Annotated in this window: 56 protein-coding genes and 1 tRNA gene (2 of these 57 cut by a window edge); 37 read left to right on the forward strand and 20 right to left on the reverse strand. The window is 66.1% G+C overall.

What is annotated here, in order from left to right; translation table 11 throughout:
- On the reverse strand, window positions 1–2,048 hold the 5' portion of the coding sequence (locus ACQ86L_RS14100; RefSeq protein WP_434315964.1) for an MDR family MFS transporter. It extends 40 nt beyond the left edge of the window; 2,048 of the gene's 2,088 nt are visible here — the first part of the coding sequence; the start codon lies at window positions 2,046–2,048; the stop codon falls past the left edge of the window.
- Window positions 2,049–2,365: 317 nt separating this feature from the next.
- Here ACQ86L_RS14100 and ACQ86L_RS14105 point away from each other — a divergent pair, with 317 nt between their 5' ends.
- Both ACQ86L_RS14105 and ACQ86L_RS14110 read left to right on the forward strand, forming a co-directional pair.
- Entirely contained in the window at window positions 2,366–3,262 is an 897-nt protein-coding gene (locus tag ACQ86L_RS14105) for an amidase domain-containing protein (RefSeq protein ID WP_434315965.1), read from the forward strand.
- 144 nt (window positions 3,263–3,406) lie between these two features.
- Window positions 3,407–4,120, forward strand: a complete 714-nt coding sequence (locus tag ACQ86L_RS14110) for a M15 family metallopeptidase (RefSeq protein ID WP_434315966.1) — start codon at window positions 3,407–3,409, stop codon at window positions 4,118–4,120.
- Here the strand turns inward: ACQ86L_RS14110 and ACQ86L_RS14115 are convergent.
- Window positions 4,117–4,998 (reverse strand): LCP family protein, encoded by an 882-nt coding sequence (locus ACQ86L_RS14115; RefSeq protein WP_434318896.1) that lies wholly within the window; start codon window positions 4,996–4,998, stop codon window positions 4,117–4,119. The two genes, ACQ86L_RS14110 and ACQ86L_RS14115, sit on opposite strands and share 4 nt — an antisense overlap.
- A 2-nt stretch (window positions 4,999–5,000) precedes the next feature.
- Window positions 5,001–5,372 (reverse strand): hypothetical protein, encoded by a 372-nt coding sequence (locus ACQ86L_RS14120; protein WP_434315967.1) that lies wholly within the window; start codon window positions 5,370–5,372, stop codon window positions 5,001–5,003.
- A 133-nt stretch (window positions 5,373–5,505) separates the two neighbouring features.
- On the opposite strand from ACQ86L_RS14120, the gene ACQ86L_RS14125 reads away from it, so the two are divergent.
- The 4 genes from ACQ86L_RS14125 to ACQ86L_RS14140 are packed head-to-tail and all read left to right on the forward strand — an operon-like array spanning window position 5,506 to window position 9,377.
- Window positions 5,506–6,681 (forward strand): PP2C family protein-serine/threonine phosphatase, encoded by a 1,176-nt coding sequence (locus ACQ86L_RS14125; protein ID WP_434315968.1) that lies wholly within the window; start codon window positions 5,506–5,508, stop codon window positions 6,679–6,681.
- The gene (locus ACQ86L_RS14130) at window positions 6,678–8,630 is read left to right on the forward strand and encodes a glycosyltransferase family 2 protein (RefSeq protein WP_434315969.1); all 1,953 of its coding nucleotides are present in this window, start codon (window positions 6,678–6,680) and stop codon (window positions 8,628–8,630) included. The genes ACQ86L_RS14125 and ACQ86L_RS14130 overlap by 4 nt, the downstream gene beginning before the upstream one ends.
- Window positions 8,627–8,959 carry an STAS domain-containing protein gene (locus ACQ86L_RS14135; RefSeq protein WP_434315970.1) on the forward strand — a complete coding sequence of 111 codons (333 nt, stop codon included), beginning with the start codon at window positions 8,627–8,629 and terminating at the stop codon, window positions 8,957–8,959. Before ACQ86L_RS14130 ends, ACQ86L_RS14135 begins: the two co-directional genes overlap by 4 nt.
- Window positions 8,952–9,377, forward strand: a complete 426-nt coding sequence (locus ACQ86L_RS14140; RefSeq protein ID WP_434315971.1) for an ATP-binding protein — start codon at window positions 8,952–8,954, stop codon at window positions 9,375–9,377. Before ACQ86L_RS14135 ends, ACQ86L_RS14140 begins: the two co-directional genes overlap by 8 nt.
- A gap of 51 nt (window positions 9,378–9,428) precedes the next feature.
- Here ACQ86L_RS14140 and pgm read toward each other — a convergent pair whose 3' ends face one another.
- The gene (pgm, locus tag ACQ86L_RS14145; protein WP_434315972.1) at window positions 9,429–11,048 is read right to left on the reverse strand and encodes a phosphoglucomutase (alpha-D-glucose-1,6-bisphosphate-dependent); all 1,620 of its coding nucleotides are present in this window, start codon (window positions 11,046–11,048) and stop codon (window positions 9,429–9,431) included.
- Between the two features lie 71 nt (window positions 11,049–11,119).
- On the opposite strand from pgm, the gene pheA reads away from it, so the two are divergent.
- Complete coding sequence (gene pheA / locus ACQ86L_RS14150; protein WP_434315973.1) at window positions 11,120–12,112, forward strand: prephenate dehydratase; 993 nt, start codon at window positions 11,120–11,122, stop codon at window positions 12,110–12,112.
- Window positions 12,113–12,140: 28 nt separating this feature from the next.
- On the forward strand, window positions 12,141–12,785 hold the full coding sequence (locus tag ACQ86L_RS14155) for a hypothetical protein (RefSeq protein WP_434315974.1): 645 nt from the start codon (window positions 12,141–12,143) through the stop codon (window positions 12,783–12,785).
- 16 nt (window positions 12,786–12,801) lie between these two features.
- Here the strand turns inward: ACQ86L_RS14155 and ACQ86L_RS14160 are convergent, their stop codons facing one another.
- Window positions 12,802–13,788, reverse strand: coding sequence for a diacylglycerol/lipid kinase family protein (locus ACQ86L_RS14160; RefSeq protein WP_434315975.1), 987 nt, complete (start codon window positions 13,786–13,788; stop codon window positions 12,802–12,804).
- 35 nt (window positions 13,789–13,823) lie between these two features.
- Here ACQ86L_RS14160 and serS point away from each other — a divergent pair, with 35 nt between their 5' ends.
- From serS to ACQ86L_RS14185, 5 genes are all read left to right on the forward strand, one after another.
- Entirely contained in the window at window positions 13,824–15,089 is a 1,266-nt protein-coding gene (serS, locus tag ACQ86L_RS14165; protein WP_434315976.1) for a serine--tRNA ligase, read from the forward strand.
- The gene (locus tag ACQ86L_RS14170; protein ID WP_434315977.1) at window positions 15,086–15,898 is read left to right on the forward strand and encodes an HAD family hydrolase; all 813 of its coding nucleotides are present in this window, start codon (window positions 15,086–15,088) and stop codon (window positions 15,896–15,898) included. Before serS ends, ACQ86L_RS14170 begins: the two co-directional genes overlap by 4 nt.
- A gap of 124 nt (window positions 15,899–16,022) precedes the next feature.
- Window positions 16,023–17,300: an LCP family protein gene (locus tag ACQ86L_RS14175; RefSeq protein WP_434315978.1), complete on the forward strand. Its 1,278-nt coding sequence runs from the start codon at window positions 16,023–16,025 to the stop codon at window positions 17,298–17,300.
- Between the two features lie 171 nt (window positions 17,301–17,471).
- Window positions 17,472–18,743, forward strand: coding sequence for an MFS transporter (locus tag ACQ86L_RS14180; protein ID WP_434315979.1), 1,272 nt, complete (start codon window positions 17,472–17,474; stop codon window positions 18,741–18,743).
- A gap of 29 nt (window positions 18,744–18,772) precedes the next feature.
- Window positions 18,773–18,857, forward strand: a tRNA-Ser gene (locus ACQ86L_RS14185).
- A 248-nt stretch (window positions 18,858–19,105) separates the two neighbouring features.
- Here ACQ86L_RS14185 and ACQ86L_RS14190 read toward each other — a convergent pair.
- Window positions 19,106–20,185, reverse strand: coding sequence for a tyrosine-type recombinase/integrase (locus tag ACQ86L_RS14190; RefSeq protein ID WP_434315980.1), 1,080 nt, complete (start codon window positions 20,183–20,185; stop codon window positions 19,106–19,108).
- 20 nt (window positions 20,186–20,205) lie between these two features.
- Window positions 20,206–20,679: a hypothetical protein gene (locus tag ACQ86L_RS14195; protein WP_434315981.1), complete on the reverse strand. Its 474-nt coding sequence runs from the start codon at window positions 20,677–20,679 to the stop codon at window positions 20,206–20,208.
- A 218-nt stretch (window positions 20,680–20,897) separates the two neighbouring features.
- Between ACQ86L_RS14195 and ACQ86L_RS14200 the strand changes: the two genes are divergently transcribed.
- The 13 genes from ACQ86L_RS14200 to ACQ86L_RS14260 all read left to right on the forward strand — a co-directional run bounded on the left by ACQ86L_RS14200 (window position 20,898) and on the right by ACQ86L_RS14260 (window position 31,897).
- Window positions 20,898–21,095 (forward strand): helix-turn-helix transcriptional regulator, encoded by a 198-nt coding sequence (locus tag ACQ86L_RS14200; RefSeq protein WP_434315982.1) that lies wholly within the window; start codon window positions 20,898–20,900, stop codon window positions 21,093–21,095.
- Window positions 21,096–21,623: 528 nt separating this feature from the next.
- Complete coding sequence (locus ACQ86L_RS14205) at window positions 21,624–22,316, forward strand: hypothetical protein (protein ID WP_434315983.1); 693 nt, start codon at window positions 21,624–21,626, stop codon at window positions 22,314–22,316.
- The gene (locus ACQ86L_RS14210) at window positions 22,313–23,416 is read left to right on the forward strand and encodes a hypothetical protein (protein WP_434315984.1); all 1,104 of its coding nucleotides are present in this window, start codon (window positions 22,313–22,315) and stop codon (window positions 23,414–23,416) included. The genes ACQ86L_RS14205 and ACQ86L_RS14210 overlap by 4 nt, the downstream gene beginning before the upstream one ends.
- 87 nt (window positions 23,417–23,503) lie before the next feature.
- Window positions 23,504–24,157, forward strand: coding sequence for a hypothetical protein (locus ACQ86L_RS14215; RefSeq protein WP_434315985.1), 654 nt, complete (start codon window positions 23,504–23,506; stop codon window positions 24,155–24,157).
- A gap of 5 nt (window positions 24,158–24,162) precedes the next feature.
- Window positions 24,163–24,318: a hypothetical protein gene (locus ACQ86L_RS14220; protein ID WP_434315986.1), complete on the forward strand. Its 156-nt coding sequence runs from the start codon at window positions 24,163–24,165 to the stop codon at window positions 24,316–24,318.
- Window positions 24,315–24,635, forward strand: a complete 321-nt coding sequence (locus ACQ86L_RS14225) for a hypothetical protein (RefSeq protein ID WP_434315987.1) — start codon at window positions 24,315–24,317, stop codon at window positions 24,633–24,635. The genes ACQ86L_RS14220 and ACQ86L_RS14225 overlap by 4 nt, the downstream gene beginning before the upstream one ends.
- Window positions 24,636–24,640: 5 nt before the next feature.
- Window positions 24,641–25,684, forward strand: a complete 1,044-nt coding sequence (locus ACQ86L_RS14230) for a hypothetical protein (protein ID WP_434315988.1) — start codon at window positions 24,641–24,643, stop codon at window positions 25,682–25,684.
- A 3-nt stretch (window positions 25,685–25,687) separates the two neighbouring features.
- Window positions 25,688–27,220 carry an SCO6880 family protein gene (locus ACQ86L_RS14235; protein ID WP_434315989.1) on the forward strand — a complete coding sequence of 511 codons (1,533 nt, stop codon included), beginning with the start codon at window positions 25,688–25,690 and terminating at the stop codon, window positions 27,218–27,220.
- A 5-nt stretch (window positions 27,221–27,225) separates the two neighbouring features.
- Window positions 27,226–28,674 (forward strand): ATP-binding protein, encoded by a 1,449-nt coding sequence (locus tag ACQ86L_RS14240; protein ID WP_434315990.1) that lies wholly within the window; start codon window positions 27,226–27,228, stop codon window positions 28,672–28,674.
- 1,012 nt (window positions 28,675–29,686) lie between these two features.
- The gene (locus ACQ86L_RS14245) at window positions 29,687–30,475 is read left to right on the forward strand and encodes a type IV secretory system conjugative DNA transfer family protein (RefSeq protein ID WP_434318897.1); all 789 of its coding nucleotides are present in this window, start codon (window positions 29,687–29,689) and stop codon (window positions 30,473–30,475) included.
- Window positions 30,475–30,879 carry a hypothetical protein gene (locus tag ACQ86L_RS14250; RefSeq protein WP_434315991.1) on the forward strand — a complete coding sequence of 135 codons (405 nt, stop codon included), beginning with the start codon at window positions 30,475–30,477 and terminating at the stop codon, window positions 30,877–30,879. The genes ACQ86L_RS14245 and ACQ86L_RS14250 overlap by 1 nt, the downstream gene beginning before the upstream one ends.
- Window positions 30,876–31,349, forward strand: a complete 474-nt coding sequence (locus ACQ86L_RS14255; protein ID WP_434315992.1) for a hypothetical protein — start codon at window positions 30,876–30,878, stop codon at window positions 31,347–31,349. Before ACQ86L_RS14250 ends, ACQ86L_RS14255 begins: the two co-directional genes overlap by 4 nt.
- A gap of 110 nt (window positions 31,350–31,459) precedes the next feature.
- Window positions 31,460–31,897, forward strand: coding sequence for a single-stranded DNA-binding protein (locus ACQ86L_RS14260; protein ID WP_434315993.1), 438 nt, complete (start codon window positions 31,460–31,462; stop codon window positions 31,895–31,897).
- Here the strand turns inward: ACQ86L_RS14260 and ACQ86L_RS14265 are convergent.
- The gene (locus ACQ86L_RS14265; RefSeq protein WP_434318898.1) at window positions 31,852–33,072 is read right to left on the reverse strand and encodes an IS30 family transposase; all 1,221 of its coding nucleotides are present in this window, start codon (window positions 33,070–33,072) and stop codon (window positions 31,852–31,854) included. The genes ACQ86L_RS14260 and ACQ86L_RS14265 overlap by 46 nt on opposite strands.
- A 985-nt stretch (window positions 33,073–34,057) precedes the next feature.
- Window positions 34,058–34,330: a hypothetical protein gene (locus ACQ86L_RS14270; protein ID WP_434315994.1), complete on the reverse strand. Its 273-nt coding sequence runs from the start codon at window positions 34,328–34,330 to the stop codon at window positions 34,058–34,060.
- Between the two features lie 528 nt (window positions 34,331–34,858).
- Between ACQ86L_RS14270 and ACQ86L_RS14275 the strand changes: the two genes are divergently transcribed.
- Window positions 34,859–35,944, forward strand: a complete 1,086-nt coding sequence (locus ACQ86L_RS14275) for a hypothetical protein (RefSeq protein WP_434315995.1) — start codon at window positions 34,859–34,861, stop codon at window positions 35,942–35,944.
- A gap of 586 nt (window positions 35,945–36,530) precedes the next feature.
- On the opposite strand, the gene ACQ86L_RS14280 is transcribed toward ACQ86L_RS14275, so the two are convergent.
- From ACQ86L_RS14280 to ACQ86L_RS14290, 3 genes are all read right to left on the reverse strand, one after another.
- Window positions 36,531–39,203 (reverse strand): AAA family ATPase, encoded by a 2,673-nt coding sequence (locus ACQ86L_RS14280; protein ID WP_434315996.1) that lies wholly within the window; start codon window positions 39,201–39,203, stop codon window positions 36,531–36,533.
- Between the two features lie 292 nt (window positions 39,204–39,495).
- A complete protein-coding gene (locus tag ACQ86L_RS14285) occupies window positions 39,496–39,750 on the reverse strand; it encodes a hypothetical protein (RefSeq protein ID WP_434315997.1) in 255 nt (84 codons plus the stop codon).
- Between the two features lie 110 nt (window positions 39,751–39,860).
- Window positions 39,861–40,727 (reverse strand): ArdC-like ssDNA-binding domain-containing protein, encoded by an 867-nt coding sequence (locus tag ACQ86L_RS14290; RefSeq protein WP_434315998.1) that lies wholly within the window; start codon window positions 40,725–40,727, stop codon window positions 39,861–39,863.
- 439 nt (window positions 40,728–41,166) lie between these two features.
- Here ACQ86L_RS14290 and ACQ86L_RS14295 point away from each other — a divergent pair, with 439 nt between their 5' ends.
- The gene (locus ACQ86L_RS14295) at window positions 41,167–41,634 is read left to right on the forward strand and encodes a hypothetical protein (protein ID WP_434315999.1); all 468 of its coding nucleotides are present in this window, start codon (window positions 41,167–41,169) and stop codon (window positions 41,632–41,634) included.
- 79 nt (window positions 41,635–41,713) lie between these two features.
- Here ACQ86L_RS14295 and ACQ86L_RS14300 read toward each other — a convergent pair whose 3' ends face one another.
- Window positions 41,714–42,772, reverse strand: a complete 1,059-nt coding sequence (locus ACQ86L_RS14300) for an IS110 family transposase (RefSeq protein WP_434316000.1) — start codon at window positions 42,770–42,772, stop codon at window positions 41,714–41,716.
- Between the two features lie 882 nt (window positions 42,773–43,654).
- Between ACQ86L_RS14300 and ACQ86L_RS14305 the strand changes: the two genes are divergently transcribed.
- Entirely contained in the window at window positions 43,655–43,954 is a 300-nt protein-coding gene (locus ACQ86L_RS14305) for a hypothetical protein (RefSeq protein ID WP_434316001.1), read from the forward strand.
- A gap of 143 nt (window positions 43,955–44,097) precedes the next feature.
- Here the strand turns inward: ACQ86L_RS14305 and ACQ86L_RS14310 are convergent, their stop codons facing one another.
- Window positions 44,098–44,847 (reverse strand): SDR family NAD(P)-dependent oxidoreductase, encoded by a 750-nt coding sequence (locus ACQ86L_RS14310; protein ID WP_434316002.1) that lies wholly within the window; start codon window positions 44,845–44,847, stop codon window positions 44,098–44,100.
- Window positions 44,848–44,935: 88 nt separating this feature from the next.
- On the opposite strand from ACQ86L_RS14310, the gene ACQ86L_RS14315 reads away from it, so the two are divergent.
- The 3 genes from ACQ86L_RS14315 to ACQ86L_RS14325 all read left to right on the forward strand — a co-directional run bounded on the left by ACQ86L_RS14315 (window position 44,936) and on the right by ACQ86L_RS14325 (window position 47,229).
- On the forward strand, window positions 44,936–45,580 hold the full coding sequence (locus tag ACQ86L_RS14315; protein WP_434316003.1) for a TetR/AcrR family transcriptional regulator: 645 nt from the start codon (window positions 44,936–44,938) through the stop codon (window positions 45,578–45,580).
- Window positions 45,581–45,878: 298 nt separating this feature from the next.
- Complete coding sequence (locus tag ACQ86L_RS14320) at window positions 45,879–46,640, forward strand: SDR family oxidoreductase (RefSeq protein ID WP_434316004.1); 762 nt, start codon at window positions 45,879–45,881, stop codon at window positions 46,638–46,640.
- Window positions 46,641–46,836: 196 nt separating this feature from the next.
- On the forward strand, window positions 46,837–47,229 hold the full coding sequence (locus tag ACQ86L_RS14325) for a RidA family protein (protein WP_434316005.1): 393 nt from the start codon (window positions 46,837–46,839) through the stop codon (window positions 47,227–47,229).
- Window positions 47,230–47,687: 458 nt separating this feature from the next.
- On the opposite strand, the gene ACQ86L_RS14330 is transcribed toward ACQ86L_RS14325, so the two are convergent.
- From ACQ86L_RS14330 to ACQ86L_RS14350, 5 genes are all read right to left on the reverse strand, one after another.
- Entirely contained in the window at window positions 47,688–48,326 is a 639-nt protein-coding gene (locus tag ACQ86L_RS14330; protein ID WP_434318899.1) for an NAD-dependent epimerase/dehydratase family protein, read from the reverse strand.
- Between the two features lie 24 nt (window positions 48,327–48,350).
- Window positions 48,351–49,826: a gluconate:H+ symporter gene (locus ACQ86L_RS14335; protein WP_434316006.1), complete on the reverse strand. Its 1,476-nt coding sequence runs from the start codon at window positions 49,824–49,826 to the stop codon at window positions 48,351–48,353.
- A 3-nt stretch (window positions 49,827–49,829) separates the two neighbouring features.
- A complete protein-coding gene (locus ACQ86L_RS14340) occupies window positions 49,830–50,465 on the reverse strand; it encodes a gluconokinase (protein WP_434316007.1) in 636 nt (211 codons plus the stop codon).
- A gap of 146 nt (window positions 50,466–50,611) precedes the next feature.
- Window positions 50,612–50,911: a hypothetical protein gene (locus ACQ86L_RS14345; RefSeq protein ID WP_434316008.1), complete on the reverse strand. Its 300-nt coding sequence runs from the start codon at window positions 50,909–50,911 to the stop codon at window positions 50,612–50,614.
- A gap of 121 nt (window positions 50,912–51,032) precedes the next feature.
- A complete protein-coding gene (locus ACQ86L_RS14350; protein WP_434316009.1) occupies window positions 51,033–51,704 on the reverse strand; it encodes a TetR/AcrR family transcriptional regulator in 672 nt (223 codons plus the stop codon).
- A 106-nt stretch (window positions 51,705–51,810) separates the two neighbouring features.
- Between ACQ86L_RS14350 and ACQ86L_RS14355 the strand changes: the two genes are divergently transcribed.
- The 5 genes from ACQ86L_RS14355 to ACQ86L_RS14375 all read left to right on the forward strand — a co-directional run bounded on the left by ACQ86L_RS14355 (window position 51,811) and on the right by ACQ86L_RS14375 (window position 55,191).
- Window positions 51,811–52,353, forward strand: coding sequence for a peroxidase-related enzyme (locus ACQ86L_RS14355; RefSeq protein WP_434316010.1), 543 nt, complete (start codon window positions 51,811–51,813; stop codon window positions 52,351–52,353).
- 1 nt (window position 52,354) lies between these two features.
- Complete coding sequence (locus ACQ86L_RS14360) at window positions 52,355–53,179, forward strand: isocitrate lyase/PEP mutase family protein (RefSeq protein WP_434316011.1); 825 nt, start codon at window positions 52,355–52,357, stop codon at window positions 53,177–53,179.
- Between the two features lie 64 nt (window positions 53,180–53,243).
- Window positions 53,244–53,891, forward strand: coding sequence for a nitroreductase family protein (locus ACQ86L_RS14365; RefSeq protein ID WP_434316012.1), 648 nt, complete (start codon window positions 53,244–53,246; stop codon window positions 53,889–53,891).
- Window positions 53,892–53,966: 75 nt separating this feature from the next.
- Window positions 53,967–54,332: an MmcQ/YjbR family DNA-binding protein gene (locus ACQ86L_RS14370; protein ID WP_434316013.1), complete on the forward strand. Its 366-nt coding sequence runs from the start codon at window positions 53,967–53,969 to the stop codon at window positions 54,330–54,332.
- 193 nt (window positions 54,333–54,525) lie between these two features.
- A complete protein-coding gene (locus ACQ86L_RS14375; protein ID WP_434316014.1) occupies window positions 54,526–55,191 on the forward strand; it encodes a GTP cyclohydrolase II in 666 nt (221 codons plus the stop codon).
- A 97-nt stretch (window positions 55,192–55,288) separates the two neighbouring features.
- Here ACQ86L_RS14375 and ACQ86L_RS14380 read toward each other — a convergent pair whose 3' ends face one another.
- Window positions 55,289–55,563 carry the 3' portion of a hypothetical protein gene (locus ACQ86L_RS14380; protein ID WP_434316015.1) on the reverse strand. 25 nt of this gene lie beyond the right edge of the window, so 275 of the gene's 300 nt are visible here — the last part of the coding sequence; the start codon falls outside the window, past its right edge; it ends in the stop codon at window positions 55,289–55,291.

Raw genomic sequence — 55,563 nt, forward strand, 5'->3', positions numbered from 1 at the left:
GCGGTGTCGATGACCGGCTCGATGAGCGCGCCGGTCTCGCCGGCCACGCGGCTGGCGATCAGGCCGAGGTCGGTCTCCTCGAGCTCGCCGCGGGCGGCCGCGTCGGAGTCGGCGGAGGCCATCGCGCCCACCGGCACCGGCTGACGCTCGCCGGCCTCGGCGCTCTCGCGGGCGGCTGCCTCCTCCGCGCTGGCGTCCGCGGCCTCCTGCAGTGCCGACTTGGCGCGCAGCGGCGGGGTGCGGAAGAACAGCGACAGGACGAACGCGACCAGCACCACGAACATCGCGACCCAGTAGACCTGCACGGCCGAGCTGTTGAACGCCACCAGGAACGGCTTGGACAGCCGCGGGTCGGCGGTGTTCAGGAACGACGTGTCGTTGATGTCCGAGCTGCTGTTCGCGCCGTTCCCCTTCTTGAGCTGCGTCTGCATGACGGGCACAGCCTTGTCCACCACGGCCTTCCGCTGGTCGGCGTTGGAGAAGTCGATCGGCGCTGCGGGGACCTTCTGCTCGGCGATGTCCTGCGGTACGCCCTTCGCGACGAGCTGCTGCACGCCGGCCGCGTGAGCAGCGGCCTGAGCCTGCTTCTGGATGGGCTCGGTGATCGGCGTGTAGATCTTCTCCATGATCTGCTTGTTCTCGGGCGCCGAGGCGACCGAGGGGGTCAGCGCGGCGTCGAGGGCGCTGGTCAGCGTCGGCTTGTCGGTGAGCGCGGTCTGGATGTTCGTCGGGAACACCGTGAACAGCAGCGACAGCAGCACGGCCGTGCCGAGCGTTCCACCGATCTGGCGGAAGAACGTGGAGGCGCTGGTCGCCACACCCATGTCGCGGAGGCCGACCGAGTTCTGGCTGGCGATGGTCAGCGTCTGCATGAGCTGGCCGAGGCCGAGGCCGATCAGCAGCATCGCGCCGGCGATGAACCAGTACGAGTCGCCGAACTTCAGGAAGGTCAGGTAGAAGAATCCGCCCGTGAGCATCGCGGTGCCGATGATCGGGAACTGCCGGTAGCGGCCGGTGCGCGCGATGATCTGGCCGGAGGCGATGGAGGAGACCATCAGGCCGAGGATCATCGGCAGCAGCTGGAGGCCCGACACGGTCGGGCTCGAGCCGAGCACGATCTGCAGGTACAGCGGGAGGGTCAGCATCGCGCCGAACATGCCGAAGCCGACCAGCACGCCGATGACGGTCGCCATCGAGAAGGTGCTGGAGCGGAACAGCTTGAGCGGGATGAGCGCGTCGTCCTTCATGGCCCGCTCGATGAAGATGAAGGCGATGATGCCGATGGCGCCGATCACGTAGCAGCTGATGGACGCGGCGGAGCCCCAGCCCCACTCGCGGCCCTGCTCGGCGACGAGCAGCAGCGGGACGAGCGCGACGATGACGCCGGTGGCGCCCCACCAGTCGATGCGCGCCGCGCCGCGGTCGTGCTTCGGCAGGTGCAGGAAGCGCAACACCATGAACAGGGCGGCGATGCCGATCGGCACGTTGATGAGGAACACCCAGCGCCAGCCGGCGATCCAGAGGATCTGGTCCGCGCCGGCGAACAGGCCGCCGATCAGCGGGCCGATGAGGCTGGAGATGCCGAAGACGGCGAGGAAGTAGCCCTGGTATTTGGCGCGCTCGCGCGGCGCGAGCATGTCGCCCATGATCGCGAGCGGCATCGACATCAGGCCACCGGCGCCGAGGCCCTGGATGGCGCGGAACGCCGCCAGCTCGATCATGGAGGTCGAGAACGACGCCAGGATCGAGCCGGCGATGAAGATGACGATGGCGATGATGAACAGCGGCCGGCGTCCGAAGATGTCGGAGAGCTTTCCGTAGATCGGCGTCGAGATCGTCGAGAGGATGAGGTAGCCCGTGGTGACCCAGGCCTGCTGGCTGAGGCCGTGCAGGTCGTCGCCGATCGTGCGGATCGCGGTTCCGACGACCGTCTGGTCGAGGGCCGACAGGAACATGCCGGCCATCAGGCCGAAGATCACGAACAGGATCTGGCGATGCGACATGATCGGCTTGGGTGCGGCCACTGCCGCGCTGGTCTGACTGGACATCTGTCTCCGTGTCGAGAGTCGTGTGAGGGGACGCCCGTCACTGTGAGAGCGTCACACCGGTGTGGGGCAAAATATTTTTGCGGAGAGTGCAAAGTTACACCCAGTGCGAGTCTTTCGGCAACGCGAGACTACGCCCCACACCGCCCCGTTCGCCACGGGCGAACGTCTGGGTGAATCCCGCGGGATGACGCGCTCGGCTGCGGATTCCCGAACGCGTTCGCAGCGGCGTTTGTGCCCCATCCAGGTGTCGCATAGGTGACCGGCGTACGGTGGAGGAGGTGGTACCCGTCACCCTCCGAATCGTCCCCGAAGGTCGTATGAGTCCTCTCAACCGTTCCCGTCGCCTGTTCGCCGTCGCCGCGGCGGTCGCCGCCGCAGCCCTCCTGTTCACGGGATGCGCCGGCGAGCCGTCCCCGGTGACGAAGGCCATCGCGAAGGCGGCCCCGGTGGCGCAGCCGAAGAACGCGACCGTCTCGGCCATCGTGCCGGCGTCGGGGAGCGTCTCGGGCGGCACGGCGACCATCACCGGCACGAACCTCGACAAGGTCGCCGCAGTGCAGATCGGCGGCCAAGCGGCTCCGGTCACCCAGCCCGGCAGCGACAAGATCGTCGTGACCGTGCCCCAGGCGGCGAACTTCGCGGCCGGGGCGGCGCCGGTCGTCGTCACCGCGGCGGACGGCAAGGCCGTCCCGAGCGCCGGCGCGACCTTCACCTACCAGGTCCAGACCCCGGTGGACCAGCAGCTCGCCTACGCGATGGCGCACTGGAACGACTACAACACGGCCCAGTACGGCGACCTCAACCCGGTGGGCGGCGACTGCGCCAACTTCGTCAGCCAGACCCTGATCGCCCGGGGCTGGCAGATGAACTCCGCCTGGTACAACCACGACGCCGCGTCCGACTGGAGCCCGGCGTGGGGCTACGTGCCGGCGATGGACGACTACTTCCGCCAGAACGCGACGAAGCTCGGGCTGACGGAGTACCCGCTCGACCAGCGCGACAAGATCAAGGTCGGCGACATCGTGATGTTCGACTGGAACAACAACGACTCGCTCGACCACGTCCAGATCGTCTCGGCGGTGAGCACCGTGAACGGCAAGATCACCATCGAGATGGCGGGCCACAACACGGACACCGACTACCGCGACCTCGACCACACGATCACGGTCGACCACCCCGGAGCGACCGGTCACTTCTGGAGTCTCTCAAAGTAGGAGGCCCCCGTTCGGGTCAGCCCGGGAGTGCGCTGACAGGAACGGCGCGAAAGGCGCTTATGCTCGTGCCGTGAATCCGACCGGTCCCCGTCGTCGTGTCGCGGCCGTGGCGGTCGCGACGGCCGTGCTGCTCGCCGTCACGGCGTGCTCCGCCGCCGGCCAGCCGCCCCGAAGGCCGGCCCCTCCAAGACCGCAGCGCACGCGTCCCGGCCGGTCCCCACCTCCACGCCGACCGCGACCGTCGCCGGCTTCGACAAGCACGCCCAGTCGATCGACGACCCGGCCAGCACCTGGGTGGTCGTGAACAAGCCGCGCCCGCTGAACCCACCCGACTACGTCCCGCTCTCCCTGGTCTACCCGGAGGTCACCTACGTCAACCGCCAGCCGATGCGGCCCGAGGTGGCGGAGGCGCTCGTCGCTATGTTCCACGCGGGCAAGGCGGAGGCCGGCCTCGACTTCTCCGTGCAGAGCGCGTACCGGTCCTTCGAGTCGCAGACCGACGTCTACAACGACGACGCCGCGCGCAACGGAGCGGCGTACGCCGACACGGACACCGCCCGCCCGGGCCACAGCGAGCACCAGACCGGCCTCGCGGTCGACATCAGCGCCGTCCCGGCGAAGTGCTCCCTCGACGCCTGCTTCGCCCACACGCCGCAGGGGGAGTGGCTGGCCGCGAACGCCTGGCGCTTCGGCTTCCTGCTGCGCTACCCGGCCGACAAGGTCGCGGTCACCGGCTTCACCTTCGAGCCGTGGCACTTCCGCTACGTCGGCGTCCCGCTCGCCACCCAGCTCAAGTCCACGAACGTCACGACCCTGGAGGAGTTCTTCGGCGTGCCGGGCGGGACCGAGTACCACTAGTCCGCGAACGGCCGCGAGCAGGTGACCTGCGCCGCGGTCTGCCCGTGCACGTTCTCCGGCAGCTCCACCGCGGGGCCGGCGGCCTCCCCGGCGCCGCCGGGCTCTGCCGGCGCGGGCGCCTCCTGCACCGTCTCCACCGTCTCCGACCCCAGCCCGGTGTCTCCGGTCAGGGTGACCGGGCGGTCCTCGCGCAGCGCCGACATCAGCAGCTCCGCCTCCTCGACGGTCGGCTCGACCCCGTCGCCCTCCAGGCGGTTCGGGTACTGGACGAAGACGACCTTGGCGGGGTCGACGTCCTTCAGGGCGACACCGAGGGACGCGATCGTGGTGACGTCCCTGAGGCTCTCGGAGAGCTGGATGTTGTCTGCCGCCGCCTTCGCGAGCCCGTAGACCTTGAGCGGGTTGGCCAGGGTGTCCGCGCTCTTGATCGTGCGGACCAGCGACGACAGGAACACCTGCTGGTTGCCGATCCGCGCGAGGTCCGAGCCGTCGCCAACGCCGTGCCTGGTGCGGAGGAACGCCAGCGCCTGCGCGCCCTGCAGGCTGTTGTCCCCGGCTTTCAGGTCCAGTCCGCTGTACGGGTCGACGATGTCTCCCGAGACGCAGACGGGCACACCGCCGACCGCGTTGGACATCTCGATCACGCCGTCGAACTCGATCACCCCGGCGTAGTCGATCTCCAGCCCGGTGAGCTGCTTCACCGTCAGCACCGTGCAGGCGAGGCCACCGTAGCTCAGGGAGGTGTTGAGCTTCTGGCGCCTCATCGCATTGTGGCTGCCGCCCGTGCCGTCCGGGCAGGAGGGGATGGACACATACAGGTCGCGCGGGAGGCTGACGACGGTGGCGTCCTTGTGGTCGGCCGACACGTGCAGCAGCATCGTCACGTCGTTGAGGGCGGCGTCGCGCTCGTCGTACGCCGGGTTCCCGCCGCCGCTGTCGCTGCCGGCCAGGAGGACGTTGAACGCCCCGTCGACCGCTCCGACCCGCGGCGGCAGGGCCTTGCCTGCGGCGTCGACGAGCTGTACCCCTCCTTCGCGTTCACGGTCGCGAACACGTCGAACACGGCGAGGCCGGCCAGGACGGCGGCGCTGGCCGCGACGACGGCGACGGAGCGGAGGACCAGGGCGCCGAGGGAGGAGCGCAGGGTCCGGGGCTTCAGGCGTCCGTGCCGGGCGATCGGCGCGCCCGGCGACTTCTCGCCGGCACGGGCCTGCGCGCGGGTCTGGAGGCCGGGCGTCGGGTCGGAGTGCATCGGATCAGGCTAGCCACCGATCCTGAATGTAGGACGTAAGCACCGGTCGGGCTAGATTTCACTCCATCATCACCATTCGCAACGCGATGACGTCATCCTGGACTCCGGTAGACACCTCAGTACAGTTGTACCCATGGTCGTCGACGCGCAGGCGGTGCAGCAGACAGAGAGCGCGCGGCAACGCGCACTGGCCGGCCTCCGGGTCGTGGACAGCGGTCCGGAGGCGCGATTCGACCGGATCGCCCGGCTCGCGCAGCAGCTGTTCGCCGTCCCGATGGTGAGCGTCACCCTCCTCGACGGCGACCGGCAGTGGCGCAAGTCGCACATCGGGCTGACCGCCGAGGCGCCGCGCGAGAAGGCGTTCTGCGACGTCACGGCCAGGCAGGACTCGGCGCTGATCGTCTTCGACGCGACCGCGGACGAGCGATTCGCCGACAACCCGTTCGTCGTCGGCGACCCGCACCTCCGGTTCTACGCGGGCGAGCCCCTGCACGCTCCGGGCGGCGAGGCCGTCGGCACCCTGTGCGTGCTGGACACCGAGCCGCACACCGTCACCCCGGAGCAGGAGCGCATCCTGCGCGACCTCGCGGACTGGGTGGAGGACGAGCTCAACCGCGGCGACGAGCTCGACCGGGCGGCGATCGCCCAGAAGGGCCTGCTGCCGCGCCGCAAGCCCCGGGCGCCCGGTTTCGACGTCGCGGCGGCCTGCGAGCCGTCGCGCGGCGTCTCCGGCGACTTCTACGACTGGTACGACGTCGGCGACGACTTCTGCGTCACGGTCGGCGACGTGATGGGCAAGGGGCTGGCCGCGGCGATCGTGGGCGCGTCCGTCCGCACCGCGCTGCGCAGCACGATGGACTTCTCCGACCTGGAGGACTCCGTGGACGCCGCCTCCCGGCTGGTGGAGGAGGACCTCGACCAACTCGCGACGTTCGTCACCCTCTTCCACGCCAAGGTGCACACGGACGGCGCGGTCGACTACGTCGACGCCGGCCACGGGCTCGCGGTGATCGTCCGCGACCGGGGGCCGCTCGAACGCCTGCAGAGCAGTGCGCTCCCGCTCGGCCTCCCCGCTCCGGAGCCGCGGACACCCGACCGGGTGGTCCTCGGCCCCAACGACTCCCTGGTCTGCGTGAGCGACGGCGTCCTGGACGCGCTCGGCGGCGACCGCGCCTTCCCGGTGCTGGAGGCCATCGTGCGGGGCAATGCCACTCCCGGCGGTGCCGTCTCCCGCATCCTCAGCGCCGCGCGCGGAGGCGTGCCGATCGACGACGTGACCGCCGTGATCGTGCGCCGGAGCACCTGGTGAATCGCGGGCTGCTCCGCCTTGTCTGCGTCCTCGCGGTCCTGGCGGGCCTCGACTACGTGGCGTGGCGGTGGCTGGCGTCGGTCAACTGGTCGGCCTGGTGGATCGCCGTGCCGCTCGTGATCGCGGAGACCTACAGCCTGATCGACACCGTCTTCTTCGCCGTCACGATGTGGCGCGTGAAGGTGCGCACCGGCCCGGACGCGCCGCCCGCCGGCACGGTCGACGTCTTCATCACCACGTACGACGAGCCGGTCGACCTCGTGCTGACGACCGCGCGGGCGGCGAAGGCCATCCGCTACCCGCACAGCACGTGGATCCTCGACGACGGCGACCGCCCGGGGATGCGCGCCGCGGCCCAGCGGGAGGGGGTCGGTTACGTCACCCGCTCCGACGACTGGGTGGACAAGCCGCGCCACGCCAAGGCGGGCAACCTCAACAACGCGCTCTTCCAGACCGACGGCGAGTTCCTGCTCATCCTCGACGCCGACCAGATCGCCGAGCCGCAGATCCTGGACAGCACGCTCGGCTACTTCGCCGACCCGAAGGTCGCGCTCGTCCAGACGCCGCAGTTCTTCTCGAACGTGGACGAGGCCGATCCGCTGGGCAACCAGGCGCCGCTGTTCTACGGCCCCATCCAGCAGGGCAAGGACGGCTGGAACGCCGCCTTCTTCTGCGGCTCCAACGCCGTGCTCCGCCGCGACGCGCTGATGGAGCTGGGCATCGTCGGCTACGTGCGCGATGTCGAGCAGACCGTGCGGCTCTCCCTCCGCTCGGCCGACCGCATGCTCGCCAAGGCGGAGCGCTCCGCCCGCTCCGACCCGGACGCCGCGCGCCTCATCTCCGAGGTCCGCGGACACGTGGAGGACGCCAACGCCCGCCTGCGCGCGGGCGAGAGCGTCGGCGAGGTGACGTACCGCCTCCAGAAGCAGGTCGACGAGGTGTCGCGTTCGGCGGTCCGGAGTGACGTCGCCGCGATGGCGGAGGACCTGCGCGCGATCGCCGCCCTCCCGGTCCAGGCCGACTCCGAGCTGGGCGCGTTCGTCGTGGACGAGGCCGCGCTCGACCGGCTCGCCGAGCGGGACTGGTCGCCGCTCGGCGCGATCGACTCCGTGCAGCGCATCGCCGACACGCTCGCCGTCGACCGGCCCGGCCAGGCGCAGCCGGTCATGCCGATGGCGACCATCTCGGTCACGGAGGACATGGCGACGGCCATGCAGCTCCACGCCGGCGGCTGGCGCAGCGTCTACCACCACGAGATCCTCGCCTGGGGGCTGGCGCCGGAGGACCTGGGCACGATGCTCGGCCAGCGGCTGCGCTGGGCGCAGGGAACCCTCCAGGTGATGCTGAAGGACAACCCGCTCGTCAAGCGCGGGCTCACCGCCGGCCAGCGACTGATGTACTTCGCGACCATGTGGAGCTACCTCTCCGGGTTCGCGTCGGTCGTCTACCTGGCGGCGCCCGTCATCTACCTGCTCACGGGGATCATGCCGGTGACCGCGTGGAGCGTCGAGTTCTTCGCGCGCTTCCTCCCGTATTTCATCCTGAGCCAATTGATGTTCCTGGTCGCGGCCCGCGGGCTGAAGACCTGGCGCGGCCAGCAGTATGCCCTCGCGCTGTTCCCGCTGTGGATCAGGGCGTGCTGGACGGCGGCCGCGAACGTCTGGTTCGGCCGCAAGCTCGGCTTCGTCGTCACGCCCAAGGAGCGCAGCGGCCGAGCGCCGATCCCGTGGCGGCAGATCTGGCCGCAGCTCACGGCGATGGCGGTGCTCGTGATCGCCGCGGTCGTCGGCGTCCTGCGTGTCATCGCCGGAACCGCGGACGGGCTGGGCACGCTGGTGAACACGGTCTGGGTGATCTACGACCTGGTCGTGCTCGCCGTCATCCCGCGCGCGGCCCTGTACCGCGGACCGGCCGCCCACGCGGCCAGGAAGGAGCCCCGCCTCCGATGAACATCACCACGACCATCCGGGAGGACGGCGTCGCCGTGCTCGCCGCGGACGGCCGGATCAACCTGGTCACCGCCCCGACCGTGCGCCGCGAGGTGCAGCGGGTCGTCGACGAGGGCCACGCGCGGCTCGCTCTCGACCTCAGCGCGGTGGAGTTCATCGACTCCTCGGGCATCGGCGCGCTGGTGAGCGGGCTGAAGACCGCACGGACGGCGGGCGGCGACCTGCGCCTGGCCGCGGCGTCCGAGCAGGTCGCCAGCGTCCTCCGGCTGACCAACCTGGACCGCATCCTGCGCGTGTACCCGGCGACCGACGACGCGTACCGTGACTGACGCGTTCCGCGAGGCGTTCCTCGCGCCGGCGGACGCCGAGGCCATCGAGCGGGTCCACGCGCTCTTCGAGGAGCTCGCCGAGCGCCGGCCCGACCTCCCGGCCGAACGCCGCGGCGCGTTCGAGCTGGCCGTCGTGGAGGTCGTCACCAACGTCATCCAGCACGGCAGGGAGGGCACCCGCACCCGCGTGGAGCTGGAGGTGGGCCACACCCCGGACGGCATCCGCGCGGTCGTCACCGACGACGCCGAGCCCGCCGACATCGACCTGAGTGCGACGGCCATGCCCGACCCGGAGGACTTCGGGGAGTCGGGCCGAGGCCTCGCGCTGATCGCCCTCCTCGTGGACGAGTTCACCCACGAGCCGCTGCCGCACGGCAACCGCTGGACGCTGGCCTCCGGCACGCCGAAGGGCACGTAAACGCCCCTAAAACGCGGTTTTGAGGGCGTTTACGTTCCCCTCGACTGAGGTTTATGCGCCGAGGGCGTCGCCCACGATGCGCTTGGCCTCGTCCTGCACCTCGCGGAGGTTGTCCTCGCCCGCGAAGCTCTCGGCGTAGATCTTGTAGACGTTCTCGGTGCCGCTGGGTCGGGCGGCGAACCACGCCGTCGCGGTCTCCACCTTCACGCCGCCGAGGGGCGCGTCGTTGCCGGGCGCGCGGCTCAGCTTCGCGGTGATCGGCTCGCCGGCGAGCTCGGTCGCGGCGATGGCGTCGCCGTCGAGCTTGCCGAGGGCGGCCTTCTGCTCCGGGCTGGCGGGCGCGTCCACCCGCTGGTAGACCGGGTCGCCGAAGCGCTCGGTCAGCTCGCGGTACAGCTGGGAGGGCGACTTGCCCGTCACCGCGCGGATCTCGCTGGCGAGCAGGGCGAGCAGGATGCCGTCCTTGTCGGTCGTCCAGGCCGAGCCGTCGAAGCGGAGGAAGCTGGCTCCCGCGCTCTCCTCGCCGCCGAAGCCCACCGAGCCGTCGATGAGGCCCGGGACGAACCACTTGAACCCGACCGGGACCTCCCAGAGGCGCCGGCCCAGGGACTCCGCCACCCGGTCGATGATCGAGGACGACACCAGGGTCTTGCCGACAGCGGCGTCCTTCCGCCAGCCCGTCCGCGTGGTGAAGAGGTAGTCGATCGCCACCGCCAGGTAGTGGTTCGGGTTCATCAGGCCGCCGTCCGGCGTCACGATGCCGTGCCGGTCGGCGTCGGCGTCGTTGCCGGTCAGGATGTCGAAGTCGCCGCTGCGCGCTACCACGGACGCCATGGCGGACGGGCTGGACGGGTCCATGCGGATCTTGCCGTCCCAGTCCAGGGTCATGAAGCCCCAGGCCGGGTCGACGTCCGGGTTCACGACGGTCAGGTCGAGCTCGTAGCGGTCGGCGATGGCCTGCCAGTAGTTCACGCTCGCGCCGCCCAGCGGGTCGGCGCCGATGCGGATGCCGCTCTCCTTGATCGCCTTCAGGTCGATGATGTTCTCGAGGTCGGCCACGTAGTTGCCGCGGAAGTCGTAGGTCTCCACCCCGCTCGGCTCGGCCATCCGCACGTCGCGCATCCCGTCCGCGATGATCTCGTTCGCCCGCTTGGCGATCCAGCTCGTGGCGTCGGTGTCGGCCGGGCCGCCGTGCGGCGGGTTGTACTTGAAGCCGCCGTCGCGCGGCGGGTTGTGGCTCGGGGTGACCACGATGCCGTCCGCCTGGTCGGGGTGACCGGCCTTGTTGTAGGCGATGATCGCGTGCGAGACGGCGGGCGTCGGCACCCAGTCGTCGAACTCGTCCACGAGCACGCGCACCTCGTTGCCGACCAGCACCGCCAGCGCCGTGGTGGTGGCGAACTCGCTGAGCAGGTGGGTGTCGGCGCCGATGAACAGCGGGCCGGTGATGCCCTGCGCGTTGCGATACTCCACGATCGCCTGCGTCGTCGCCGCGATGTGGTCCTCGTTGAAGGCGGTGTCGAGCGCCGACCCGCGGTGACCGGAGGTGCCGAACACCACGCGCTGCTCCGGGATGCTCACATCCGGCTTCAGCTCGTAGTACGCGCGCCGGAGGGCGTCGACGTCGATGAGGTCGGAGGGCTGCGCGGGGGTGCCTGCTCGTTCGTCCATGCGACTACTCTTCCACGGCGGCGGGGAACGGGCGAGAGTCGGGCCTGCCCCCGCTCGGTAAGCTGAGGCGCATGTCCTCCGCCCCCGCCGACCCCACCGCCGAGCTGACCGCGTCCGTGGACGAGGTCTACAGCTTCCTCGGGCCGTCCGGCACCTTCACCGAGGCCGCGCTCGCGCAGGTCCCGGAGGCGCGCGGCAAGAGCTGGCGGGCCGTCAACAACGTGGGGGAGGCGCTCGCCGACGTGGTGTCCGGGCGCAGCGTCGCCGCGATGATCGCGATCGAGAACTCCATCGAGGGCGGCGTCTCGGTCGCGCAGGACGCGCTGGCGACCGTCCCCGGCCTGCGGATCGTGGGCGAGTACCTCGTGCCGGTCAACTTCGTGCTCGTCGCCCGGCCGGGGACGACGCTGGCCGACGTGCGCACGATCAACGCGCACCCCGTCGCCTACGCGCAGTGCCACCAGTGGCTCGACGCCCACCTCCCCGCGCACGGTCACCTGCCCGCGTCCAGCAACGTCGCCGCCGCGGCCTCCCTGTTCGACGGGAGCACCGCGGACGCCGCCATCGCCCCGCCCGGGATCGTCGACCACCACGACGTGACCGTGCTCGCCGAGAACATCGGCGACAACCCGAACGCCGTGACCCGGTTCGTCCTGGTCAGCACGTCGCGGAGCGTTCCCGCGCCGACCGGGGCCGACAAGACCAGCCTGATCGCCGAGCTGCCGGACGACCGTCCCGGCTCGCTGCTCGACCTCCTGGAGCAGTTCTCCACGCGCGGCATCAACCTGAGCCTCATCGAGTCTCGGCCCATCGGAGACGCCCTCGGCCGCTACCGGTTCGTCATCGACGCGGACGGCCACATCCACGACGAGCGCGTGGCGGACGCCCTGCTCGGCCTCCGCCGGTTCAGCCCGTCCGTGATCTTCCTCGGCTCGTATCCGCGGGCGGACGGGGTGCGCGTCGACTTCGACCAGCGCTACCGCGACGAGGTCTTCACCGAGGCGCGCGCCTGGCTCGGCACGCTGGTGGACGACCACGGTGCCGCTGCGGACGACCGCGGGTAAGCTGCGCACCAGGGAGCGCTCCCATCCGATGCCGCTCCCATCCGATGCGCGGGAGGTCGGGATGATCGTGGACGACGAGCAGAAGGACGCCGCGCGCGGCATCGACCCCCGCTACGACCCGCAGTTCCAGCGCGGCTACCGTCCGCAGCCGGGCGAGCGGGCCAGGACCCGCCTGCGCGCGGCGCCGGCGGTGGCGACGGAGGACGACCGCAGCGACGAGGAGGACCGCGCGCCGGTCGAGGCGGCCGCACTGAGCATCGCGCCGGTGGACGTGCCGCGGGTGACGCCGGCGGCGCAGCCTCCCGCCGAGCCCGGTCCCGACCGCGCCTACACGGCCGTGTCCCCGGCCGTCGGCATCCTGGACCGGCTCGACCTGTCGCCCCGCCGCAATCCGCTGATGCTCGCGCTCTGGCTGGTGTCCGGCGGCTTCGTCGTGCTGGGCATCGTGCTCTACTCGGTCTCGGTGAGCCTTTCCTACACGGGCTCCACACCGTCCACCGACGTCGGTTCGCTCGTCATCTCGCAGCTCGGCTGGATGCTCGCCGGCCCGCTGATCACGGTCGGCCTGCTCACCCTGGTGGCGCTGCTGTTCCTGACGGCGCTGGCCGGGCGCGGGCCGAAGCGGGCACCGTACCCGGAGGGTGACGGCGAGCTGCCGGAGGACGAGCGCTAGGTCGCGCGGCCAGACCTCACCGCGGCACCCGCACCCGCAGCCCCAGCGGGTCGACGGCGATGCCGAGCCGGATGACCTCCCCGAACCCGTCGCCGTCGATCTCGAACGGCTCCGGCACGTCGAGCTCGACCGCCACCGCCGCCCCGCGCAGGTAGCTGAGGCGGGTGCGGATCGCGCGGTCGGTGAAGCGGATGATCCGCCGGCCGAGCGAGCTCCGGCGCAGGACCCGGTTCTCCCAGGTGACCTTGCGCCAGATCGCCAGCCAGCCGAACACCGTCGCGGGCTGCAGGACGGCGATGTCGATCAGGCCGTCGTCCACCTCGCTGTCCGGGATGAGCTGCATGTTGCCGGGGAGGGCGCCGCAGTTCGCGAACAGGATGGTGCTGACGTGCGCGGTGCGCTCCGGCTCGTCGTCGATCCCGAACCGGACCCGGACCTTCCGCGAGCGGGGCCACGACCGGAAGGCCGACTCGACGTAGGCGAGCCAGCCGACCCGGCGCTTGAGCTCGGGGCGCGTGGTCTCGATCATCCGGGCGTCGAAGCCGATGCCGGCCATGACCAGGAAGGCGTGCTCGCTGCTCGTCCCGTCGGGCCGCCCGGCGGTGACGACGCCGAGGTCGATGCGGCGGGTGACGCCGTCGAACGCGACGGCGACGGCCTCCTCCAGCCCGGTGAACGGGACGCCGATGTTGCGGGCGAGGAGGTTGCCGGTTCCGCCGGGGAGCAGGCCGAGCGTCGCGTCCTGGTCGCGCAGCGCCTCCGCGACCGCGCGCACGGTGCCGTCGCCGCCGGCCGCGAGCACGAGGGTGGCGCCGCGTTCGAGCGCCTGCCGGGTCTGGCCCTGGCCGCCGTCCTCCGGCGTCGTCTCCAGCCAGAGCAGCTCGACGTCGCCCGTCTCGGCCGCGCGCGCCTCCACCGCCGCCCGCACCCTCCGCACGTCCACCCGCACGGGGTTGTAGACGACGGCGACCGTCGTGCCGCTCGTCCCCTCCCGATCGTCCACGGGTTCACGCTACTGGACGGCGATAAGCTGGGGCAGTGATCGATCCCGTCCTGCTGCGCGAGAACCCCGATGTCGTCCGTCGTTCCCAGGAGGCCAGGGGCGACTCCGTTCAGCTCGTCGACGAGGCCCTGCAGGCCGACATCGAGCGCCGGGCCGCCATCACCGCGTTCGAGGAGCTGCGCGCCGAGCAGAACGCGTTCGGCAAGCAGGTCGCGCAGGCGCCCAAGGACCAGAAGCAGGCGCTCGTCGCCCAGGCGCAGGCGCTCGCCGGCCGGGTGAAGGAGGCGCAGCAGACCGCCAACACCGCCGAGGCGCACTTCGCCTCGGTGCTGCGGCGCATCGGCAACCCGATCGTGGACGGCGTCCCGAGCGGCGGCGAGGACGACTTCATCGTGCTCAAGGAGGTCGGCGGCGTCCCGGAGTTCGACTTCGAGCCGCGCGACCACCTGGAGCTCGGCGAGCTGCTCGGCGCGATCGACATGGCCCGCGGCGCGAAGGTCGCCGGAGCCCGGTTCTCGTTCCTGCGCGGCATCGGCGCGCGGCTCGAGATCGCCCTCATGAACATGGCGCTCGACAAGGCCGTGACGAACGGCTTCATCCCGATGATCACTCCCACCCTGGTGAAGCCGGAGGTGATGCAGGGCACCGGCTTCCTGGGCTCGCACGCCGACGAGGTCTACCACCTGGCCGACGACGACCTCTACCTCACCGGCACCAGCGAGGTCGCGCTCGCCGGCTACCACTCGGACGAGATCCTCGACGTGACCGAGCCGCTGCGCTACGCCGGCTGGTCCACCTGCTACCGGCGCGAGGCAGGCTCCGCGGGCAAGGACACCCGCGGCATCATCCGCGTGCACCAGTTCAACAAGCTGGAGATGTTCGTCTTCACCCTCCCCGAGAAGGCGGAGGCGGAGCACGCGCGCCTGCTCGCCTGGCAGGAGGAGATGATGCAGGCCCTCGGGCTCAGCTACCGCGTCATCGACACCGCGGCGGGCGACCTCGGCTCCAGCGCCGCGCGCAAGTACGACGTGGAGGCGTGGATCCCGACGCAGGGCCGCTACCGCGAGCTGACGTCGACCTCCAACTGCACCACGTTCCAGGCCCGCCGCCTGGAGATCCGCTACCGCACCGAGTCGGGCAAGACGGCGCCGGTCGCGACGCTGAACGGAACGCTCGCGACGACGCGCTGGCTGGTCGCCATCCTGGAGACGCACCAGCGCGCCGACGGGTCGGTGCTGGTTCCGGAGGCGCTGCGGCCCTACCTGGGCGGCCTCGACGTCCTGGAGCCGATCGCGCAGTGAGCACCGTGGCCGGGAGCGACCGCCTGCTGATCGCGCTCGACGTGGACGGCACCCTCATCCACGAGGACGAGTCCGTCGGCGACGCCGTGCTGGCGGCCGTCACGCGGGTCCGGGAGGCCGGGCACGAGGTGATGCTGGCCACCGGCCGCAGCTGGGAGACCGCGCGGCCGATCCACGAGAAGTTCGGCCTGACCAGCCGGTTCGTGGTGTGCGCCAACGGCGCGCTGACCATGATGCGCGATGAAACCGTCGAAGGCGGTTATCGCCGCGAGTTCATCGAGACCTTCGACCCGACCGAGGTGCTGCGCACCATCCGGCCGCACCTGCCCTCCGGCAGCTTCATGGTCGAGGACCCGACCGGCTTCCGCCGCTACACGGAGGGCATGACCGACTGGGAGCTGGTGAACGCCGAGCAGGTCGAGTTCGACGAGCTCACCGAGCATCCCGCGACCCGCGTCGTCGTGGTGTCGCCGCAGCACGACGAGGAGGAGTTCCTCGCGATCGTGGAGCGGATGGGCCTCCAGCGGGTGAGCTACTCCATCGGCTGGACCGCGTGGCTCGACATCTCGCCGGACGGCGTGAACAAGGCGACGGCGATGGAGCGGGTGCGGCACGCGCTCGACATCCCGGCTGCCCGGCTGGTGGCCGTCGGCGACGGGCGCAACGACCTGGAACTGCTGGAGTGGGCCGCGGCGGAGGGCCGCGGCGCCGCGATGGGGCAGGCGCCGGACGAGGTCAAGGCCATCGCGTCGGAGGTCACCGGGACCGTGGCGGACGACGGCCTCGCGGCGGTGCTCGACTCGCTCTGAACAGGGATCTCCTCCTGAACTGGGGTTTTCTCGTCCAGATCATTGCCAGCCGGCTGTGTCAGACTTGTGGATGGTGTGTGCCTTCTCAGGCGCCGCCTCGACGACGTCCGACGAGAGGGAGTGAATGAACGAGACGCCCACGCGCGCCCAGGCGCGAGCGCAGGAGAAGTCGGCCGGCCCCACGGTGGCCCGGCACGGACGCCTCAAGCGGCATCACCCGTTCAAGACCGTCGCCGCCCTCCTCGTGGGCCTGCTCGCCGTCGTCGGCATCAGCACCGCCGGCGTCGCGGCCTACGCGACGTACGACGTTGCCACCAGCCTGAAGCCGGCGGTCAAGCTCGTGGACGCGAAGGGCAAGGTCGTCACTCCCGGCATCGGCGCGATGGACGGCGCGTTCAACGTCCTCCTCGCCGGCTCCGACTCCGGCGGCGGCAACAAGGCCTACGGCGACCGCGGCGAGAACCTCAACGACGTCACGATGCTGCTGCACGTGTCGGCCGACCACAAGAACGCGACCGTCGTCAGCTTCCCGCGCGACATGTACGTGCCGATCCCGTCGTGCCCGGACGGCAAGGGCGGCAGCTTCGACGCGATGAGCCGCCAGAAGATCAACAACTCGCTGAGCTACGGCGGCCTGGCCTGCACGGTGCTCACGGTCGAGAAGCTGACCGGGCTCGACATCCCCTACGCCGGCGTCATCCAGTTCGACGGCGTGATCGAGATGTCCAACGCGGTCGGCGGCGTGAACGTCTGCGTCGCAGGCGACATCAAGGACCCGTACACCGGCCTCGACGTGAAGGCCGGCCAGAACACCCTCCAGGGGACCCAGGCGCTGGCGTTCCTCCGCACCCGCCACGGCGTGGGCGACGGTTCGGACCTCGGCCGGATCAGCAACCAGCAGGTGTTCCTGTCCTCGCTGGTCCGCACCATCAAGAGCGCCGACACGCTCGCCAACCCGGTGAAGGTGTACGCGCTGGCCAAGGCCGCGACGAGCAACATCTCGCTGTCGGAGAGCCTCAACAACCCGACGACCATCGCCTCGATGGCGATGGCGCTGAAGAACATCGACGTCTCGAAGGTCGTGTTCGTGCAGTACCCGAACCACTACGAGGGCGACGGCGTGGCCCCGACCAAGGACGCCGCGAGCACTCTGATGACGGCGCTCCAGGACGACAAGCCGGTCACCCTGACCGGTGACACCGGCGTCGGCTCGGAGGCGGCGCCCGGCGCGACGCAGGCCCCGGCGGCGCCCTCCGCCCCGGCCACCCAGGCTCCCGCGGCCCCGGCTCCGACCGACACGTCGAGCGCGGCCCCGGGCGACGGCTCGTCCGTCCAGCTCCCGTCCGACGTGCACGGCCAGACGGCCGCGCAGGTCACCTGTTCGAAGCCGTTCCAGGACTGACGGCTCGGTGCGCCTGGCGGGAATGAACCGCCGTGGTGCACACTTGAATGCAGTGGAGGTCGTCCCTCCACTCACAGTTCCATCGTGTAACTACCTCGCGCCGGCTCGCCCGGCGGACCAAGGCGGCACTTGAAGCCCGCGGTCCGCCGCGGTGAAGACAGAAGGCCAGGCATGACACGATCCGACACGACCCGCGCGGGCGTGACCCACGACCCGGAGCGCCCGACCACGCTGGTCCGCGCCGCCGGGTTCTCCTACTTCCCGGTCGCGCTGCTGGCGCGGCTCCCGTACGCCATGATGGTCGTCGGCGTGCTGACCCTCGTCGTCTCGGCGCGCGGCGAGCTGTCGCTCGGCGGCCTGACCTCCGCGATGGTCGGCCTCGGCACCGCGATCTTCGGCCCGCTCATCGGCGCCGCCGCCGACCGCATCGGCCAGCGCGGCGTCGTGCTCGCCGCCGGCATCGCGAACAGCGTCGTGCTGCTGGCCATGGCGTGGGTCGTCTTCAGCCCGGCGCCCGACGCGCTCGTGCTGCTGGTCGCGTTCCTGATCGGCGCCACCGCCCCGCAGGTGTCCCCGATGTCGCGCAGCCGGCTGGTCGGCATCATCGCGAGCCGCCTCCCCGGCGACCGGCACGCCGCCGTCCTCAACGGGACGATGGCGTACGAGTCCGCAGCGGACGAGGTCGTGTTCGTCTTCGGCCCGTTCATCGTCGGCCTCCTGGCGACCACGCTGAACCCGGCCGCCCCGATCATCGGCGCCGCCGTGCTCACCGTGCTCTTCGTGACCGCGTTCGCCCTGCACCGCACCGGCGGCGTGCGGCCGACCGAGGCGGACGGCCTCCCGGTGCGCCAGGCGCCGGCCCGCGAGCTGTTCCGTCCCGGCCTGATCGCGGTCACGGTCGGCGTGCTCGGGATGGGCCTGTTCTTCGGCTCGATGCTCACCGCGCTGACGTCGTTCCTGTCGGACTTCGGCCACCCGGAGCAGGCGGGCCTGGTCTACGGCGTGATGGGCGTCGGCTCGGCCGCGCTCGCGCTCGGGGTCGCCTGGTTCCCGCTCCGGTTCGCGCTGCGCTGGCGCTGGCTGACGTTCGCCGGCATCCTGGCGCTGTCGACGGCCGCCCTCCCGTTCGCGACGACGGTCCCCGGGATGGTCCTGGTGCTGCTCGTCGCCGGATTCGGCGTGGGCCCCACGCTGGTGACGCAGTACAGCTTCGGCGCCGAGCGCAGCCCGATCGGCCGCTCGGCGACGGTGATGACGATCCTCGGCTCGGCCGTGATCGTCGGCCAGTCGGCGTCGTCGGCGCTGGTGGGCGCGCTAGCGCAGAGCGCGGGCACGCACGCGGCGATGTTCGCCCCGGTCGTGTCGGCCCTGATCGTGCTGGCCGCGGGCGTGGCGAACGTGTTCCTCACCGGCCGACGGCCGTCGCCCACCCGCGTTCGCTAGAATCGGGCGACGCCGGTCCGCCGGCGCCGGGAGGGCTGTCCGAGCGGCCGATGGAGCCAGTCTTGAAAACTGGTGGGCAGAAATGTCTCGTGGGTTCGAATCCCACGCCCTCCGCACCTCCTTTGGCCCCTGGATGCCAGTGTTTTACTGGCATCCAGGGGTCTTGCTACTTGGCGAAAAGGTCGTTTTGCGCACAATTTGCGCACAATTGAGTGAGCGGGAAGTCGGTCAAGTCCGTTCAAACAGGGTCATCGAAGCGCCAGAACTAGCCTGCGGACGGCTCCAGAGCCTCCAACATCTCGCTAGGTGTCCTCGCTGGCGGAAGCCGGTTTGGTACAAGCCGGTCCCGATTACCCCGCTGCTCAGGCGACGGACCTCTTCATGGCCGCGTCGAGTGCGTCTGCGACCGCATCCAGGTCGTCATCGAAGAGGTCCGCGTAGACGTCGAGGGTCATCGCTGCAGAGGCGTGTCCAAGCATTCGCTGGACGGCCTTCACGTTTGCGCCGGCGCTCACTGCCAGACTGGCTGCCGTATGGCGAAGATCGTGCACGGTCATCGGCTCAACTCCTGCGCTCACGAGTGCGGCCTTGAACCACGTTCGTTCGCCGCGTGTCGCTCGCTTGAGGTGCTCTCCGAACCGTCCGGCGAATAGGAGGTCGTTCGGCTGCTTTCCGTTTACGGCAGTCGCGAGGGCCTCGGTGAGGAATGCCGGGAAGGCGACGGAGCGTCGCTTATGGGACTTGGGTGTGCCGACGATCGTCACGCTTCCGACCTCGACGGCGTTCTCCGAAACTACGATCCGCCTACGCTTCAGGTCGACATCGCGAACTCGAAGTGCGGTGACCTCGCCCCATCTGAGTCCTGTGTAGGCCAGCACAAGCACCAGGGACTCGTGTTTGCCGCTGGCCTTTGCGAGGTCGTGTACTTGCTGATGGCTCAGGTAGCGGTGAGCGCGCGCAACCTTGCGGGGGAGTCGGGCACCGCGGGCGACGTTGTTCGGAATTCGACGGTCGCGTACTGCGACGTCCAGAATGCCGGCGAGCACGCCGTAAGCGCGTAGGACGGTGGTTGCGGAGCGACCAGCGGTCATCGAGGTGATCCACGTCTGGACTTCCGAATGCCGGATGTCGCCGACTGCCACGTTGCCCCAGCGGGGTCGAACTTGGAGGCGCCAGGCGATCTCGAGCGGGCGGAGTGACGACGGTTTCAGATGTGTCTGATTTGCGAGCCATTCGACGCCGAGGGCGTCGATCGTCGCCCTCGCCGCACTGGCGTCGATGTATTCGCCTCGAGCTTTGCTCGTCTCGACCGACGCAAGATAGAGCTCGGCGTCGCGCTTCGTCTTGAAGCCTCGCTTCGCCGCCTGCCTCCGCTCGGGAGTGCGATAGCGAACAACGTAGCGCTTCCCCTTGGCGCTCTCATACGGCTCAATGCTGCCCATCAGGCCACCTCCCATGCTCGCTAAGACGCGCCGACGGATCCTCCCGAGATGCCCGCACTGGCGAGCAGTTCCGCGACGCGCCCGACCTCCTGAGTGAGTCTCCCGATACGCTCTCGAACCTCATCGTTGCTCCCGGCGAAATCCGGATCACCGGACGCGGATTGCACGCCAAGGACTACCTCGAGGCGCTCAAGCTCGCGCCTCAGCGTTCCCAGCTCTCGAAGCGAGTTGAGCACGTCGATATCGCCACGCTCGGCCGCGAGGCGCGGACGATACGAACTCAGGGGAGTAGCAGAAAGCCAGCAATCGAACTCGGCTGCCGTCATCCCGTCGAACTGCCCACTGAGGTTCGGCAGGTCGAGTTCCGCTTCAGGGCTGGCTATAGGTGCAAGCAACATACTCACCGGCACGCCAAGACCGCGAGCGATGTTCAGGAGTTGACTGATGCTGAGGTCAGCCTTCCGGCCGGACTCGATGTTCTCCAGGACCGCCATCGTGACATTGTCGGCAGGAATCGCGTCAGCAAGCTCCCGGGTCGTGCGATAACCGCGTTCCCGCCGTGCGAGCTTGATTCGGGCTCCGACGCTTGATTCAGATCGAAAGTCTGCCATTTCGACAGAATAGCGCGTCTCCTGTTGTCAAACCACTCGATTCGCGCTATTGTCGTGTCAACAGAGCAAGGACTCCTAGGTTGTCGAACGGAGGAATTGAGATGACGGGAGAGTACATCCAGCCCGAGGACGTGGCCGAACTCACGGGCATGAGCCTCAAGGCTCTGGGCTACCTGCGCTGGCATGGCGGTGGTCCGAAGTTCTACAAGCCGACGCCGCGCACCATCCTGTACAAGCGAGCGGAGGTGTTGGCATGGCTGGAGGCGAGCGCCCTGACGCAGACCGGGGTGCCGGCGTAGGCGACCCCACCGCGGCTCCGTTGGGCGTCATTGCGGACTTCGTGGACGGCTATCTATTGCCGGTTGATCCGATGGATGACCTGCACTGCGAGAGCTGTCAGTAGAACAGCTCGTTCACGTCGGCGTGGCCGCTGTGGACTACCCCTGTTCGGGGGTAGCGTGCGGCACCAGATGGAGCGGCTGATTCTTACCCTGATTGCCGGAGCTCCTGGCTTGCGATTCGAGTCAGGGCGGCGGTGACGCATCGTGGCTGAAACTCCCGAACTTCAGAGTCGAAGTCGCCACTCAACCATCGAACCCGGGCGCGCCGCCCCGAAGCCCACACCTCCGGCGCAGCTCGGAACACCCCACCTTCCTTCCCCACGAGGGCTCCCGCGCGCCCACGCGTGCTGAAGCAGCGCATCTCTGACGAGCCGACCCGGCTCGAACCCGGCCCTTCGCAATAGCCACCTCCCATGCAAGGAAGGTTGTGATCTCGTGGCTGGAGGAACCCAAGTTCGCCCGCGGACGGATGCTGTTCTCACGGAGTTGCTCCGTGAAGTCGACACGTTGCGGCCGTACGTCCGCTTTCAACTGCGCGGCTGGCCGAATGAGGTCGAGGCTGTTCTTCAGGTCATCCGCGAAACGGTCTGGCGCCGAAGCTATGTGTACGACCCAGAGCGCGGTTCGCCACACGCATTCGTGTTCGGCATCACCCGCCGCGTCGTGCTCCGAGAGATCGAGCGCAAGCATGTGCCGATCGACGGCATTCCGGAAGACGTCGAGTCACGCACGGATATCGACCCACTTGACGCGCTGATCCGTCGCTTCGACGCGCATCGGTGGATGGTGCTGGTCGCCGACTTCGTCGGCCCATCTGACTGGCATGTGATGAGCGATCTCAGCCTCGCCAACGGCGACGCAGACCGTGTTGCCGACGCCCATCAGCTGTCCAAACGCGGTCTCCGATCGGTCCATGACCGGGTGTGCCAGACCGCCCGAACCGTGCTCGCCGCCCTGGCCGCCGCGGACGCCGGACTACCGCTGACCGGGTCGGTGATCGTCTCCTGCGTCCCCGAGGTCGGCGGCTTTCGGGAGGTCGCGGAGATGATCGGCGACGACGCCAACACCATCGCCGCGACCCTGCACATCCACCCCGGCTCCGCACGAGCACGGATCGCGACCGCGAAACGGTTGCTGATGATCGCCCGCGTCGTCCTCGAGCAGGAGGTCGCGGCATGATCGGCGCGGGCGCGGCGGCAGCTCACGCGGTGTCGCATCCCAAGACGACACGGAACCTGCTGATCATCGCCGCCGTCATCGTCCTCGTCATTCCCATCGCGCTCGTTGCCGTGCCCGTGACCTTGGTCATCGCGATGGGTGCCAACGGATTCGGCGGTGGCGGTGGAGTGTGCGGTGGATCTGCACCTTCGGTGGAGGCGGGCACCACCGTCGACGGCTACGGGCCGGACCAGTTGAAGATTGCGGCGACGATCATCACGGTCGGGCAGCAGATGAGCGTTCCCCCACGCGGGCAGACCCTCGCACTGATGGTGGCGATCGGTGAGTCTGGCCTCCGCAACCTGGACCACGGCGACGCGGTCGACAACACCACGATCGGTGTCTTCCAGCAAGGTGCCGGTTACGGCACACCCGCGCAGAGGATGGATCCGGCGACCGCGGCCTCCGCGTTCTACATACGAATGCTGCACGTCCAGGACTGGCAGACTCTCGCGCCAACCCTCGTGGCGCACGCGGTGCAGATCAACGCGGACCCGAACCACTACGCCCCGTTCTGGACCCCCGCGGAGCAGGTCCTCGCAGCCTTGACCGGAGCAAGTGCGGGGGCCTGCCAGGTGCCGGCGGACGCGCGCGCGGCCGCCACGGTCCTGGTCGGTGCGATCCAGGCGAAGAAGCTGAACTTCCTGGAGCCGCGGTATCAGGAGCAGGTCGTCAACATGGCGAACGGGACCGCAACACCGGACTGCACGATCGACGCGCACGTGCTGCAACTGATCGTCGTCGCCGTCCAGGCCTTCCAGCAGGTCGGGGTCAGCGACCTCAACCGGCGCTGCACCGGCATGACTCCGGGCGCCGGTACCGCCTCCGCGCACTGGAAGGGCAAGGCCGTCGACTTCTACGCGCTGAACCGGCAGTCGCTCACCGGAGCGGATGCCCTCTCGGTCCAGCTCATCCATGTCCTCGATCCGTACGCCCCGCACGGGTCAGCAGTCGGCCAAAGCGACTGCCGCGCCCGCGCCCATGTGTCGCTCGGTGTGCTGTTGAACTTCACCGGCGTCTTTCCCGATACCTGCAACCACCAGCACATTCAGGTGCCCTGAGAAACGAATTTCTGAAATGCGCGCCAAAACCCGCCCCCAACCGGAAGTTCTAAGTGAAGGGCGCATACGAAACCGAGGTGAACCACGATGAATAAGAAGCTGATCGCACTCGCTGCCCTCCTGCCGTGCCTGGCTCTCGTCGGCTGCGCCGCCGCCGCCCCTGTTCGGAACCCCTCGTTCTCGACGGTCGCGCCGGCCAAGCCGTCGCCGACGCCGTCGAACGATGCAACGCCGGCAGCGGACGGGATCGTCGACTCCGTCTACGTCGAGGTCTTCCCTGGCGGCACGTTCAAGTCGAAGCAGGGCTGCCGTTGCACTCTCCCGAACTCGGCGCAGGAGCTCTTCCCGGCCGGGACTCCCGTGACCTTCATGAAGGTGACCATGATCGGCGAGTGGAAGCCCTCGCAGGGGGCTCAGGCCTACCAGGACGTCACCGGCACGACGCTCAAAGGGACCCAATTCGACGGCCGGCCGGAACCGGCGGTCCTGGACACCGCCGACGGACCTGCTGTCGCGAAGGGCGCACGCCTGCCGTGGCTTCCGCAGGGTTTGTTCGGGTCGCCCCGCGACTGGACCATCCCGAACAACAAGGAGCGGTCCTTCGGCGCCGCCTGGTATCTCCCCGCCGGCGTCGACCGGCTGGTCCTCACGGTCGACATTCCCTCCGAGGGCAAGCCACTTCAGCTGGTCGTCCCGCTGCCCACCTCAGCGACGAGCGCCGCAAACGCGAGCGGGGAGTGACGGTCATGGATCTCCTCCTGAACCTGCTCGGCCTCCTCGGCCTCATCTGCGTCGTCCTGCTCGGCATCGCCGCCTCCGGCTACCTCGCCGCTCGGCGGATGAGCGAGACGAATGAACCTGAATCATCGACCGACCCCACGGAAAGGAACCAAGAATCATGAACGCACTCAACGAAGCCCTCGTCACCGTCCACTCCCGAATCGCCGTGGCCGGGGTCCCGAACCCCAGCCCGGACTTCTCCGGTCCCGGCGTCGGAGCGTTGCAGGCGATCGCCAACGTCGTCTTCGCGATCGTGCTCATCCTCGCCATCATCGGCGGGCTGATCGCCGCCGGGTTCATCGTCGTCGGCCACATCTCCAGCAACGGCCGGGTGCAGAAGGCCGGCATCATCGGCTTGCTCAGCTGCGTCGCCGGCGTCGCGGTCGCCGGCAGCATCGCGGGGCTCATCAACTGGGGCCAGTCGCTGCACGTGGCGTGACCATCATGATCATCCTCACCGCTGCCGCCCCGCCGGACCCGTTCGCACCGAACTACGGCTGCTTCCTCTCCGACTTCGGCTGCCAAGCCTCCCAAACCCTCGCGCAGTTCATGGGATCGACGATCAAGAACCTCGGCGACTTCATCGCCACCATGATCGCCGGATCCTTCAACACGAACATCGATCAGGGCAGCTGGAACATCGCCCACTCGCAGTTCCTGTTCTGGATCGCCGTAACCGCACCCGTCATCCTGATCATCGCCCTCGTGCAGATCGGCATCGCGATGATCCTCCAGGACTGGTCACGCATCGGCCGGACCGCAGCCGGCGCCGCGTTGGCCATCCCGTTCAGCGGGATCTGCGTGTGGGGGATGCAAAAGGCTTCCGGGATCACCGACGACATCACCAGCAGCCTCACCACCGCCGCCCAAGGCGGCAACCTCGGCGACGGGCTGCTGCGAGTGATCGGCCTGCTCGACCTACCCAACCGGACCTCCAACGCCGTCATGCACAGCTCCAAGTTCACCCAAGACGGCGTCATCTTCACGATGGCCGCCCAGGGCGCGCACGGTCCCGACGCTGTCGGCGAATACGTCATCGCGTTGATGGTCGTGGGGCTGATGATGATCGCCTCGCTCTTCCTGTTCATCGCCATGTCCATCCGCGAATTCGGGCTCCTCGCTCTCGCGGCGATGGCACCGGTCGGTTTGATGATGATCGGGCAACCCAAGCTCACCGCCTGGGCGCAACGGTGGATGAACCTCTCCGTCGGCCTCCTCATCGCCAAACCACTCGCCGCCGGGGTCGTGCTCCTCGCGGTCGAGTTGACCAAGACGAGCCTGAGCATAGGCGTGATCCTGGTGGCCGCTGGCGCGGTGATCGCCGCCGCCTTCAGCCCCTTGTGGGCGACCAAGCTCGTCTCCTTCGCGGGAGCTGAGGTCGGCACCGCCCTCCATCACCGCTTCTCGGTCCGCGACCAGTTCTCGCGCGCCAGCACCGCTTCCGCACCCGTCCGTACCGCGGCACGGGTCATCAAGGTTGGGAGATAACCCATGACCACCCTCACCGCCGACCAGATCATCACCGACGAAGGCGCACCCCGCGTCCGCTTCGCCGCCCGCGAACGACGTGGGATCTTCCTCGGACTGACCTTCCTGCAGCTGGTCGTGATCGGCGCCGCCATCGCGATCCTGCTCTCCACCCTGTTCATTGACAGCAACGCCATCTGGGTGATGCTGCCGATCCTCGCCGTGATCGTGTTCTTCGCCCTCGCCACCTACCGGCGCGAACCCGTCATCGTGATCGTCGCCCAAGCCGCCCGCTACCTATTCCGGAGCATGGCGGGGCAGACGGTGTTCCGCCGAGATGTCTGGTTCCGGGTCTCCGTCGCCTCCCTCAACGTCGGGCACGCTCAGGTGGCCGCCGCGACCCCGGTCGTGACCTCGAAGTTTCTGCTCCCCGGTGCGCTCGGCGACGTGCAGATCGTGCAGATCCCCGGTGCTGGCGGGTTCATCTACAACGCCCGCGGACGTCTCGCCTCCGTCACGGTGAAGGTCGGTTCGAAGGCGTGGGCGCTGCGGGACAAGGGCACCCAGGAAGCCGCGTACGACGGGTTCGTCGAATGGCTCAGCTCGCTGGAGAACCTGCCAGGTGTCCGGGAGACGACCATCCGGATTCGAGTCGACCGGGCCTCATCCAACGAACTGCGCGATTACCTGGTTGTCCGAGAGAACGAGCACGACCCCCAGGTCACCGCCGAACTCCGTGGCGAGTATTGGGCGCTGACCCAGGCGGCGTCGAAGCGGTCGATGGGGTTCACGAACTACATCACTCTCACCTTCGATACCGCCGCCCTCAACGGAGCGATCCGTGACGCGGGCAAGGGACTGACCGGGCTTGCCGCCGTGCTGAAGGAGAGGGTGGCGGGCATCGAGACCTCGATGGAGCACGCCCGGCTCACCCCGGCCGGCTGGCTGACTTCGGATGAGCTCGACGAGCTCAACGCGCTCTCCGCGGACCCTGTGGCGGCGGCCACCCGGCGTGAGCAGGACTCGAGTGTGGTATCTGCGCCGTCGCCGGTGATGGGGATCGACGAGGGCTGGGATGCGCTGCGGGTGGACGAGTCCTGGCACCAGACGTTCTGGGTCGCCGAATGGCCCCGCACCGACGTCCGCACCGGATTCCTCGAGCCCCTCCTTTACGCCGGGGACGCGACCCGGGTGATCACGTTGCAGGTGCGGCCGGTGGCGACGCACAAGGCGCTGGCCCAGCTGAATCGGGCCCAGTCCGACATGGAGACCGCAGCGACGATCCGGATGAAGTTGTCCTCCCGGATCCCGCTTACCCACCTTCGCGAGGAGGAGGACCTGGCGGTGCGTGAGCACGACCTCGTCGACGGGTTCGGCGACGTCCAGTACCGCGGGTTCGTTACCGTCTCCGCCGAATCCAAAGGTGCCCTCGCCAAGGCGCGCACCGATATCGAGCAGGCTTCCCACCCGGCACGGCTGGTGCTGGCGTCGATGTCGGGGCAGCAGGCGGCCGGGTTCGTCACCGCTGCGTTGCCGGTGCCGCTGGAAGGGGAGTGAACGCGATGAAGCCCAACACGGTCATTGGCCGCATCCCGGCGAACGAGAAGCCGGGAGCCAACGGACGCCACCGCCGGACCGCAACCACGGACAAGGACTCGGCCTGGAAGCTCCAAAGCGCCGAGTTGCCGGCGTCGAAGATGCCGGCGTGGGGGTGGAAGCAGCCGCACAACCTGCGTGGCCGACTGCGTGCCACCCCGCCTGCGCACCGTTGCAGCTCGAAGGTCCTGGGCGGCGCGTACCCGTTCCTGGCCGAGACCGGGGACATCCTCACCGGTGCGTACATCGGCGAGAACCTGCTCTCCCGCGCACCGTTCTGCTTCGACCCCTGGGACGCCTACTCCGCCGAAGCCGTCCGCTCCCACTCCGTCGCCATCCTCGGAGTGAAAGGCACCGGCAAGTCGATGCTCGCCAAGTCCTGGTCCTCCCGACTGGCACGGTTGGGGCGGAAGATCGCGGTCCCGCACGACCCGAACGGAGAATGGATGCGTGTCGCCGCCTACGTCGGCGGCACCTCTATCAGCGTCGGACCCGGCAAAGCCGCACGCATCAACCTGCTCGATGAAGGGCCACGGGATCTCTCCTTCTCGGATGAGGACTGGAACCAAAACGTGCTCCAGTACCGGCGGGCCACGGTGAAGACGATCATCCGCCGACTCCGCGAGGGCGGGAACCTGGAACCGGTCGAGCACACCGCCCTCGACGTCGCACTCGACGCCCTCCGCGGGAACGCCACCGTCACCATCACCCACGTCTACAACCGCCTCGTCGACCCCGACGAGGCGCTCCCGGTCGAGGTCGCAGAGGCCGGCCACCGACTCGCACACTCCCTGCGCCGGATGGTGTCCGGTGACCTCACCGGATTCTTCGATGGACCCTCCACCGTCCGCTTCGACGCGGACGCGCCGATGATGGTCGTCGACACCTCCGCCCTGAAAGGCGCATCTCCGGAAGCGCAGGCGCTCGCCCGTCTCGCGACCGCGAACTGGATCCGCCGCTCCAGCCTGGGTGCGAACCGGCAGGCACGGGTCATCATCCACGAAGAGGCCGCCGTCGAACTCCTCAACGACGTCTCCGGCGGAGATGGCCTCGCCGACCGCGTCGAAGACGAGAAAGTCGCACGCCACCTCGGCACCTCCAACTGGTACCTCCTCCACCGAGTCGCAGACCTCGACGCGCTCGGCGACCGCAACAGCGCCCTCCACTCCCGTGCCCTCGGGCTTCTCGCCGACTGCGAGACCCGGATCTCCTACGCGCAGCACTCCGGTGAGATCGCACGGTCCCGGGAGATCCTCGGCTGGAACGACACCCAAGCCGACCTCGTCCGCAAGCTCCACAAAGGTGAAGGGCTCTGGCAGATCGGCCAAGACCGGGTCGCGAAAGTCCGAAACATCTGCACCGACTACGAACTCGGCATCTTCCGCACCGACGCCATGGGCGGTGAACGAGCATGAGAACCCACGGCTCCTCCTGGACCCAGCTCGCGCTCTACTGCCTCTTCGCCATCGTCGCCGCCGGCGCCCTCACCACCGGCATCGCCAGCGCCACCATCACCGCCACCTGCGGCGGCGGAGGCCAGCCCAGAAGCGTCTTCGCCGGCCTCCAACTCGCGATGGGCGGCGACCCCAGCAGATTCGCCGTGCCGCCTGGATGCACGGCGCCAATCACATTGGTCCGGGTGCTCGACCTGCTCGCGGTCTTCCTGCTTCTGAGCGTCGTAGCGGCAGCAGTTGTTTGGTGGCTCCGCTACCGGCAATCGGACCGGCACTTCATCCACGAACTCCGAGGCCGCGACGGGCTCGCAAAGCCTGGTGAAGTGCGCAAGCACACCTCCGCTCGCACGGCGCTTCAGCGTGCCAAGGGGCTCCGGCCATCGCTTGCCAACCCAACACCGTCCGCGGCGGGGTGGAAGGTGGGCAGCGGTCACGGGCAGGACGTCTACGTGTCAATCGAGGATTCGATCGTCGTGGAAGGCGCACCGCGTTCTGGAAAGGGCTACCGATTCATCATCAACGCCATCCTCGACTGGGACGGCCCCCTCATCACCACCTCCACCCGCAACGACAACCTCTCCGCCACCATGCGCGAACGCGCTCGTCTCGGCGAGGTCACCGTGTTCGATCCCCAAGAGCTCACCGGCGTCCGCTCCGCCTTGCGGATCTCGCCAGTGGCCGGGTGCGAGGACCCCCTGGTGGCGGATCAGCGTGGTCAGGCGATCATCGCCGGCACCGCCCTTGGTGCGTCGAAGACCAACCAGGAATGGGCTCAAGTGTCCTCCTCCGTGCTCTCCCGACTGCTCCACGCTGCAGCAGTATCGGAACGTGGCACCGATGCTTTGGCGCGGTGGGGCTCCAACCCGCGGCTCGCGCGCGAAGCCGTCAGCGTCCTCGCCAACCAAGGGTCACCCGGCTGGTCAGAGGACCTGGACGCGATCATCAACGGGGATGAGAAGCTCCTGGCGAACTCCTGGTTCGGCGTCTTCGGTGCCCTCCGCCCGCTCTCCATCCCGTCGATCCGGAAGGCGATGACGCCGGGTCCGGGGAGCAGTTCGACCTCGACGCGTTCCTCGCCGGATCCAACAGCCTCTACCTCGTCGGCACCGGCGCCGGCGCAGGATCCGTCGGCGGATTCCTCGGCGCGATCCTCGACGACATCGTCGAAACAGCACGCCGGAAAGCCCTTGCCTCACCAGGGTCGCGGCTGGACCTCCCGCTTGCCTTGATCCTGGACGAGATCGCCAACATGTTCTCCTGGCCCGCACTGCCACGCATCATGGCCGACGGCGGCGGCATCGGCATCTCCACCATCGTTGTGCTTCAGGCCCTGTCCCAGGCCGAGACCGCCTGGTCGAGGTCGGAGGCCGACACGATCTGGTCCGCGGCCACCGCCAAGCTCCTCCTCGGCGGCGCATCCGACGTCGACCACCTCCGCGACATCGAATCCCTCCTCGGCACTCGGCGGATCCGCAACACCGGCCACTCCTACAACGACAACGGGTCATCCACGAACGTGCAGAACGAGAAGGTGCCGGTCATGACGATCGACGAGATCCGCCGTATGCCCGAAACGGTCGGACTGCTCGCCTACCGCAACCGGCGCGGCATCCTGCTGGATCTGCGCGGGTGGACCGACCGTGACGACGCCCGCCAGGTCAGCGCCGGGAAGAAGCTCACCGAGCTCGACCAGCAGGTCGTGTTCGCCGAACAGTACCAAGCCGCGCTCGATCGCCGAGGATCAGCGGGAGAGGGAAACTGATGTCCAACCGTCGCCGTCCCGCCCGGGACAACACCTACCGCACCAACTACCTACGCTCCGGAGCATGGTTCGCCCGCCGCGACCACTGGTTCCTCGAGGAAGAACACCGCAACGGAACGATCCGCTGCGCTCTCTGCCTCGGCGCAGGTGGCTCCCACTCCCTCGAGCTGCACCACCTCGACTACCGCGGCGTCACCGAGACCCCATACGGCTGGACCGCACACGAGCAGCACGAGGACCTCACGGCGCTGCACCCGCGCTGCCACGAATACGTCCACCAACTCATCGACCGCGACCGCGTCTTCTCCGGGCTCGTTTCCCGCCGCACCGCCTCCCTCCAAGCCATCGCCCGACTACAAGCCAAGATCGCCCACTACATCGAAGCATCCCTGGAACAGCAATGACCGACGACGACGGCATCCCGCAGGACGTGCTCGTCGCGACACTGGCCGAGGGATGGGACCAAGCACCCCGGCAGTCACCGGGAATGCTCGGCATCCGCGTCATCAACTGGCGCACCCTCGACAACGCCGACGCCCCCGAGGTCTGGACCGACCTACGAGACTGGGTGATCTGGTTTACCCGCCGCTACAACCTTCCCTCGCGGAAGATTCCGCCGTGCTGGTTCAAGCACGGCGCGCTCGTCGAAGAACTCTCCGCTCTCCACACTGCCTGGCTCGTCTCCTACGACAGCCTCGACGCCGGCTACGGACCCATCGGCTGGCACGAACGCCTCGCCGTCGCCCTGCCCCGACTCGCGACTTGGTACAACGGCGAATGCCACAACGGCCACACCGAACTCCCGCAGAACGGCGACGACGCGGTTCCGCCGGAATGGGCTGGCTGGATCCGCCAAAGCCATGCCCAGCCATGAGACGCGCGGACGCGATTTGCGCGCCACCTGCGCGCATTTTCCGGCCACGGACCGGAAGTTCTAAGTGAAAGCGACCCGAACAGCGGGCGCGAAAAGAAAGGAATAGAACGATGAGCACACGAGTCCCGATCAGCATCGAAGGCAACCTCGTCGCCGACCCCGACTACGGCGAATCCCAGAACGGCACCAAGTTCGCCAAGTTCACCGTCGCCGTCACCGACCGCAAGCTCGAAGACGGCAAATGGGTCGACGGCGACACCCAGTACCACCGCACCACCGTCTTCGGCCGCACCGCCGAGAACGTCCGCGCCAGCCTCGCCAAAGGCGACACCGTCATCGTCAACGGCAACCTCGAGTTTCGCCACTGGACCGACCAAGCCACCGGCGAACCACGAGCCGCCACCGAAGTCGTCGCCGACAGCGTCGGACCCTCCCTCCGCTACACCACAGCCGAGGTCACCCGCCGCACCCCAAAAGCTGACGGCCCGGACGCATCGCAGGTTCAAGGGGTCACCGCAACACCTGAAGCGTCTCGCGCTTTGGCATGAGCATACGCAAATCGCTGGGCAGGGGTTTCCCAGCCTAGCGATTTGCGTGGACGGCGGTTGAGTTTCACAGCTACCGATGCAAGGTCGGCGGCGCCGAAGCGAGAGAGGTCGGCGCCTTTCGGGAAGTACTGCCGCAGCAGCCCATTGGTGTTCTCGTTCGACCCTCGCTGCCAGGGGCTTGCTGGGTCACAGAAGTACACCGGGACGCTCGTAGCCATCGTCAATGATCGGTGCGCGGCCGTCTCGGTGCCTTGGTCCCACGTGATCGATCTGCGCAGATGCGTGGGCAGTCCGCGCATCAGCCCTATTAGCGTGTCTCTGACGCGTTCTGCATCATGCCCGTCCGGCAGATGCCCGAGCATCACGAATCTGCTCGACCGCTCCACGAGCGTGATGATCGCGGAATGACTTCCCGTGCCGACGATGAGGTCACCCTCCCAGTGGCCAGGGATCCGGCGATCCTCGACCTCGGGCGGGCGTTCACTGATCATCACCATCGGGTCGCGGAATCGCGACAGCCGTTGCAACGGCGAGCGACGTCGTTTGCGTCGAGTGCGGCCGGTGCGCAGCGTCCGCGCGACCTCACGTCGAAGGCCACCACCCGCCTGCCGATAGAGGGCCTGATAGATCGTCTCCGGACTCACCCTCATTGACAGGTCATCCGGGAACGCTAGACGCAGCGCGTTGCTCACCTGCTCCGGTGACCACTGCTCCAGAAGCCCGGCCTGCACGAACTCTCGCAGGCGAACATCGCTCACCAGCCGCGCCGGCTTTGGCCGCGCTCGTCGCCGCGCCGCATGACGATGCGCGGCATACGGGCGATACCAGCCGTTGACGTCGCGTCTCTGATCCAGCTCGCGCTTCACCGTCGAAGCCGGCCGGCCCAACTGGCGACCGATCTCACGCAACGAGGCTCCCGCGCGAACCAGATCCGCGATCTTCTCACGCTCATCGATCGACAAGAACCTTGGATGCAGTCGTCGCTCAAGCACCCTCACATCGGGTTCGTCCACGCTGACCATCGTGATACGCCCAGTGGCATAATCGACGGCGCGACCATCCGCATAAATCCGACCGTTCGCGAGTTTGCGAACCCCGTGCTCCCAGTCCCGCGCCGTCCGCTCATTCACACCTACCTGCTCCGCCGCGACGCGCCGCGACGCGCAGACGGTGATACTCCGCGCGCCCCGGATGGGGCGGACGCCGGGACCGCAACCCGAGCTGACTCGCCCACCCATACGCGGTGTTCCGGTTCAGCCCCAGCTCATCCGCAGCGAGCCTGACACTGCCCAGCACCCTGAACCGCTCGACCAGCCGAGCGCGGAGCTCGTCCCAATCTGTTCCCGCATCCTCCATGTCGTCCACAACCCCTCGAATCTCGGGGTGTTGCGATGTTCACTGGAATCCGCCCATCCGCTACCGGGCCTGGTGCGGCAGGCGCGCGAGTCGGCGGTGTGACGCTTGCATAAACCATTTTGAGGGGGTGGCGTTCTCCGCTGCCCCCTCTATGCGGCCAGCGGACCTTCTCGGTCATGCCGGGAATTGCTCAACGAACAATTGTCTGCCGCGCGGTCTGTACCCAGCGCATCGCAGATGATTTGCGGGTAGGCCGAGTTGCAAATGGACCGGCGATCGTGTCGCGAGGTCCTCGCCGGTAGGTGGGGCAACTAGGAGTGTGGCCCGGCCAAGGACCCCAGTCACCCGCAGAGGGAGCCGGGCACGCTTGCTCGGGGTGAAGTCGAGGTAGCGAGCGCTTCCAGCTCATCTTCGGTTAGAAGCGCGTCGCGCTGATGAAGGTCGCAACCGTCGCCATGGCCACGATCCCGGTGAACACGACGATCCAGCCGATGAGCACGCGCACGCGCTGCTCGCCCGTCCGAGTGCGTTTCTGCGTCGGGACGAGCGTGCTCGATCACATTGCGACGCGAAGCGCCCTTGACACGAGCGGGTTGGCTTCGCTCCCAGCATTGTGCGCTGCTTCAAGGAACCCCGTTCCTCGGGCTGCCTCCCGGCAAGGGCGATACAGACGTCATCGCGAGGTTCCGGTGCCTAAGCGCCGGTAATGGCCTAAGCCGGCGCAAAGAATGAAGTCACTGCGTCATGCGGGCGGCGCGATCCGGTGATCGGAGAGTTTCTGGTTGGCCCCTCGCGCGTGAGCGGTTACACGTTCTTGCGAAGCCAGTCGTTGACTTCTTTGCTGACGTTGAACGTAGCCCACCCCTTGCCGCCTACTCCAACGACAGCCACAGCGTCATTGCTGTCGACGTGCTTCTTTATACCGTCGCGCAGTTCTCCCGCGCTCATCGTCGTCTTCACGAAGAAGCTGCTCTTGAGGGGCTTCGCCCACCCGTCGTGTGACTTGAGGTAGTCGATCAGCTTCGAGTAATCCTGACCAGACTTGTTGAGGTCGTAGTTGACCCAGTAAACCGCCATTAATCCTCCAACCGGAACGTGAACGCGGTTGGGAGAGTACGTGACACCTCTGACACTTCCTCGACGTGTCATTCCGACTTATTCGATCCATGTCGCCGAGGGTGTGACCGAAGCCACTAGCACGGCGGAGATTCTCGGTCGCGAGACTAAACGTCTGGGGTTTACGGGTGGCCATTGCAAACGAGAGAAGCACTCGGGTTCTCCATCCATCGCTACTCGAACGGTCACATAGCGGGGGCGGTTGTCCGCCCTTTCCGGGACCGTCCACTCCGCTCGACTCCGACTGTCGTGGCGCACGCCCCTTGGCACCGCGAAACCTTTCGATAGGAGTGGCGCTACAGCACGCTGTCCGTACGGTGGCAGGGTCTTCTTGGCGGACTTGAACCCCCGAAAAACCTGTTCGGAACGCTAGAGGCATTGAACAACTGGTGGGACGGCGACCCAACCGAAATGTCGGCCCGCGTGGTGATCATGCCCTTTGTCCGCGATGCTTTCTAGAGTGATCTCACGATCGGCCGGAGAGCACAGGTGGGAATCAAGGCAGCAATAAGGCGCGGCGGAACCAAAGCTGGTGCAAGCCTGTTACGCATCCTGCATTTCCTGTTTCCGCCAACTACTGCAATAAAGCCCACCCGGGATTCGGTGGAGGACGAGTACGACCGCCTGCGCATCCAACGCGAGGTTGTGCGCGGAAGCATCGCCTGGCTTCCGATTGCCGGAGTGCTTGCAATCAGCGTCAACGTTCTGGTCCAATTCGGCAGTGTTCAGGCAGCGCTTGCCGTCGTCCAGCGTCAGACGCTCGCGAACTTGGTGTTCATTGTCACTCTGAACCTGTTGACTTACTTGATTCTGGGCACCGCTTTGGGCCTTTCCGTCGTCGTGGGCGACAGGTCGTATGCGCCCCACGTCAGAAGTGTCGCGGTGGCCGCGCAAATAGTCGCCGTCTTCATCGCCGTGTTTGCCTTTCCATTCGCGACGACTGGCTTCCTCCTGCTGTTGATCTACCTGGCTTGGCGGCGGCAACGATCCTCCCGCAAAGCACGCCCGGCAAAGAACGAATCGGACGGCACCGCCTGGTACAAGACCAGCACATACCCGATTGATGCGAAGTTGCGCGCCCTTTGGCTTGAAGGTCGTCAGATTCTTCGTTCAAACAATGTCGATTTGCCCAGCTCCGTGGCGGATACCTTGGTTCTCGAACCCCATCTTCCGCGCACCTTCGGAGAGGTGAATCGCGAGGCATTCGACAGAGCGCAGGAGATCGTCGAAGCCTCACAGACCAAAGACGCCCTGAATGCAATCTTTGCCGTCTGCATTGGGATCGTCGCGTCATACGGCCTCGTAGCGATCAACACCCCTATTCATTTTGCTCCGCTAGAAAAGGTCCATTTCCAGAGTCAGAACGGGGATAAGGTTGGTTACCTCCTTGGCGATCCCGCGAACCCGTCATTGTTCGTATCTAGCGACGCGAGGACGATCACTATCTTGAAGGCTGGTTCGATTCAGGATCGAGAACTCTGTCAAGCGAAGCCCGACTGGTTGGGAATGACGTTCCGGGACTCTTTGCTCTCGGCCGCGGGTCGCACTGCCGTTGTTGACTGCAATCAGAACTGATCAGGTTGCTTCCGGGGACGGAAATCCGCAATGGAAACCGCCCGGCCAATATGCTCACGTCGCTGATAGACCCGAGAGCACAAGTGACGTTTGAGTCGTGGGTAGGTATCGCGGGCCTGGCCGTCGCGATAATTCTGATCCATAGTCAGATGCCATGGGGTCGGTGCAGACTGTTGGGGTGAGCATGCAGGCGCCATCGCCTCGGCCGTGGGGTGTCTCGGACGAGGAAGCAATTGAGTTATGTCGGGAGTGGATGGTCCACCTCGGCGCAATCGACGCGCGCGCCGCTGAGGTATCGGCTCATCACGTGTGCGACCTGTACAGCACGTACTTCCTCGGATGGGTCGAAAACCGACGGGGCAACCTCGACATCGATCTTGTAGAGCGCGCCGCCGCCACCTCGGCTGGGGACGGGCGACTCCCCTGTTGTTCGTGCCGGGAGGCGTGTTTCCGGAGGCCCGCGATCGAGCAGATGCGCTCGGCGTGGCGCTCCTCCGTTTTCGGCCACAGGACGGTGCGCTCGAAGGTGTTAACGGGCTTGGCCGTCAGGCTCGGACAGTTGGCCTGGCAAATGGATAGTCACGCGTCATCGGCCGAGCGTCGCACTTCTATCCAGATCTGTCACGGAGGAAGGACCAGTTTCGCTCTGCGCTGCGCGACTGAACTCAACGCGTGCGGCCATGCGGGACGCATCCAGTGTCTCTTCGATGGGCTGGCGCTGCATCATCTCTACTAATTGCGTTCTTGCCGAAGCTTTGGTCGATGCAACGAGAACGATGTCGTTGTCGTTCTTGCCTCGCGTTAGGCCGACGTACAGCCCCGCGGCGTCTACGCCAGGCCCGACGAGGGCGCGATCTGTGGTCTCGCCCTGAACTCCATAGACAGTTGATGCGTAGCCCAGGTGCATGTGTGCGTTGGCGTATTCGTGGCTGACCTTCTTGAGATCTGTCGAGTCCGCGGCGGAGGCGAGAATGACCTCCGTCTTCGTGATTCGCTTGACTACCCAATGCTGGCGGTTCTGGACGTCGGCGAGGCGATTGTTCCGCCGAGTTTGGACAACGTCCCCCACGAAGATGGGTTGGCTATCCTGCCCCGAGGTGGATTGGCTGGTGTCGATCTCGCCGGCACGGATTCTCCGACCTTGTATCTCCTCACTAATAGCCAGCGCTTCAGCGTGTGTGGCCACGACCAGGGCGATCGACTGTCGGTGCTCCTCCGCATCGAACCAAGCTGACACCATTTCGGTTCGAGCCTCGGCCTCACTGTTTGTGAGAAGGACGTGCCCGGTGTCGATTAGTTCGACAGCAACGCTCTCGGAAGTTTCGCGACCGTGTGGCTCGCGCAATCGCAGTGTCAAGTTGGCCCAGGCTGGATCCTTGAAGCGGTGAATGGTCATGAGCTCGACCTGGTCGGACGAGTGAGTCCAGAAAAGCGCCATCGCGCCGGAGTGCCCTACAGGCAGCGCTTGACGTTCGTCGCCGACTAGCGCCACGGTCGCCTGAGTTCGTTCCAGCACGTCAACGAGGGCGTTGGCTGCCTCGAGGTCAAGCATCCCGGCCTCGTCCACAACGATCCGATCGCCTGGGTGGATCGCGATACGCGGACCGTCGTACGCGAGTCCTGTGTTCCAATCGACTTCCCCGACCTGAAGGCATTGCCAGTCGGTAGCTCCGGCCTCGTTCGTCGACCACCGCCAGCCAAAGTCGTGCAGCAGCTGATGCAGCGACGATGACGCACTCTGCGTTTCACGGCCAGCGACGGCAGACGCCTTCTTGGTCGGTGCAACGATAATCATGTTGCGGCCACGACGTCGGAGGGCTGCACCAGCAACCTTGAGCATTGTCGTCTTTCCCGTCCCTGCAGCGCCGGATACCGCAACGCTTCTGGAGGTACCGGCTATAGCTGCGGCTCCAGCAAGTTGGCCTCTGTCTAACAAACGAGCTGGTTCAACTGCTTGTCCTATTGCCCTCACCTCAACTGTGTCCAGCGCGGTGCCCGGAGTCGAAATTCTTTCGATCCTTTGTGCCAGAGTTGCCTTCAATGTCGCGGTCGAGATGGCCATTCGTCGTTTGATGTGCGCAGGGATGTGCGGCTCAGATATCAGTGTGACCGTATGAGTCCGGATGGCGAAATTGCAAACCTCGTCGATCACTTCCGCGAGATGAGCGCGATCCGCAACGGTGCCAGATTCAGAGATTGCTCTAATCGCTCCGGCGCGGACATCCATGTCACTGAAGCGCCCGCCCGTACCTGTCGAACGGGCGTCGGCATCGACGATCGCCTTCGCTGCGAGGAGCTCAATGTCGAGGTCCTGGAGGGCCACTGATCGCACTTCGACCGAGTCCCGCGGACGGCCGAGCTCCGCGTCCGCATGGAGGAGCTCGGCCATCACTACGGATGCCCAATCATCTTCGTTGAGCTGTCCCGGTTTGTTTGGCCGGCCAGCGGCCCATGCCCATTGATCGATGTGATTTAGAACCGTCGAGGACGGCTCCTCGTCCGGGTGCTGCTGCTTCCATGCACGCAGGCGCGCCGCCTTGTTAGCTTCGATCTGTGCGGAGCGCTTTGACAGGGGACGAACCAAGTGTTGCAGCTGCGCGATCTCGCCATCGGAGTTCAGCGTGAAGCCCTTCGCCGCCAGTGCCGCAATCCATGCGGGGTCAGTGCGGGACGCCAGGTCGCCTTCGGCGTTGACGACGTTCTGGAATCGCAGGGCGACCCGGGTGTCGACATTCGACCACTTGCCATCCAAGCCTTGCACTTTGACGTTTAGCCACAGGTGGCGGTGCTTGTGCGGGTCCAGCGACCGCGACCGCTCATGCCGCAGCTCGACGACCTCGATCCGGGCAAGGTCCTCGCGAATTACGCCCTGCTTCCCGCGACGGGCGTTGAGCTCGCTCTGCCACAGCTTGATGATCCGATCCCGCAACCGATCCTGCAGATCCTCGTACGCGGCAGCCAACTCCGGGTCCAACATCGCCGCGATCGAGAACGACTTCGGCGCGTTGATCGTCGCATCTAAAATCAGATCCGCGACCGGTAACTCGAGATCGCGGCCCCGCCGCTCACCCGTGATTGGGTCGACGCCGTCGACCCAATCCTTGAGCTGGGATCGGGTGAGCAGGTCGTCCCGGATGGCACCGTTCTCGACGATGTAACGGGTCATCAGGGCGTCCGCGTAGCCGACCGCTGCCAATGCGCCATCGGCCGTCTTCGCTGTAAGGGTGGCGTCGCAGACGCCGCCGAAGGCGTAGTGCACCGCCTGCTTGACCCCCTGGGCCCCCTGCCCGCGCTTCCAACGCGCCACTCCACCTCTCACACTTAGAACTTCCGGTTGCGCGCGCCTTCCGGCACGCATTTGGCGCGCACATCTCGAAGAGTGCCTACGTGCATTAGCTCTTTTGGTCTTACGCTCTTGCTCTTCTTGATTCGCCGGGCTTCCTGACCTTCGTCCTTGGTGCGGTTCTTCCTCGGGTTGCTGTGTCTCTTCTGCGTTGGTTCGCTCAGACCTTTATTCGATTCGGAACAACCGTGTCCCGCGATCGGGCCGGCTACCGACGCCGAAGAAGGAAGCGCAGCGTCGCGATCAGCGTGAGTCCGCCCAGGCCGACGATTACCCACGGTACGTATGGCGCGAGTCCGTGAGCAATAGACGTTGCGATACAGCGCCCCGAGTTCAGCGTGCCGGCCTCGATCTGACATTCGACAGTGGATTGAGAGAGCACCCAAAGACAGCAGCCGATGACGAAAGCCGTGACCAACCACAACTTCACCAGGTCGCCGCCGCCAGCTCGTCGTTTCGCCATATGAGCGAAGCTACGGGTGCGAGATCCAGTCCATGCAGCCCCAGTTGAGGGTGCGAGACATGCCAGAGCCCCGATCCAGCCGCTGCGGAATCGGGGCTCTGGAGGGCCGATCAGTCTGCCGGAGAGATGATTGAGGCGAGTGTATGAGCGGTGCGCAGGACTCGCGTCGCCGTGTCTCGGATGATTGTCGTGTTCTCGCCCGCCCACCCGGTGATGTAGCCGATGCTGTACGCGCTGGTATCGAATCCGCTCAAGCCGGCGACTATGAAGGCGACTGACTCGGCTTCGACCTCCATACGGCCGCGATGAGTTCGGTACTCGTCGAGGTCGTCGATGTGGCGCAACTCGATGTGCGCGACTTCGTGAATAAGTGTCTTCGCGGTCTGCTCTGTCGCGAGATTCTCAGCGAGGGTAATGCGATGCGATTCGGGATCGGTGTACCCGTTGGCGTTGGTGAGCGACGTGCGGTGAAGTCTCCAACCGTTGGACTCAAGGTGAGCGGTGAGGGAAGCAATGACACCGTGATCGTCGTCACCGGTTAGCCGTCGGGTCGGATCCTCCGGCAATGGCACGGCACCTTCGATCGGATCGGTCTGCGAGATATCGAAAACGGACAACGTGGGGAAGTAGCGCACCACACGCTCATCACTCGCTCGCGCCTCGTCAGTCTCGCCATCCGGCTCGCCCCTCTTCTCCCGGTACCCGAAGATCTCGATCGACTTTTCACCTTTGCGTACCTGTCGCCCCTTGGTCTGCCACTGCCGGAACCCGGCGACCATGGTCGCGTCTGGGTTCTGGGCCAGGATCAGGAGCAGGTTGTTCAGGCTGTAGTTGTGGAAGGAGCGGGCGAACTCCAGGAACGCCCGCCACTGTCCGCTGTCGGCGAGTTGCTGGACCTGCTCCACGATCGACGCATGCAGTGCCTCCGCCTCTGCCTGTCGTTCCTCCGCGGTCCGGGTGATGATCTTGCCGCCCATGATCCTTACCTCCCTCATCGTTCTTTCGCCGACCCTTCTATGGGCCGGTGTCAATTGGTCTGCCTGGCTGGCATGACCAGGTGGGGCGTTTGTGCCTTGCTGCACCTGATCGTTTTTCTTGCCGTTCCGGCACAAAGATCGAGAGCGGGCGGAGGCAGCGCAGTGCCCGTAGGGAGTGGTTGCTAAGCGCAGGGAGCGCAGCGAGTGAAGTCTGCAAAAAGCGATCGGAGGGAGCGGAGCTGGTGGAGTTCGCTATGGTCGGCTGCCGGATCGGAAAGAAAACCTAAGGAAACAGCACGTCTCAGGCGTCCCGATCAGAAAGAGTCGGCGTTGGTTTACGGGCGCCAGTGGAGGAGCAGAGGGGAGGAGCGCGCTGCCGCCAACGGCCCGAAATGGGGTGTTGTCGGCAGCGGCATCGTCACTCATAGCATTGTCCAACATGAGCGAAGTCAAAGACTCCGTCCCCGCGTTGCAGCGTCCGCGCGGTCGAGCGGGCCTGATCGCGACCATATGGGTATTGGGTCTTTTGCTGTTGATTCTGACCCCGGTGTCCGTGGGCGTGACCGCTTACAACCAGGTGCTCGCTTCCGCTCTGACACGGACCCAGAAGAATTCACTCCACGTTGTCGAATCCCAATTGCAGCTTAAGGACATCGGCCAGGTACAGCTGCACAGGGAGTTCGACAACACAGTCAGATTGGACGTTAGTACCGGCGGTCAATCCATGCAGGCAGACCTAACGGTCACTGGAGCGGAGGTTCCGAACCGCCTTGCCGACCGCTTTCGCGCACTCGGATACACGAACAAAATCAATTCCTCGAGGTGGGACCTGGGGCTCACCACCATCTTGATAACCCCGACCGCGGCCGGCGCAGATGTTGAGATAGAGGTGTCGGCGGGCAACTAATCGAAGGGCTTTGACCGTCCACAGTATTTCCTGGCGCGCGCAAAGAGGCCGCGCACGGTTCCCTAGGACCAACCTAGGTTTAGACGGTTTGCGGTTGCGTCGAAGCGGTGAGGAGCCGGTAGATCTGTCTGGCGATGTAGCGTTTTAGGCTGCGTTTGATCTCTCGTCCAGTTCGACCTTCGGCGAGGCGTCGTTCGCGGTAGGCCATGGTTTCTGGGTGACTCATCATTCGGACGCGGGCGACCGTGTCGAGGGCCGCATTGAGTCGTCGATCGCCGTGGCGGTTGAGGCGATGTCGGACGGTGTTGCCACTGGAGGCCGGGATGGGTGATGCTCCGCCGAGAGCGGCAAACGCGGCTTCACTTCGGACGCGGCCGACGTGCGAGAAGGCAGTTATGAACACGGCTGCGGTGATCGGCCCGATGCCCTGGACGACGAGGAGCTGTGGAGCGATCTGCTCGACGTGGCTGCGGAGTTCGGCCGCGTTCTCATTAAGCCGTTCGTTGAGCGTCAGCACACTGCGAGCAAGTCGTGAGGCTTCGGCTCGAGCGGTGGCTTGCTCGACGTCGTCGGTGGAGTGGCCTCGCCAGGCTGCGACCTTGGCGAGGTTCGCTGCGGAGAGCGACCGGCGGGTCGCGAGCCCGAGCTCGACAATTCGCAAGAGTGCGATCAGCGCGTTGCGGTCTGCTGTCCTTTGGGTCTCCATAGACCGGCGAGTGGTCAGCAGGATGCGAACTGCTGAGCGCCTCTTGCCCGAGCGGGGCACACGGAGTGTGTCGATTGGGTGGTGGGTGACACTGCGAGCTGCAGCTTCTGCGTCGATCGGGTCGGATTTTCCTCGCCCTGCGCGCGAAGCGCGCAGAGGCGGACGTGCCTCGGTGACGGGGAGTCCGATCGCGTCGAGTGCGCGAATGAGTTCCGACCCGTAAGAGTTTGTCCCCTCAACGGCAGCTAGCACGGCCCCGTCTGTCCGGCGGCGGATCCAGGAGAGCGCTCGGCTGAGACCGGCCGCGGTGGTCGGAAACGTCTCGACTGAGATGAGCCGGCCAGTGATGGTCTCGACGATGGCGTAGGTGTGGGTCTTGGCGTGGGTGTCCACGCCAACGACGTACTGGTATTCATCGGCAACGATGGTCAACGGCGTCCTGCTCCTTATGTCGCGTTCTGACTTGCCGGCGAGGGGTTCGTTGCGAGGCAGATCTCTAACGAGTCACGCGCAAGCGCGGACAACCTTCTATCAAGCCATCGGAACGGTCAGGCCGGCGCCGCCTTCGGGCGGACGAGTCGGCAACAAGCCACCGCACTGCGGGACAAGATTTCGGTGAGTCACGCCGGAAGGTTCGGCACTAGCCTGACAGCCGGTCTCGGACCGGCCATGACCATTAGAGATTTCGGCGCTGCGCGCCGTCGTGCGGCCGTCCCGGAGGGCGGGGGTTCCGACAGCCGCTATTTGCGAAAGGCGGGAGCGCAGGTGCGGAGCACCTTCCTTGTGCACAAGGAGAAGTCAAGGTGTCGGGTTCATCGGTCGGAGGGGCGGGCGTGCGTAAGCTTCTGAAGCGAAATCGGTAAGAGATGCCGTGCTGTAGGCGCTCAACGACCGGCGTTCCGTCGACGGCTTCCTCCGGGCGGCGCCGGCGAACAGCTGCGGGTAGGCCTCGCCGCTACCGGCAGCGCACTGGAGTTCCCGCGTTCAATGCTGCCTGGCCGAATCCGGTCGCGCCAGCCGATCTCGCAGGAGATAAGCCGGTCGCAGGCGTCGGAGATCGGCTGGAAGCCCTGACGGGCGTCCCTTGGCGGCGTTCGCGGAGCCGCCCACGGCGGCGCTGCCTTCTTGGTTCTGTTTGTCTTTCCGTCGGCCGATCGTAGCTCGTTCCCGGTTCTCCGTGCCGGGCTTTCGCGGCATATCCTCCCTCGCAAGCTCGGTCCGGTATTCCACGGTCTCGGCACTGCGCCCCTCCCACTCGCTCTCGATCTATCAGCCGGAAGGCAAACAAGAACGATCGACAGAGGAGTGAGTGGGATGCGGGTATTCGTCATCGATGCGAGCAACATGGGTCCGGAACTGCAGGGCGGGCTGATCGGAGTGGTCGGGTCGGTGACCCCGACTGCGGAAGAGAAGAAGGAATGTGTAGATACAGTAAGCCGCTATGTGGCTGACGGGTGGGCAGTCGCGGCCGATCCGCACACCCCGATCGGCCGTCTCGCGGCTTTGACCGCCGAGGCAGCCTGTGTGCCGTTCGTGTCGCTGAGCCGGTTGCCGCAAATCCGGAGGACAACGGTCCCGCTAGCGCCCAGCCTGCCCGTTCCCGACCTCAGGTGACGCAAGCGGGTCCCGCCCTTGCCGGCGAGACCCGCTGTGACGATGTTCGGACAGGCTGCCCGGCCGCCATCGGCAGTTCTCTAAGTCCCCGTCGCGCGTCGAGGACGTGCCTCGTTCGCCCCGGGAACTCCGAGCGGCCCGCGTCAGACGGCGATCCGGCCGCCGTCGACCGGTAGGACTGCGCCGTGTACGTGGTGAGCAGCGTCCGATGCGAGGAAGACGATCGCATCGGCGACGTCTTCCGCGCTGCCTGGACGTCCGGCCGGCGTGGTCGAAGCCAATTGGTCGAGGCCCTCACCCATCCCGGCCGTGCCCTCGGTGCGCGTTGGTCCCGGGCTGACCGCGTTGACGCGCACGTTGTGCGGACCGAACTCGGCAGCCCAGGCCTTGGTCAGCAACTGCAGGGCGGCCTTGCTCGACCCGTACAGTGCCATACCGGCCATGCCGAAATTCGCGACCATCGTCGTGACGTTCACGACGGCGCCACCGTTTCCGGCGACCATCGCGGGGGCGAGCTCGGCCACGAGGATGAACGGCGCGTTCACATTGACAGCCGCAACAGCCTCCAACTGCTCATCGCTCACCTCCGGGGTGGGCCCGAAGGGGAAGATCCCGGCGTTGTTCACCAGAATGTCGACACGGCCGCCCGAAATCGCGAGAGCGCGTCGAGCGAGTTCGCGCACATCCTCAGCGTCGTTCAGGTTCGCGGGAATGAAATCCGCCGCGCCGCCGGCCTGATGAATCGCGTCCACGGTGGCCCGGCCTCGTTCAGCGTCACGACCGCTGACGATGACGTGTGCGCCTCGCTCAGCGAGCTTCAGGGCGGTGGCCCGTCCGATTCCGCTCGTGGAGCCCGTCACGAGAGCCGTCTTGCCGATGAAGTCCATTTCCATTTATGCCCGTTCTCTGAATTGGAGTGATTGCACCAATCGTTGCCTCCGAAAAATGGAGTGTCAACTACAAAACTGGTAGCCTCCTCTTGTGACACTTACCGCCGGAACCGACAGCGCCACTCGAACGTTCACGGCAAAGGGGCGCGCAACCCGCCAGAGGATCGTGGACGCAGCGTCAAAGCTCATTCTCGAGAACGGCGTCGAAAGCGCGACTCTTGAAGAGATCCAAGCGGAGGCGCACGTGAGCGCCTCTCAGCTGTATCACTACTTCACCGACAAGAGCGCTCTAATACTGGCTGTGATCGACCATCAGACTGAAGCCGTGCTGGGCGTTCATCGCCACGTGCTAGATCGGTTGGACAGCTTCGAGGCGTTGGTGGAATGGCGAGACCTGATTGTGTCGACCCTCGAGGCGCAGAACTGTGTGGGTGGCTGCCCTCTCGGCTCCCTTGCGGGCGGCCTCGCTGAATCCGACCCGATCGCACGAGGCGCACTCGCGAACTCGTTTGACGAATGGGAGCGGATGCTGCGAGACGGGCTGAACAACATGCGCGACCGTGGCGTCCTCAAGCCTGAGGTCGACGTGGACGCTCTCGCCCTCAGCGTTCTGGCCGGCGTACAAGGTGGGTTGCTTCTGAGCCAGACGCGACGCGACTCAAGCCCGGTGCGGATAGCGGTAGACACCTCAATCGCCTACCTCCGTACGCTGGCCCCATTACGGTCGAACTCGTGACCGGTAGTGAGATTGTGGCCGCCCGGGCACTCGGGTTCGTGATTGTCACTCATCTCTGACGCGTGCTCACGGAATTGGTGCACCGGGAACGCACCGCTGAGCTCGAGTCGTACTCCGCGCCTCGCAAGTGTCAGTAGCTTTGGGGCGGCCAGGCGGTCGATTCGCCGCTCTCGGTCGGCCGACGCCGACCTTGACACGGCGTTGTTCAGAGCCGGAGAGTACCAAGAGTAGGCACGCCACGGTGATTTTGCCGTAGTGCTGCCCCGTGACCCGGTACGCAATGGCAAGGGAGCGCGTGATGAAAGTCGTTGTCGCCGGAGGTACGGGACTTGTCGGCGCGAAGGTCGCCGAGAAGCTGAGGGCGGCCGGGCATGACGTCGTCTCAGCGTCTCGTCGGACCGGCGTCAATCTGTACACCGGACAGGGCCTACAAGAAGCGCTGGAAGGTGCGCACGTTGTGGTGGACGCGTCCAACTCCCTCTACACGGATTACGCGGGCGCTCTAGATTTCTTCGAGACTGAGACGCTGAACCTTTTGACCCTCGGCGCAACTTCTGGGATTCGGCATCATGTCGTCCTTTCCGTGGTCGGTACCGAGAGACTCGCCAGAGCTGGCGGTCTGTATTTTCAGGCCAAGGGTGCGCAAGAACGGCTAGTTGTCGAGTCCGGGGTGCCATATTCGATCGTTCGCTCCACACAATTTTTCGAGTTCGTGCGCGCCGTAGCTGACTCCGCCACGCAAGCCCAGGTCACACGGGTCGCCGAGGCTCTTGTCCAGCCGATCGCCGCGGCGGACGCGGCGGCCGCCGTCGCCGACGTAGCAGCAGGCGCTCCGCTGCTGGGGATGATCGAAGTCGCGGGCCCCGACCAATTTCGTCTTGGCGACTTGGTTTCGCTGGACTTGCGTTGGTCGCACGACCCACGAGAAGTGCAAGCCGATGCACAATCTGAATACTTCGGCTCACGCCCGCAACCCCACGATTTGCTGCCCTCAGCCGACGCAAGGCTCTACTGGTCGCATTTCACCGACTGGCTGGATCGGCGCAGCGGAGTCGGTTAACTCGCAGCAGCTCTTCTTGCTCTGCCGTGTCCCCATCGAGTAGACAGCACGGTCATCGAGTGACGAAAGACCTCGAGCGCGTGACGGCTCGTCATCGAATTGTCGGACAGGCCGTATGGTTCAGGCACGTTACGCAGCTAAAAGGCAAGGGCTGTTAGCCCCCGTCACCGCTACCCAGAAAGATTAGGAGCATTACGTGAGTCTTCAGACGATCGACCAGGGGATCGCTACTCGGATCGGCCACTATGCTGACGCCGTTGTGATCCCCGCCGGATACCAGCAGATCCTGGTCTCGGCGACGCCAGGGATCGACAGTGACGGCGAGATCTCCGCTGACATTACCCGTCAGACGGAGCAGGCGTGGGAGAACGTCACCAAGATTCTCGGAGCGGCCGGCGCGACCGTTGCGGACATCGTGTCCGTGCGTCACTGGCTGACGAAGGAGTCCGATATTGGGCCGGCTCTCGCTGTCCGGACGCGCTACATCTCTCACCGGCCCGCATCCGCTGTGGCTGTTGTGTCGGAGCTGGAGCATGCCGAGTTCCTTGTTGCGCTTGAGGTGGTCGCGGCGCAGCTACCGGAGGAGTAGATCGAAGGTTCCACACCCGATGATCGGAACGACGACGGCCCTTGGCGCCACTGGCGCCGAGGGCCTCTCTTTTGGTCGTCATCCCAGGACTGCCGATTCGTTGCTGCGCAGCAGGGAGCTCAGATGGAGGTGAAGTAGGCGAGTTCCAGTGAGCGGCGCTCGCGTGCCACATACGGGCGGCGGGTAAACCGCGCGGAAGCCGGACACGATTAGTCCCGGTGGTGGTCGGGTAGAGGCACAACCAATAATCCCGTCACCGAAGACAAAGCAGGTAATTTGCTCCCCGCCGAGAATTCGCATCGACGTCAGGGCCGAAGCGACGAGTTCGAGTGCGGCGTCGACGATGTCGCTTTCCGTGTCGGGCTCAACTCCAGACTGCTGAAGTCCGGCGATTCCAGGTAGCGTCGGCGCACCAACCGCCTTCTGTATGCCTCCACCGGGCGTCGCGCTCGGGGGCGTCAGTCGGTGATGAGGATAGCCCCGGTTGGGTGTTCGAGCAGTTCCGCGGTTCGTTCGGCGGCTCGTTGGACACTTACTCTCGGTTCGTGCGGCAGCGCGTTCTCGTAGAAAGTTCCTGGCCCGTACAGCCGTCCGTACCGGAGGACAACGCCGCCGAACTCCAGGACTGTGCGTTCGAGGACGGTGACGCCGTACCGGTTGGATCCCGCGGGGAATTCCCATGCAACGCTTTGTGCGAGGAACCGGTCGACGCCGGCTCTGCGGGCGGCGGCTATAAGGGTGTCGTTCCCTTCGGCGCGGATCCGAGCGTTCAGAGAGGCGTGTTCGGTCAGACGTGATGGGTCATCGGGAAGATCGGTCAACTCGTTAATGATGATGTCAGGCTGGAATCGGTCGACTGCAGCCAGGAGCTCGAGTTTGTTGAAGACATCGACGACGATCGGCTCAGCGCCAAGCGCTTGTAACTCCGCCGTCTTGGTGTGACTGCGTGTCATCCCTCCGACGGTGTGACCCGCATGCGCGAGTAGAGGTGTCAGGCTCCTGCCGATAACTCCGGAGGCTCCGGCGAGAAAAATTCTGGACAGGGTTACTCCTTCATCGGTTGTTCTTGATGGTTGGAGGCGCCGCCTACCGGCGATGCCTCCAACATCAGCAACCTCAGGTCATACGAGCAAGGAAAGCAGGGCTGTCAGCAGCAGTCCCATCACCGAAATGATTGTTTCCACCACTGACCATGTCTTCACCGTCTGACCGACCGTCAAGCCGAAGTACTCCTTGACGAGCCAGAAACCCGCGTCGTTGACATGGGAGAAGAACAGCGAACCGGCGCCGACGGCGAGGACAACGAGCGCGAGCTGCGCGGGGGAGAGCCCGTGGGCGAGCGGTGCAATGATTCCGGCGGAGGTGACCGTCGCGACGGTCGCGGATCCGGTGGCGAGGCGGATCAGAACGGCGACCAGCCATCCCAGCAGCAGAATGGATAGGCCGAGGGCGAGGGCAACTTTCGCGATCGCGGCGCCTGCTCCGCCGTCTACCAGCATCTGCTTGAACCCTCCGCCGGCACCGACGATGAGCATCACTCCGACGATCGGCAACAGACTCTGGCCGACTTTCTTGGCGAGTACTGTCGCACTGAACCCGACAGCTGTTCCGAACGTGATCATGGCAAGCAGCACGGCGATCAGAAGGGCGATGACAGGGTCGCCGAGGAAATCGAGGACGGGCCGGAGGGGCGCATTTGCGGGGACCCACAGGTCGGCCCCGGCTTTGATCAGCATGAGCGCCAAAGGGGTTAGCAGCGTGATGAGAGTCCATGCGAAGCTCGGGCTGCGGGTTGCGTCCGGGTCCTGTGTCTTCGCGTCGCCGCTGGAGTTCGACGGAGACTGAGCGGTGATGCCGGCAACCGCTAGTCCCGCGCCCGCGGCCCCGATCGGCACCATTCGTGCAGCGAGCTTACCGAAGAGGGGACCCGCGACGACGACGATCGGGATTGCGACGATGAGTCCGAACGCGAGTGTGATTCCCACGTTCGCATGCAGGATCCCGATGGCGGCCAGGGGGCCGGGGTGCGGCGGCAGGAACCCGTGAAGGACAGACAGACCCGCGAGAGCGGGTATCCCGAGCCGCATGGCGGGGGTCTTGGAGCGGTACACCGCCAGCATGACAACCGGGATCAGCAAGACGAGCCCGATCTCGAAGAACATCGGAATTCCGATGATGCCGGCAATCAATGCCATCTTCCACGGGAGCGTCGCGGCCCGTCCTCGAAGGAGGGTGTCGACGACCTTGTCGGCGCCCCCTGAATCCGCCAGAAGCTTCCCAAGCATCGCGCCGAGAGCGATCAGCACACCGACGTAACCGAGGACGCCACCGACTCCGGTCTCGTAGGAGAGTGTGACCTTGGACAGGGGAATACCCGATCCGACTCCAACGAATAAAGCACCTATGGTCAGCGCTAGAAATGCGTGCATTTTGAGCCACACGATGAGGGTGACGACGATCGCGATGCCGATAGCCGCAACAATCAATACGAGTGTGTCGTGGCTTGTCCACGCCTGATGTGCAGGATCGGTCGTGGCCGCAGATACCGTCGCCAGACGGTGGCCGGTCAGGCTGTGTTGGATCATGGGCACTGTCATGGGTTATCCCCCTTGGTTCTCGTCGATCAGCCGGAGCCGTTCGACAATTTGTTGAGCGATCAGGTCAGACGACTGCCCGACGTCGACTCGGATGGCGGGCTCGTCGGCCGTCGGTTCTTCCAAGTCGGCAAATTGGCTGGTGAGAAGAGCAGGCGGCATAAAGTGCCCCTTGCGGGCTCGGAGGCGTTGGGCGATCGTCGCGGGACTTCCCGCGAGGTAGACGAATACGAGACCGGAACCTCGCCGATTGACAAGATCCCGGTATGCCCGTTTCAGGCAGGAACAGGTGATAATTCCGTTTTGCCCCGTATCGAGTTGCGCCCCCACCCAATCGGCTACCTTTTTCAGCCACGGTGCACGGTCTTGATCATTAAGCGGGTGGCCGGAGCTCATCTTGAGGATGTTCTCCCGCGGGTGGAGCGCGTCGCCTTCCTGGAAGGACCACCCGAGGCGCAGCGCCAAGAGCTCCGCCACCGTAGTTTTGCCAGAGCCGGACACCCCCATAAGCACCAGTACGACCGGGTGTGGTGCCGACCCGTCTGCGCTGCGGCGGTTGGACTGTTCAGCAGTCTTGACAGGTTCAAGTGATGTCGATGCGCCGGAATTTGAACCCTTCGAGTTCAGGACCTGTTTTGACACTCCGCCTCCTGCAACTAGACCTAAAGGGTCGGGTTCAAACACGCGCTGCCGCGCCTTGCGTCCCATCGGCTCGAGCCGGGGCTGCTGTTCGGGTGAGAAGCCGTCCGATCGCGTCTGAGGCGCGGCCGACTCGATTCTCGCCTCTGCTACTCGACGTACCCGGCGGAGTCGGGCGCCTTTTTATCGAGGTATTCGTTGGCCGCATACTCGATCATGGAGAGCCAGTCGGAGCCTTCGGTCTCTTTGACTTCAGGGGTGTCCGCGAGCTCGAGATCAAAAACGGAGTTGCCCTCGTTGCCGAGCGGTGTCACGCATCGTAGGATCCCGACGCTGTCTCCCTCTGCGCTGGAGATCGTCCATTCGTAGTTCGCGGTTCGTTTGATTTGCCACTCGCGTTCTTTGAACCTGAGGGTGGCGTCGTCTGTTTCGAAGATGGATTCCGGCATGGTCTCTCCCGAGTGCTGCGGAGGTTGCGCAAAAAGGTCTACTTCGTCCAGTATCCACTACTCATGTGCGCACGTCCACTTCGCATGAAGATCACTGTTTCGACGCATGGTTCGGCCCCAATTAGGTGAAGTTCTCCTTGCTTAGTTCGCTGCCCTCGATGCGATCAGCGCTGACTTGATACGTCCGCAAATGGTCTACGGCGCTGTAGAGCGCATCGCGGAGCGGCGCAATGTCTTGAGCTACCTGAGCAAGGAGTATCCCGCCCTGGTAGGCGGCGAGAAACATGTTGGCGAGCCGTGCGGGGTCGGCCGACGACTTGATGCGTCCCAGTTCGCGCATTCGCTGAATGCCCTGCGTGAAGATGCTCCTCCACTTTGCGAATGCGCCGGCGAGGGCATCGTGAACTTCGAGATCGCCTTTGACGAGTTCACCAGCGAGAGACCCGAGACTGCAGCCATTTTGGAACGGCCGTCCGGTGAGGACGTAAAAGTCGGCCCAGTCTTGAAACGCTTGGATGGTATCGAAGCCACCGAATTGTTCGCTTCGATGAAACGAGAGAACGTCGGCCGCTTGCCAATCGACGACGCCCAGGACAACCTCCAGTTTCGTGGGGAAGTAGTGCGCGAGCTGCGACCCGCTGACGCCGGCTGCGCTGCGGATTGCGTCGTTGTTGGTGGCCTGAACCCCATGGGCGTAGATGAGGTCTGCGGCGTGCCGGAGTATCCGTGACCGCGTCGCTTGCCCCTTCATTGTGAGCTTCGGTGCTTTCCGGGATTCCAGCTTGCTCATCATGCCGGTCACCCTACCACCAAAATGGGCTTGACAACCCATTTCTTATGCGCCACACTCTCAAAGTGGACGAAATAGTCCGCGAATAAGACGCGAGGAGCGCCCATCCATGTCAAGACTGACCCCACCTGAGCCCGAGCAGATCCCCGAGGGAGCAAAGGGAATCCTCGACGCGATCCAGAAGCAGTTTGGGTTCGCGCCGGGAATGTTCAACACGATCGCAGCCAACCCGGTGGTGCTCGAGATCGTGGCGACCCTTCAGCGCAGCATCGCCAAACTCCTCGATGCGAAGACACGGCACACGATCGCGTTGGCGGTCTCCCGTGCAAACGGGTGCGGGTACTGCCAGGCGTTGCATACCTACGTGTCGTCCGAACTTGGCGGGATGTCGTCTGACGACATCGAGCTGGCGCTCAACGGGAGCTCCACCGACCCGCGCAGGGCGGCCGTGGCGCGCTTTGTGCAGCGCGTCGCCGAAACCCGCGGACAGGTCGGTGACGCTGACCTCGCCGCGATAAGAGGCGCCGGCTACACGGACTCGGAGATCCTCGCCATCGTGACCGTCACGGTGGTGTTCCTCCTCACCAACTACCTCAACAACCTCAACAAGACCGCCGTCGACGTTCCCGCACCCAGCACGAAGGCCGCCTGAGATGGCCGGCTCCGAACTGTACGAGAGGTTTCTAGCGCTGCACCACCGGGAACGGGGCATCGTCATGCCGAACGCATGGGATGGGCTCTCCGCGCAGCTGCTCGCCGACGCTGGTTTCGAGGCGATCGCCACTTCCTCATACGCGCTCGCCGCTTCGCTCGGCCGCGCTGATGGCCGACACCAGGTCAGCCGCGACGAGCACCTCATGCATGCAGCCATGCTCGCTCGTCTCACCGGGTTGCCCGTGAACGGTGACTTCGAAGACGGCTACGGGGAAACCGCCGACGACGTCGCCACCACCGTGAACGCCGCAATCGATCACGGGCTGGCGGGCATCGGTGTGGAGGACACCTCCGCTGATCCGGATAACCCGATCCGCCTCTTCGACGACGCGGTAGCTCGTGTGCGCGCGGCCGTCAAAGCCTCGCGGGGACGGATCGTCGTCACGGGGCGCACCGACAACTATTTGCAGGGGCGCCCGGACCTTGATGACACCATTCGACGGCTCACCGCTTTCGCGGAAGTCGGCGCCGACGTGGTCTTCGCGCCTTACCCACCCGACGCGGATGCGCTCCTAGCGATTATCAGTGCCGTCTCGCCGACACCGGTCAACGTTCTGATCTCGCCCGCTGACAGCGTCCTGTCCGTGGACGAACTGCTCGATCTCGGAGTAAAGCGCATCAGCCTCGGGCCGGCCCTCTACATCCACGCGATGGGAGCAGCCGAGGAAGCAGTAGCGGCGCTAGTCAGGGGCGACCTGCAATCGGCGACCACCGGGATGGATTTCGGCCGCATCGACACCCTCCTACACCGCGATCCTCACTGACCCATCAGGTGCGGGCCCCAAACCCAAGAACCAAGCCACCAAGAAACAAGAAAGCAGAAACAAGATGGACCTCCAAAAGCTGATGAGCAGGCACCTGACCCGGTACTTCGATGGCAGCAAGACCATCCCCGAGGAGACGCTCGAGCAACTGCTCAGCTTCCTTCGCTCCACCCCGTCGTCGGTGAACATCCAGCCGAACCACTTCTACGTGCTGTCCACCGAAGAGGGGAAGCGCAAGCTCGCGGACAACCTGGGGGAGCGCTTCCAGGACAACGCCGAGAAGGTGATGAATGCTTCGCACGTTGTCATCCTCACTACGCGCACCGACGTCCCGGATGACCACCTCGACGCCATCTTCGCCAAGGAGCGCGCGGACGGCCGTTTCGCGAAAGAGGCCACACACGACCTGTGGGAGTCGATGACGCGCGACTTCCTCAACATCCGCGAGTCCACCTATGACGACTTGGACCACTGGATGGAGAAGCAGACATACATGGCGCTCGGCATGACGATGATGGCAGCCGCTGAGCTCGGCATAGACGCTACGCCGCTTGAGGGCTTCGACCGCGCCACCGTCGACAAGGCCTTCGGCCTCGAAGACACCGGATACACCACCACGGTCCTCCTCGCTCTCGGCTACCCGGACCCGGCGAAGGCGTACGCTACCCCGATCTCCCGCTTCGACCGCGACAAGCTCTTCACCTTCATGTGACCTGACCGCAAAGGCGGCCGACGCGTGTGAATGCGCCGGCCGCCAACAACGTTCGCGGAGAAACAGGAGAAGAAAATGATTCAGAACACCACCGTCCAGCAGTGGGCGGGCGCCCGCGCCACCGAACTTCCAGGCGCAGAGCGCTCACTCCAGAAGACCGGCGACTGGGAGGTGTGGAAGGTGTCCGGCAGAGTCTTCATGCTCCAAACCTCCATGCCAGGCGAACCCGTCGTCATCCTCAAAGCGGACCCGGCGGATGCACTGGCGTTGCGTGAGGCGCACTCAGACATCACCCCCGGCTACCACATGAACAAGGTGCACTGGATCACCGTCTACCCAGGTGGCACCGTCGATGCCGAGTTCGTCGGCGACCTCGTCACAGACTCGTACCGGTTGGTCGTCGAAAGCCTCCCCAAGGGGCATCGACCGGCGACGGCCTAGAGACCCGTGACCTAACTGGCTTCAGCCAAGTAGTAGACGGCGTTGCTCGTCGTTTGGTTCGTGACCGCTGCGTCCGGCGAGGGTTAGGACCGCCAGGCCAGCAGGCGGCGAAACAAAAGGGACGGAATAGTCCCCGTGTTGGAATAGCGTCCGCTGTCTCAAGTTACCTATACAGAACAGAACGGGGGTTTTTGTGGTCCACGATTTTCCTGCGACTGCATCCTTTGCAGGCGAGCCCGCGACGATTCGCACCCGGGTACGAATCCCTCTGGCCTACGGTGATGGTTACCGCACAGCGGCCGATGTATTCACGTTCAATGGTCTTGTCGACAGCCGGGAGCATCTGTTGCTCGGATTGGGAGATTGGGAGAACGCAGGCTCGGATCCGCTGGTTCGGCTTCACAGTGAGTGCTTGACCGGAGACGTCCTGGGCTCGCAGCGTTGCGACTGCGGGCCGCAGCTCAGAGAAGCCGTCGAACGGATCACTGACGCTGGCGGTTTCCTTCTCTATCTTCGCCAGGAGGGGCGAGGCATCGGCCTCTACGAGAAGCTCGACGCGTACGCACTGCAAGACCAAGGGTTGGACACCTACACTGCGAACACGGCTCTCGGCCGCAAGGAGGACGAGCGTGACTATGCCGCTGCGGCCCAGATACTTCACGCCTTCGGCGCCGATCGGATAAGGCTCCTCACCAACAATCCCGACAAGACTCACCAGCTCGCTGCACTCGGAATCGAGGTGACCGAGCAGGTGCCGACCGGGGTTTTCGCGACGGCTTACAACCTCCGATACCTTCAGGCGAAGCGTGACCACACCGCTCACACGATCGATCTGCCGCAGCTGTTGGCCGCGTCCTGATTACCGCATGGGCCGGCCCCGTCGCTAGGAGCTCGTTAGGGGTCCGCTGAAATGCGGCGTTGGTCAACGATTTGTCCGCGCTGCATGGGGTCCACACTCAAGCTCGCGGCGGAACCAGACGGGCTGGTCTGGCGACCAGCCCGTCGCCGTCGCCGTTCCTGGCCGGAACCCCCGAAACTTCCAAGGCATCGAAGATGCTGATGCGCCGGACCGCACACGGGACCGACCAGGTCTTCATCGGTGCGGTCTCGTGATAGATCGCGCGTCCATCAGTCATTACGAACAGCCGGGCGGTCGCTTGATGCAGCAGCGAAGAGGTCGATTTGCCCGCCTCGGCAGTCGGGGAGGGTGATCCGCTGCGTGACTCGGTAT

Origin of the sequence: Leifsonia sp. P73, assembly GCF_051059105.1 — a bacterium.
Classification (GTDB): Bacteria; Actinomycetota; Actinomycetes; order Actinomycetales; family Microbacteriaceae; genus Leifsonia.

What these genes read in the sequence shown, in the direction of transcription:
- pheA (WP_434315973.1), top strand. Translation starts at nt 11,120, where the DNA reads ATGTCCTCCGCCCCCGCCGACCCCACCGCCGAGCTGACCGCGTCCGTG.
- ACQ86L_RS14240 (WP_434315990.1), top strand. Translation starts at nt 27,226, where the DNA reads ATGAAGCCCAACACGGTCATTGGCCGCATCCCGGCGAACGAGAAGCCG.
- ACQ86L_RS14120 (WP_434315967.1), bottom strand. Translation starts at nt 5,372, where the DNA reads ATGCACTCCGACCCGACGCCCGGCCTCCAGACCCGCGCGCAGGCCCGT.
- ACQ86L_RS14360 (WP_434316011.1), top strand. Translation starts at nt 52,355, where the DNA reads ATGGCCGGCTCCGAACTGTACGAGAGGTTTCTAGCGCTGCACCACCGG.
- ACQ86L_RS14320 (WP_434316004.1), top strand. Translation starts at nt 45,879, where the DNA reads ATGAAAGTCGTTGTCGCCGGAGGTACGGGACTTGTCGGCGCGAAGGTC.
- ACQ86L_RS14210 (WP_434315984.1), top strand. Translation starts at nt 22,313, where the DNA reads ATGATCGGCGCGGGCGCGGCGGCAGCTCACGCGGTGTCGCATCCCAAG.
- ACQ86L_RS14270 (WP_434315994.1), bottom strand. Translation starts at nt 34,330, where the DNA reads ATGGCGGTTTACTGGGTCAACTACGACCTCAACAAGTCTGGTCAGGAT.
- ACQ86L_RS14220 (WP_434315986.1), top strand. Translation starts at nt 24,163, where the DNA reads ATGGATCTCCTCCTGAACCTGCTCGGCCTCCTCGGCCTCATCTGCGTC.
- ACQ86L_RS14175 (WP_434315978.1), top strand. Translation starts at nt 16,023, where the DNA reads ATGAACGAGACGCCCACGCGCGCCCAGGCGCGAGCGCAGGAGAAGTCG.
- ACQ86L_RS14310 (WP_434316002.1), bottom strand. Translation starts at nt 44,847, where the DNA reads ATGGAAATGGACTTCATCGGCAAGACGGCTCTCGTGACGGGCTCCACG.
- ACQ86L_RS14125 (WP_434315968.1), top strand. Translation starts at nt 5,506, where the DNA reads ATGGTCGTCGACGCGCAGGCGGTGCAGCAGACAGAGAGCGCGCGGCAA.
- ACQ86L_RS14115 (WP_434318896.1), bottom strand. Translation starts at nt 4,998, where the DNA reads ATGCTGCTGCACGTGTCGGCCGACCACAAGGACGCCACCGTCGTCAGC.
- pgm (WP_434315972.1), bottom strand. Translation starts at nt 11,048, where the DNA reads ATGGACGAACGAGCAGGCACCCCCGCGCAGCCCTCCGACCTCATCGAC.
- ACQ86L_RS14180 (WP_434315979.1), top strand. Translation starts at nt 17,472, where the DNA reads ATGACACGATCCGACACGACCCGCGCGGGCGTGACCCACGACCCGGAG.
- ACQ86L_RS14285 (WP_434315997.1), bottom strand. Translation starts at nt 39,750, where the DNA reads ATGGCGAAACGACGAGCTGGCGGCGGCGACCTGGTGAAGTTGTGGTTG.
- ACQ86L_RS14255 (WP_434315992.1), top strand. Translation starts at nt 30,876, where the DNA reads ATGACCGACGACGACGGCATCCCGCAGGACGTGCTCGTCGCGACACTG.
- ACQ86L_RS14335 (WP_434316006.1), bottom strand. Translation starts at nt 49,826, where the DNA reads ATGACAGTGCCCATGATCCAACACAGCCTGACCGGCCACCGTCTGGCG.
- ACQ86L_RS14105 (WP_434315965.1), top strand. Translation starts at nt 2,366, where the DNA reads ATGAGTCCTCTCAACCGTTCCCGTCGCCTGTTCGCCGTCGCCGCGGCG.
- ACQ86L_RS14260 (WP_434315993.1), top strand. Translation starts at nt 31,460, where the DNA reads ATGAGCACACGAGTCCCGATCAGCATCGAAGGCAACCTCGTCGCCGAC.
- ACQ86L_RS14365 (WP_434316012.1), top strand. Translation starts at nt 53,244, where the DNA reads ATGGACCTCCAAAAGCTGATGAGCAGGCACCTGACCCGGTACTTCGAT.
- ACQ86L_RS14355 (WP_434316010.1), top strand. Translation starts at nt 51,811, where the DNA reads ATGTCAAGACTGACCCCACCTGAGCCCGAGCAGATCCCCGAGGGAGCA.
- ACQ86L_RS14235 (WP_434315989.1), top strand. Translation starts at nt 25,688, where the DNA reads ATGACCACCCTCACCGCCGACCAGATCATCACCGACGAAGGCGCACCC.
- ACQ86L_RS14350 (WP_434316009.1), bottom strand. Translation starts at nt 51,704, where the DNA reads ATGATGAGCAAGCTGGAATCCCGGAAAGCACCGAAGCTCACAATGAAG.
- ACQ86L_RS14305 (WP_434316001.1), top strand. Translation starts at nt 43,655, where the DNA reads ATGCGGGTATTCGTCATCGATGCGAGCAACATGGGTCCGGAACTGCAG.
- ACQ86L_RS14370 (WP_434316013.1), top strand. Translation starts at nt 53,967, where the DNA reads ATGATTCAGAACACCACCGTCCAGCAGTGGGCGGGCGCCCGCGCCACC.
- ACQ86L_RS14345 (WP_434316008.1), bottom strand. Translation starts at nt 50,911, where the DNA reads ATGCCGGAATCCATCTTCGAAACAGACGACGCCACCCTCAGGTTCAAA.
- ACQ86L_RS14250 (WP_434315991.1), top strand. Translation starts at nt 30,475, where the DNA reads ATGTCCAACCGTCGCCGTCCCGCCCGGGACAACACCTACCGCACCAAC.
- ACQ86L_RS14155 (WP_434315974.1), top strand. Translation starts at nt 12,141, where the DNA reads ATGCCGCTCCCATCCGATGCGCGGGAGGTCGGGATGATCGTGGACGAC.
- ACQ86L_RS14295 (WP_434315999.1), top strand. Translation starts at nt 41,167, where the DNA reads ATGAGCGAAGTCAAAGACTCCGTCCCCGCGTTGCAGCGTCCGCGCGGT.
- ACQ86L_RS14290 (WP_434315998.1), bottom strand. Translation starts at nt 40,727, where the DNA reads ATGGGCGGCAAGATCATCACCCGGACCGCGGAGGAACGACAGGCAGAG.
- ACQ86L_RS14195 (WP_434315981.1), bottom strand. Translation starts at nt 20,679, where the DNA reads ATGGCGGTCCTGGAGAACATCGAGTCCGGCCGGAAGGCTGACCTCAGC.
- ACQ86L_RS14230 (WP_434315988.1), top strand. Translation starts at nt 24,641, where the DNA reads ATGATCATCCTCACCGCTGCCGCCCCGCCGGACCCGTTCGCACCGAAC.
- ACQ86L_RS14135 (WP_434315970.1), top strand. Translation starts at nt 8,627, where the DNA reads ATGAACATCACCACGACCATCCGGGAGGACGGCGTCGCCGTGCTCGCC.
- ACQ86L_RS14190 (WP_434315980.1), bottom strand. Translation starts at nt 20,185, where the DNA reads ATGGGCAGCATTGAGCCGTATGAGAGCGCCAAGGGGAAGCGCTACGTT.
- ACQ86L_RS14200 (WP_434315982.1), top strand. Translation starts at nt 20,898, where the DNA reads ATGACGGGAGAGTACATCCAGCCCGAGGACGTGGCCGAACTCACGGGC.
- ACQ86L_RS14225 (WP_434315987.1), top strand. Translation starts at nt 24,315, where the DNA reads ATGAACGCACTCAACGAAGCCCTCGTCACCGTCCACTCCCGAATCGCC.
- ACQ86L_RS14215 (WP_434315985.1), top strand. Translation starts at nt 23,504, where the DNA reads ATGAATAAGAAGCTGATCGCACTCGCTGCCCTCCTGCCGTGCCTGGCT.